We start from the raw sequence: 56,959 nt of genomic DNA on the forward strand, positions 1-56,959 counted from the left end.
CTTTGACAGCCTCGGCATGCCTCGGCTCACGTAACCTCAACTTCTTGAACCGCCCGGTGCGGACCCGCATGCCGGGTGGTGTGGGAGGGGACCGGTCAGGTACACTGGTCGCCCCTATCCCGATTGTCTTTACAACTGCCCGCTTTCCTTGATGTCCAGGTAGCGGTTCACCAGCGCGGTGCTGAGCTGGTCGGGGGTGATGTCGATCAGGCGTTCGGCGCGGATGCCGAGACGGCGGATGGCGTCGCGCCGCTGCTGCAGGTAGTGCACCGTGGCGCTGTAGCGCAGGGCGCTGGCGAAGGTGTCGACCTGTTTCGCGCGGGTGCCGTCCATGACCTTTTCGCGCAGGCTGGCGCAGATCACCAGGTGCTTGCTCGACATCAGCTCGCAGGCCGAGCGCAGCGCCGTGTCGTCTTCGTCGCGCAGGTTGGTGATGATGACGACAAAGGCGCGCTTGCTCAGGCGGTTGAGTAAATTGCTGGCCGCTTGCAGGTAGTCCGGCGCCATTTCGGCCGGCTGCACGTCGTACACCCCGGCCAGCAGGCGATCGAGCCCGTTGCGGCCCTTGCTTGGCGCCAGCCAGCGCGTCTCTTCGCCGCCGAAGGTCATCAGGCCGACCGCGTCGCCCTGTTTCTGGGCCAGGAAGCCGAGCGTGAGCACGGCGTTGAGCGCGTGGTCGAAGTGGGTGGTGACGTCGTCGCGCGCCAGCATGCGGCGCCCGGTGTCGAGCAAGAACACAACTTGCTGGTCGCGCTCTTCCTGGTATTCGCGGGTGATCGGTTTCTGGCGCCGCGCGGTCGCTTTCCAGTCGATCGAGCGCATGCTGTCGCCGTCGCGGTATTCGCGCAGCTGGCGGAAATCCGTGCCTTCGCCGCGCCGGCGCTTGCGGATCGCGCCGGCCGCCGGGGCGCGCCGGTCGGTCGCCGACAGGGTGTGGCCGAGCAGCTTGGAAAAATCCGGGAATACCTTGATGCTGCTCGACTCGCCGAGGCGGTGCATGCGCTGCCACAGGCGCAGCGGCGAGCGCACGCGCAGGTGGGCCGCCCCGAAACTGGCCGGGCCGCGCTGGTCGGCGCACAAGGTATAGGTGACGGCGGCGTATGCGCCGGGCGCGATCGCGCTGGCGTGGGGCAGGCCCTGCATGCCCCAGCTGGTGGGATAGTCGTCGTACAGGTCGAGCGCGAGCGCGCGCCCGCCGTCGTTATGCAGTTTGAGCGTGACCTTGTTCCAGGTCCCGACCGGCCACACGCCGGCCAGCTCGCGTTCGACCCGCAGCTGCGGCGTGCTGCGCGAGAGCCAGGCGTCGGCGCAGGCGGCCACCAGCGCGGCCAGCCCGGCGCCTTGCCACAGCGGCAGCAGCGCCGGCACGTGGCTGGCGGCCGCGCCCAGCAGCGCCCAGCCGCCGGCGACTAGCAGCAGGGTGCGCGACGGCGTCAGTGCGTCAGCCACGCGGAGCGGCGATTTCTTCGATCAGGCCAAGCAGCAGGTCGTCGCTGGAGAGGCCATCGAGTTCGCTTTCCGGGGATACCGCGATGCGGTGGCGCAGCACCGGCAGGGCGGCCGACTTGATGTCGTCCGGGGTGACGTAGTCGCGCCCGGAGGTCAAGGCCATGGCGCGCGCCATGCGCACCAGCGCGATGCACCCGCGCGGGCCGGCGCCGATGGCGATGCCGGGCCAGTCGCGCGTGGCGCGCACCAGCCGCACGGCGTAGGCGGAGACGGCGTCGTCGACGCGGATCTTGGCCACCAGTTGCTGCAGCACGACGATGGTTTCGGGCTTGACCAGGGTGGCCACCTGGTTTACATCGAGGCCGTCGCCGACGCGGTCGCGCGTGACCATGCGCAGCATCTGTTCTTCTTCCTCGACGCTCGGATAGTCGATCCGCACCTTGATCAGAAAGCGGTCCAGCTGCGCTTCCGGGAGCGGGTAGGTGCCTTCGTTTTCCAAGGGATTTTGCGTCGCCAGCACCATGAACGGCGGCGGCAGCTGGTGCGATTCGCCTTCGATCGTCACCTGGCGCTCCTGCATCACTTCGAGCAGCGAGGACTGGGTCTTGGCCGGGGCGCGGTTGATTTCATCGGCCAGCAGCAGGTGCGAGAACACGGGCCCCTTGCGCACGCTGAAGGACTGGCTCTTCATGTCGTAGACGGCATGGCCCATGACGTCGGCCGGCATCAGGTCGGGCGTGAACTGGATGCGCGAAAAGTCGCCCGAGAAGGTCTTGGCCAGCGCCTTGACCAGCAAGGTCTTGCCCAAACCCGGCACCCCTTCGATCAGCACGTGGCCGCCGGCCAGGCAGCAGGCCAGCACCTGGTCGACGACGGCCTGCTGGCCGATCACGGCGCTGCGGATTTCTTCGCGCATGCGCTGGACGATGCCGATCGCCTGGGCGAGGCGGTCGGCCGGAATGGCGGTGGCGGTGCTATCGTTCATAGTGATTTCTCAGTGTTTGTAGGGTGCGGATCTGGCGTGTGAATCGGGTGACGTGGCTGGCCGCATCCTGCTGCAGGGCCTCGCTGACGTCGGCTTCGGGAAGGGCGCAGGTGCGCGCCAGGGTGGCCCACAGTTCGCCCTCGGGCATGCGGAACAGGGCCGGGACGCGGCGCCGGATCAGCGCCAGCGTGTCGTCGCGCGCCGCGTCGAGCAGCACCTGGCGCCCGCCGTCGGCTTTCCACAGCCAGGCGCCGGAAGCGTCGATATGTTCGAGCAGCGAGCGGCGCTCGGCCTTGGGCGCCGGCAGGAGCGGGCCGAAACGGCGCAGCGCGCTCCACAGCAGCAAGGCCAGGCAGACCGCCAGGCTGATCAAGACCAGCTTGTAGTGGCGCCACAGCGCCTTGTACCACGGCAGCACGTTGAGGCGCTTGACGATGGTGACGTGCTTGCCCGGCGTGAGTTCGGTCAGCGCCAGCAGCAGCTGGGCGTGGTCGCGCTGCGGCAGGTTGCGGTTGGTGAAGTAGCCGTCCGCGACCAGTACGATGCGGCCTTTGCCTTCGGCGTACACGCGCACCGCGCCGCCATCGTCGTCGCTCCACAGCGGGGCGACGGCGCCTTGCAGGCTGACCATTTCGGTGGTGCCGGCGTCGAGTTCGAGCGCGTAGCTCCTGCCGGGCAGGGTCAGGTGGCTCAGCGCCTGTTCGCGCGCCCGCCTGGCGGCGGCGATCGCTTCCGGCTTTTTCTTGTCCTTCTCGTCCGGTTCGGTGCGGCACTTGCAGGCCAGCGCATCGGGGCGCGCGCGCACCCCGAGGTGGTCGGTGAGCGGGTCCTTCTCGTCGTCGTCCTGGTCGATGGGGCTTTTTTCTTCGGCGGTGTCGTCCGCCGTCGCCGGCGCTTCGTCGGTGGTGCTGGCGTCTTCGCCGGCGGCCGCTGGCGACGCCTCTTCCTCCGGCGCTTCTTCCGCTTCTTCTTCCGGCTCTTCTTCCACTTCCTCGTCGTCGCTGGCGCCCGTCTCGACGACCTGCGCTTTTTCGGCGGGCGAGATCCAGCGCGGTTCGGCGATCAGCGTATTGCCGCGCCTTACCCACTCGAGCAATTCGCGCGCCTGGTCGGGCGTGGCGGTGCCGGAAGCGCCGCTGACGATCATGGTGCCGGCCCCGGTCTGGGGCACCACCAGTTCGCCCAGCGAGCCGGCGCCATCGACGCTGCGGCCGTTCTGGCGCAACAGGCGGGTGGCGGCCAGCATCGGATCGGCCGAGGCCAGGCTCGACTCGCGCTGCACCGAGGTCCAGCGCAGTTCCATCTGGTTGTGCCACCACCAATAGCCGAGGGCGCCGAGGATCAGCAGGGCGAACGCGATCAGGATACCTTTTGTGCTGTCGTTCATGGCGTTACCTCGCGCCTTGCGCCGAATTGGGTGTCCCAGGCGGCGCAGCAGGCCAGCAGGGCGTCGTCGTTCGGCCAGCGGGCGGCGTAGGCGCCGTTAAGCCAGAGCGTGGTGGCGCTGTCGGCCACGTCGAGCCGGCCGCGCGTCAGTTGACCGCGCTCCCCGGCCTGGCGCGCCAGGCGCAGGCAGTCGCCTTCGGTATTGCCCTGGCGCAGGGCCAGCGCATCTTCCGTCACCAGGCGCGACAGGGTGGCGCGGTACAGCAAGGCCAGCGCGGCGCGCTGTTCGCCCCTGGCCCAGAAGGCGCGCACCTCGGTCGTCACGTCCGGCGGCAGCGATTCGGCGCGGATATTCAGGCCGCCGATTTCGGTTGCCACGCGCACCTTGGCGCCACGCTCGAAGGCGGGCAGGTGGTGACGGTAGCGGTACAGCAGCCAGCCCACCAGGCCGATGGCGAACGCGATGACGAGCACCTTGAAGATGTCGGCGGCGAAGTTCATATTGGTCGAAGGAAAATCGAAGTCGCGCTCCTTGTCCTTCTTCTTTTCCTCGTCCGGCTTGCTCTTTTCCTTCAGGTGCCAGGTTTCGATGCAATCATAGCCGCGCAGCTCGTCGGTGCCGTACAACTGGTCGATCTGCTTGCGCACGCCGGCTTGTTCGGGCGCGAGCAGCGGGCCGCGTTCGGGCTGGCGCGGGCCGTCCTCGGGCGGTTTGCACTTGGCCGGGGCGGCCGGCGCGCTGACAGCGGCCGGGGCGGCGAGGGCCGGCAGCGGCAGGCTGGCGCCCGACAGCAGCACGCCAGCGCCGGCCAAGGCCAGCAGCGCCGACAGCAGCGGTGCGGCGCGGGTGCGCGCGGCCGGCGGCTTCATCTGGCGCAGCTTGATTTCGATATCCCACGCTTCCATGCTGGCGCGCCGGTTCAGGTAAAGGGTGAAGCAGCACGCGGTATAGACCGGCGCCATGATGGCGGTGGCCACGCCGAAGGCGCCCAGGGTCATCAACGCCACCTCCAGGGTTTGCGGGACGGCGCCGCCGGCGTTGACGTACATGACGAAGGGATTGGTGGTTTTGCCGTCGCTGATAAAAATGCCGATGAAGCCGAGCACGCCGAGTTGCAGCACCACTTCGAGGTGGGAGCAGACGATGCCGAACCAGGCGGCGGCGGAGGCGGTGCCGTTGTTGCCGAGCGTGCTGCGGCGCAGGTTGGCGACGCGCCCGCGCGCGCCTTCGAGCATCCAGACCGGATGCGACAGGCCGCGCCCGGCGCTGAACGGACGGCCCCAGGTCAGCAGGCGCAAGGCGCCGCCGCCGATCTGGCGCGGCCAGGCGCGCACCGCTTCCTGCCAGGTGACGGTGGTGCCGAACACCTGGCGCGAGAGCACGTACAGGGGCGCGCGTTCGAGCAGCGGCTTGAACCACCACGCCAGCAAGACCCAGGCCCAGCCCAGATCGGGCATCCAGACGGTGAGCGCGGCGCACAGCGCCAGCAGCGGCAGCCACAGGGCGAGGAAGGCCATGTAGGCGGCGCTGGCGTGCGAATGCAGCAGGGAAAAGCCCAGGTCGAGCGCCTGGGCATTGGTGCGCGGGCGCAGTTCGATCTGCAGTTTATCGATTTGCATGGCGGCCTCTTATTGCTTGCCGCGGCCGGCGAACAGGAAAAATCCGATCACCAGCACCCAGCAGGTGCCGCCGACGGCGTATTTGACATTGATCGGTATCACAGCCGAGGCGGACCAGAAGGCTTCGATGAAGGCGGCCAGGAAGGTCATCAGGCTACCGCCGACGATGACCGGGAACATGTACTGGCTGGTCTCGTGCAGGGCGTGGGCGCGCGTGCGCCGGCCCGGATGGATCAGCGCCAGCCCGAGGCGGATGCCGGACATGCCGCACAACAGCAGCCCGGTGACTTCGACACTGGCGTGGGTGATCACGAACGACCAGAACTGGTGCGCGGTGGCCGGGTCGCGGCTCAGCCAGGCGGCGATCACGCCCAGGTGCATGCCGTTGAAAGCGACGCTGACGAGGGCCGGAATGCCACCGAAGATGCCGCCGGCGAAGGTGCGAAAGCCGATCGAGACGTTGTTCCAGATGTAGTGGCCGAACATCATCACGTCGCCTTCGCTGCCGCCGCGCCCGACGCTGGCCTTGCCCGGCTGGTACATGTCGCGATATCCGTTGAGCTCGCTGGCGGAGGCGAAGCTGTAGGCCCACTGCGGCTTGAACCAGATCAGCAGGCCGACCCCGAGCGCGACCCCGAAAAACGCCACGCAGGTCAGCAGCAGCAAGCGCCATTCGGCGCGCACGCGGCAGGGAAAATCGACCAGCATCCAGCGCACCAGCGTATTCGGGCGCTCGATCGCGGTGCCGTACAGGCGCCGGTGGCAGGCGCCGACCAGTTTTTGCAGATAATCGGTGAGGGCCGGCGAATAGCCGCGCTGGCTCGACAGCGCCAGGCACTGGCACAGGCGGCGATACAGGGCCGGCAGGGCGCGCTGGTCGGTGCCGGCGCCCTCGAGCAGGGCGCTGATCTCGGTCCAGAGGGCGGCGTTGTCGGCTTCGAACTGTTGCTGTTTCATTTGTTAAAGCCTGCCACGTAGCCGCGCATGCGTTCGACGGAATCGGCGCCCTGGGCGCCGGTCAGCGGTTCGGCGATGGTGCCCAGCTCGGCCATGCGGTCGAGCGGCAGCCGGTTTTCGCGTTCGAACAGGTCGATCAGGGTGCGCTGCTGGTCCGGGCTGAGCGGGAAAGGCAGCGGCAGCGGGTCGGTCGAGGGCGGGGTCGGGCGCGGCATGGGTTTTTCGAAATAGATGACCTGGGTGCCGGCCACGATGTCGCCCAGGCGGCGAAAACGCACATCGAACAGCATGCACACCAGGCCGCTGGCGTACAGGAACGGCAGGAAGTCGGCCACCAGCAGCAGGTTGCGCAGGGTCGATTCGCGCCAGCCGACCGGCAAGCCGTCGCTGCGCACCACTTCCAGGCCGAGCGCGCGCTTGCCCAGCGTGCGGCCATTGAAATACACTTCGCTGATGATCGGGTAACCCCAGTAGGAAACGAACAGGATGACCAGGAACAGGCCGCTGCCGAGTTTGCCGCTGGGCATGATCAGCTGGGCCAGTCCGCAGAACAGCAGCCAGACCAGCACATCGATCAGCCAGGCGGCCGAACGCAGGAACGGGCCGGCGGGCGTCAGTTGCAGGCTCACGCCTTCGGGCGTGGTCAGGGACAGGCGGCCGTCTAGCAAGCGGGTGCCTCTTTGCGCTGCCTGGATGCGACTGGTGTGATGACCGCCATGCTTATACCGTGTTAAATTTACTGTAGGATGTATTTATTGTAACCAAGAAACGATGTAACGATGGCAAAAATGTGAGAATTACAGCGCATTTGTTGGGAATGGACCACTTTTGCGGCCATGTTGCCAGCTTGGGTGTTGCATCGATGCAAGGCATGCCGGGTGCGCGACGCTGCGAGTATACTGCGCCGGCGCGGGTCCCGTCACAGATTACCGGGTGGATTTTTTGAACAGAAAATTGATCATTGGCGTGTGCATCGCCGCCGCCGCCGCCTCGGTGGCGCAGGTGCCGGACAAGCATGCGGCGCCGGCGTCCGGTGCGCCGGCTTTTCCGCGTCACTTGCTGGCCGATGCGGGCAGTTGCCCGCTGCCGGCGTGGCCGCGCGAAGCGCTGCTGTACGACCTGCAGGGCAGCACCACGGTGTCGTTCGCGATCGGGCCCGACGGCGCGGTGGAGCAGGCGCGCCTGCTGCGCGGCAGCGGCTGGAGCATGCTCGACGAGGCGGCCCTGCGCGCCATCGCCGCCTGCCGTTTCAAGGCCGGGCTCGATGCGGCAGAGCGCGCCGGGCCGTATCCGATGCAGTTCGCCTGGAAGCTCGACGGCGAGGCCGGCGTGGCGCCGCTGCTGCGCGCCGGCAGTTGCCGGGAATCGGCGCGGTTTGCGCGCTTTGTCCCAGGGGCGACGGGGTCCGCTACGGCGCCGGGCGGCGCTGGCGGCGTGCTGGTGCGCTTCATGGTGGGCGAGGGCGGCGTGCCCACGCGCGTAGCCGCCGAAACGAACGGGCAGGCGCCGGCGCTGGTGGCCGAGGCGCTCGACTTCATCCGCTCATGCCGCTTCGATGACGACGCCGCCAGTCCGGGCGAGCGCAGCGCCAGCCTGAGCGGACGCGTGCTGGGGCATTAGTTGGACATCGCGCGCCTTGAAAACAAACTGATTGTCGTCAGCGAGCCGGTCGGCGTGGCCGCCTACGACTTCGACCTTGGCCTGCATGTCGCCTGCACCCATCCGTACCGGATCGAGGGGGAAGAAACGTGCGTGCTGCGCATTGGCCCGATTGCCGATTACGCCGCCGAGTTCGAGGACAAGCTGGGCATGGGGCTAAGGCTGGTCAATTCCCCCCAGGAGCATGTGCGCGCGAGCGAGCTGGAAGCGTGGTACCCGCTGCTCGGCGCGCTCACGCCGCGCACCGAGGTGTTCGACAGCCTGCCATCGGCCGACACGATCGAGGCCTCGTTCGCGTGGCCGGTGTTCATGAAAGGCTCGCGCCAGACCAGCAAGCATAACCCCGACCTGTCGGTGATCCGCAGCCGCGCGCATTACGAACTCGCCGCGCAGCTGTACCGGGACGATCCGATCCTGCACTGGCAAAAGCCGGTGATCCGCGAATTCGTGGCGCTCGAACCGGTGCGCGGGCAGGTGGCCGGCAAGGTCCAGCCATCGGTCGAATACCGCTCGTTCTGGTGGCACGGGCACTGCGTGGGATGGGGGCGCTACTGGAACCAGGTGGCGCCGTACGCCTGCGCCGACGAGCATGCCGGACGGGCCCTGGCCGCGCAAGCCGCCGCGCTGATGGCGGTGCCGTTCCTGGTGGTCGATGTGGCCAAAACGGCCGACGGGCGCTGGATCGTCATCGAATGCAACGACGCCCAGGAGTCCGGCTACGCGGGGATCGCGCCCCAATTGCTGTGGCGCGAGCTGCTGGCGCGCATCGACGCTTGAGCTCGCGCTTACCGCTCTCGCTTACTTCTTGCACCAGGCCTTGTAGCGCTGCACAACCGTCGCGGTATTGAGCTCGTCGATGACATCGTCGTCGCCATCGCCGTCGGTGACCTGGAACTGCACCATCACCGCGTCGCGTTCGGCGGGGCTGCCGAACAGGCCTTCCTCGGCCAGCATCCGCAGCGCTTGCGCGCAGGCGCCGAACACCCAGTGGCGCAGCGCGTCGATGTCGACTTCGTTCGGAATATCGCGGTGATACGGCAGGATCATGCGGTAGGCCACGTCCAGGTAGGCGCCTTCTTCGAAGAACGACCATTCGCCCGGATTGAAACGGATATAGTCGGCGCCGCCGTCGTCGGCCAGCGCCTGTTCGCTGTTGGCCATGGGGACGATGGTCATGGCGCTCTCGTCGCTCATCAGGGCGAAGCCGTTCATGGTGTGATCCGGATGGGCCGCGCGCATGGCGTTGAAGGCGTTGCGCGCGCCGTCGCGGATTTCGGCGGCCAGCAGGGCGGCGTCCAGCCGGTTCAGGTCGATCTCAAGCTGGCGCGTGGGGGTGAATCCGGCCGCCACGGCCTCGGCGCACAGGGCGTCGTAGCGCTCTTGCGCGGCGGCCGGGCTGGCCAGTTCGTCGAGGGCGTCAGTGCCCCAGGTTTCGGCCATGCCGGTGGCGTGCCAGACGGCCTTGCCGAGCAGGCGGACTTCGAAGAACTGGCGCGGTTTGGCGCCGATGTGTTTGTGGAAAAGTGACCAGTTTGTCGTCATTGTTGCGTGTGTGCTTTATGGTAGGGAAATGTGGGGCGGCGCGGCCAGTTTCGGAAAGAAGTATGCAGGTCGCGCCGGCTTCTGTCACGCCCAATCTGGGATGCCCGCATGCTCACGGGCCATGCCGATGACAGCGCGCCGGCCCGGCTGTTGCATTTATCTTAACGTGGGCTATGATGGCGCTTCTTCATCCAACGAGTGAAAGCGGCGCCATGTCCATCGCGGTCGACAGCAGGTATTTGCAGGTTTTGTTCGAGGAACATGGGATCGCCAGCGTGGTCGTCAACGGCTGGGTGCTGCCGGAAGGCCGGCGGCCGGCCATCCGCGCGGACTGGTACCAGAACGGGAACGGGCTGACGGGTGTGTTCAGCGTTCTCATCCTGATGCCCGACGGGCTGAGAATCGAGGAGGCTTGCGCCGGCCTGGGCGCTGGCGAGGAGGGCATCAAGGATGGCTTCGCCAAGTTCATGAACAATTCCTTTCACGTCCTGCTGGCCGCGCTATGGCAGCGCGATGCCTCCGAACGGGTGGTGACCAAAACCGTGACCACGCGCAGCGGCCGCTACACCGGCTACTTCGGCCCCACCTGCGGCTACGGAACGCCGCATTTTCCGGCGGACCTGTCGGAGCGGATCGAGCGCTGCCTCGAAGAGGCCAGCCTGACCGACGAGCTGCACTGGATGCGCTTCTTCGTTTCCAACTACCAGAAGGCATTCACGTTCGAGGCGCTGAACAACGGCGAGCCCTGGGAGCACGGATTGCGCGCCCTGCAAGCGTGCCCGTGGACGCCGGACGAGCGCTATTACGTTGTGCGGGTGTTCCTGATGCTGCGCCGCGCCGACGAACCGGCACTAGCCTAGCGCTAGCCTAGCGCTTCCAGCGCGGCCTGGTCGACCTCTTCGGCGCGGTCCGACGCGCTCGGGTGCGCGGCGAGGCGGCGCAGGTTGGCGGCCAGCGCATCGCGCAGGGCCGGCGAGCGCATCACCACTTGCAAGATGACGTTGGTTTTCCAGATGCCGTCATCGCCATCGAGCACCTGCCTGACGGCGGGCGCGAGCGGCGCACCGATGCTGGCCAGGAACGACGCGAGTGGCGTCGCCACCGGCCAGTTCATATCCTGCACCCATTCCAGCAAAGCGGGCAGCAGCGGGAGCACGGCGGGCCACCCGGCTGCGATGGCCGCTTGCACAGCGTCCAGATCGTGCTTATGTGCGGGAATCAAGGCTACGGGAATCAAGGGCGATGGCGCAGGCATGGGGTTTGGCGTGGACGCCGTTGCCGGCAACAGCGGCAACGGTATCACGAGCGCGCGCTGAAGGTCAACGCGCGCCGGCGCCGCTGGTGAGGGCGGCCGGCAGGTTGTCCACGTTGTCGAGCTTGTACGGGAACAGGGGGGTGTCGCCGAATACCTTGGCGCCGGTATCCTTGTCGGGATCGGTTTCCGACTTGCCGGTGTAGCGGTTGGAGGCGATGTTGGCGTCGATGAAGGCGTCGCTATTGTTCCAGTGCGGCTTGGCGGTGTTGGCGAAGAAATTGCCTTCGACTTTCACCTGGGCTCCGCCGCCGGCGCCGATGGCGAAGTAGGGCACGTCCAGCCAGTAGTTGTTGAACAGGTGGGTGCGCGAGGCGGCCCCGTCGAGCTTCGGATTGCGGCCCGAGGTCTTGTTCCAGAAGTTGTGGTGCATGCTCACCTGCGAGTTGCTGAAGGCGTTGGTGTAGTGGTGCTGGTTGCCGCAGACGGCCGGGTTGACGCCGTCGAACCGGTTCCAGCTCAGGGTCACGTTCTTGCTGTCCTGGATGTCGATGTGGCCGTCGCTGATCAGGTTAAAGCGCACATGGTCGACCCACACGTGGCTCGACTTGCTGATGGTGATGCCGTCGCCCGCTTCGACCAGGCCCGGATTGATGTTTTCGATGGCCAGGTTGCGGATGATGACATTCTTCGCGCCGGAAAGGTTGAGCGTGGCGCCGACGATGCGCGCGTCCTTGTTCAGGCCGACCAGGGTCTTGTTGGAGCCGACCCGGATATTGATTTCATCGCGCGGACGCATGAAGCGCGTTTCGCTGGTCGAGCCGAGTTCCTTGCAGGTCTGCTCGCCGACCGGAAGGCGGTAGGTGCTCTTGCCGGGGTCCTGGTAGGTCGGGCAGGCTACCGCGCAGGTGCTTTCGGAACGCACGGCGGTGCGGCAATCGATGGTCGTGCCGGCGGGAATCTGGATCACGGCGGCGGCGCTCGATTGCAGGGCGCTCTTCAACGCGCTGCAGGAGCTCACGCTGACCGGCGCGGTGTTGCCGCCGCCGGTGGTGCCGCTCAAGCCGTCAGGGCCGGCCTGGGCCGCGAAGCCGTCGGCCGCCGGGCCGCCGCAGGAACCGTTGGTGGGGTTGAAGTACCAGCGTTGCAGGCCGCCGCCGGTGTCGCTGGCCTGGTAGGCGCGCGAGCCGCTGTTGTTGTCGGCCACGGTGAGCGACTTGCTGGAGTGGCGGGCGACGACGTTGTAGCCGCCGCCGGTCGATTTTTTGAGCAGCCATTGCTGGTTCTGGGCGCCGGTGGCGTTCCACTGGATGATTTTCGCGCCGTCGCCGGCCGCCAGGTTCAGCACGTCGAGCAGCAGGCCGCTGTGCCTGGCCTGCATGGTCCAGTAACCGTTGCCGGCGTCGCGCAGGGTGAACTGCTGGTTGGCGCTGGCGGTGTAGCCCCACTGCTGGACTTCGGCCGCGCCCTGGGTCGAGCCGGCCACGACGTCGAGCGCTTTGCCGGAGGCGGCGTTGACGATGCTGTACATGCCGCCGTTGACCACGGCGGCGTTGCAATTGGCGGCGCTGGCCGGGTTGGCCAGCAGGTACAGGGGCATGGCCAGCAAGGCGGCCAAGGTGGTCAGGCGGCGTGCGGGAAGCAGGCGCGAGGGCGCGTCTGAAACAGGAAAATTGCTCATCTGGGTGGAACTCCGGGGAAGATTGTCAATCTGGCTACGTGGTGGACTCGCTTGTGTTGGCGAAATGAAAAGAAAACGATGCTATCAGCAAAGTTATGCATATAAATATAGGCATTTTCTCGTCATGCATGCCAATTTCGTATGCCTTGTCTTGACTGCGCCACCTCACGCGCCGCATGGCAGCGCCGCTTCGGCCGCCTCATGCTTGCCGCGCCGGAGCAATTCCCTGATCTGGGCCGCCGCCAGCGGCTTGCCGTAGTAATAGCCCTGCGCCTTGTCGCAGCCGTTGGCGCGTAAAAACTGCCCTTGCTCCGGCGTTTCGATCCCTTCGGCCACGGTTTCCATCTTCAGGCTCCTGGCGAGGGCGATGATGGCGCGGGTGATGGCCGCGTCTTCGGTGCTGTGCGGCAGGTCCTGCACGAAGCTGCGGTCGATCTTCAGGGCGCTGACCGGGAAGGTCTTGAGGTAGCTCATCGACGAGTAGCCGGTGCCGAAATCGTCGATCGCCAGCGCGATGCCGGCGCGCTTGAGCGTGTGCAGCTTGTCGATCATGCCGGCCGAGGCGTCCATCAGCATGCTTTCGGTCAGTTCCAGTTCCAGCCAGCGGGCGTCGATGCCGCTGTCGTCGACGCTGGCCAGCACCGAGGCGACCAGGCCGTCTTCGCTCAACTGGCGCCCGGACAGATTGATCGACATGCGGATCGCGTGGCCCTCGTCATGCCAGGCGCGCAGTTCGCGGCAGGCTTCGCGCAGCACCCATTCGCCGATCGCCACGATCATGCCGGATTCTTCGGCCACGGGAATGAAGTCGGCCGGGCTGATCAGGCCAAGGTCCGGATGAATCCAGCGGATCAGCGCTTCGGCGCCGCAGATGGCGCCGCTGCGCAGGTCGATCTGCGGCTGGTAGTGCAAGACGAATTCCTTGCGTTCGAGCGCGCGCCGCAGGTTGTTGTCTAGCGTGAAGCGCTTGCGCGCGTCTTCCTGCATGCTGTGGGTGAATAGCCGGTAGGCGTTCTTGCCGCTGTTTTTGGCGTAGTACATGGCGCTGTCGGCGTATTTGAGCAACTCGTGCATGCCGGCGGCGTGGTCGGGATAGACGCTGATGCCGATGCTTGGCGCTGATGTGGATTTCGTGGCCCGAGATGGCGATTGGCTGGGCAATCTTGAGCAGGCATTTTTCGGCCACCACGGCGGCATCGTCGATGTGGTGCACGTTTTCGAGGATGATGGCGAACTCGTCGCCGCCAATGCGGGCGATGGCGTCGCCGGGGCGCAAGGTGTCGGTGAGGCTGCGCGAGACCAGGCGCAGCAGGTCGTCGCCGATATCGTGCCCGAGCGTGTCGTTGACGGCCTTGAAGTTGTCGAGGTCGATGAACATCACCACCGCGCGTTCCTGGCGCTGCCCGGCGCGCGCGATGACCTCTTCGAGCCGCTCGTTAAAGAAGTGGCGGTTGTGCAGCTGGGTCACGTTGTCGAAGTGGGCCAGGCGGTCGAGCTTGACCTCGACCCGCTTGCGCTCGCTGATTTCGGCCTCCAGTTCGCTTTCGCGCTTCTGGATGCGGTCGAGCATGGTGTTGAAGGTCGTCGACAGCGTGCCGATATCGGCCAGCGAACTGACTTCGGCGCGGATCGCGTAGTCGCCCAGGCGCGAAATCTGCGCGCTGGTGTCCGACAGCGCGCGCAGGGGATCGGTAATGAAGCGCTGCAGGCGCGAGAGCACCAGGTGGGCGATGGCGAGCACGGCGAGCATGACCGGAATGGTGAGCGCCAGGTACAGCCCAAGCTGGTGGTAGACGCTGGCGAGCGAGCTTTGCACGATGAGCGTGCCGACCCGCTGGCGCTTGACGGTCAAGGGCGCGAGCACGGTGACGTGGCGGTAGGAGAGCGTGTAGCCGCCAGCGCTCGCTGGCGGCGGCGCGAGCGGCGTTAGCTGTGCCGCGCCGGGGTCGCGCAGGTAGCTGGCGAAGCGGCTGTTGGTGTTGTCGTACACCACGGCCGACTGCACATCGGACACCACGCGCAGGGCCGCCAGGATTTCCCTGGCGGCGAGGCGGTCGCCGAAGAGCATGGCGGCCGACATGTTTTCGCTGCCCATGGCCGCTTGCGCCTGGGTCTGGCGCACCAGGGCCGAGGTGAAGAAGTAACTCTGGATTCCGAGCAGGAACAGGGTCGAGAGCAGGATCACGGTCCCGCTGGTGACCAGGTTGGCCCATTTGAGCTTGGTGCTCAGGGTTTGATTCCTGCGGTTGCGCTGCCATGGGCGTTTCATGATGGGTCCGTTTCGTGGGTTCAGTGCACCGCGCGCGCGAGGCGCATCACTTTGGAGCTGAGCGTGATCTTGGCGGCGCGCGCCGCCTCGGCGTTAAATTCGAAGGCGATGCGCTTGTCCTCGACGTTCAGTTCGACCATGATCCCCTGGCGCGCCGCGCCCTTCGCATCGGACACGGTCAGCACGCCTTCCTGGGGCGCCGCCTGCGCCAGCTGGGCCACGCTGTCGCTCTCGGACGCGCTGACGAAGACGATCTGGCACTGCCTGAGCGCGTCGCCGCCCGAACGGGGATAGGCGATCGTCATTTTCGCTTCGCTCAGGGCTTTGCCCTCCAGGCTGGCGAGCAGCTTGCCGAAGGGGTCGCGCCCGAGCACGCACAGCCTGACCAGGGGCGCGTCCGGATTCGGAAACGTGCTGAACAGGGCGATGTTGTAGATGAACGCCGCTTTCGCCGCGAATTCGGCGGCGGCCTGGGCTTGCGCCTGGGCGGGGGCGGGCAGCAGCAGGGCCAGCGCGAGGGCCCAGAAGCGCCGCCGGCGCGTGGCGCCGGCGCGCAAGGCGGCAGGGAAGGAAGCGGAGCGAAGGTGCATCATCATCGGAAGGTGTAGCTCGCCTGGATGCGCCAGTTGCGCCCATCCTGGCCGATGGCGTTCAGGTAGCGGGCCGGCGTGCCGCTGTCGTAATGCTCTTCGCTGGCGGAATCGGCGTAGTGCTTGCCGAGCAGGTTGTAGACGCTGGCGGACAGTTCGACGTGTTTTCCCATTGCGTAGCTGAGCACGGTCAGGTTGAGCAGGCCGAAGCCGCCCACCTGGCCGCCGGACGTGGTGCGGCGGCGGCTGGTGAACTGGCATTCGAGCGCGGCGCGCAGGGTATCGCGCCAGAACGGTTTGGCGTAGTTCAGCTTGAACAACTGGCGCGGCGAGTTGCTCAGCCATTCGCCGCTCACGCCGTTCCGCGCGTATTGCAGGCTGACGCTGGTCTTGAGCGCACTGCCGTCATCGCGCAGCCATTCGGCTTCGAACTCGGCGCCTTTGGAGCGCGCCGAATCGATGTTCGAATGCACCAGCCGGCTGTCGAGCGGGTCGGTGGTGAGGGCGATCAGGTCGATGAAGCGGTACTGGAACAGCGAGGCGCTGGCCCTGAAGTTTTCGGACGGAAAATACTCGCCGATCAGTTCGTAGGTCCGGATGCGCTCGGGCTTGAGTTGCGGATTGAGTTTGTAGCCCGTGCTGGTCGCGTAGTAGCGCTCGTAGGCGTTGGGCGAGCGGTAGGCGGTGCCGTACAGGGCCTTGAGGGTGCTGTGCGCGGCCGCTTTATAGATCAGCGCCACGCGCGGGTTGCTGGCATCGCCGCCTTCGTCGTCGCGGTCGTGGCGCAGGCCGGCGTTGAGGATGATGCGCTCGCCCAGGCGGAACTCGTCCTGCAGGTAGACGGCGGCGCGTCGCTTGGGGTGGTCGCTGGCCAGGCAGGAGGCGTACGGGGCCAGGTCGTCATTGCGCATCATGCGCGTGGCGTCGCTTGCATATTCGGCCCCGGCAATGATCTTGTGATCGCGAAACGCCGTGCTCAGCAGGCGCAATTCGGTGGACATGGTGCGGCTTTCGGCGGCGTCGATATTCACCGTTGCGCTGTCGGGCACGTAGATGTAGGTACCCTGGTAGCGGTAGCTGCGCAGGCTGAGGCCGGCGTGCAGTTCCAGGGTCGGGCCGAGGGGCGCCTGGTAGGCGGCGCTGGCGGACGCGTAGGCGTCGCTGGTCTGGCTGCGCGGATCGTTGAACTGTTGGCCGTAGGATGCGGTCGGGATGCCCTTGGTGCGCCGTCCGGCATAAGCGCTGGCCGAGAAGCCGCCCCAGCTCAGCTTGGTAAAGACGCGCTGGTAGCGGTCGTGGTCGAGATGGCGCGCCACGCCGAAGTTATGAAAGGCATCGTCGTATTCGGGGAAATACTGGTCGCCGCCCTTGCGCTCGAGCCAGGCTGCGCCCAGCAGCAGGTCGAGCCCGTTGGCGTAGCCGAAGCCGGTGGCGATGCGCGCCTTGCGCGTGCCGACGCTGGCGGCGCCGGCGGCCAGGGTGGTGCCCTGGTGCGCCGCACCGGTCTTGGTGATCACGTTGACGACGCCGAAAAAGGCGCTGCTGCCGTACATGGCCGAACCCGGTCCGGGGACGAATTCGACCCGTTCGACCAGGCTGACATCGATCGGGAATTCGGTGCCGAGCGCGCCCTGGTCGTACACCATGTCGTTGAGGCGGCGGCCGTCGACCAGGATCAGCAGGCGGGTGTTGAAGTCGCCCGGGCGCCCGGAGCCGCGCGTGCCGACGTAGCTGTAGTTGCGGTCGTCCGTCACGTAGACCCCGCGCACGCTGCGCAGGATGTCGGCCAGGGTGCGGTAGCCGAAGCGGCGGATGTCGTCGGCGGTGATCACCGACACCGAGGAGGGCGCTTCGCTGATCTTCTGGGCGAACTTGGAGGCGGTGATGATTTCCAGATTGAGCAATTGTTCGAGGGGCAGGGCGTTCAGGTCTTGCTGGTGGTCGGGGCCGGCCACGACGGGCTGGGCCATGCTGGCCAGCGCGGCGGCGAGCGCGACGGCGCGCAGCGGATGGTTCGGTGTCGGAGTCATGTCCAGGTCCTGCGCGGTGGCCGCCAAGCGATGCCGGGGCGGAAGGCCCGCGGGTTAGGCGGGAATGTTTCCAGTGGTTAACTTAGTGGCCCAGTGTAAGATTGTCCGACACGCGGCTTGTTGATTCAGGTTAAGCAAGGACGAGCGGGGTGGGATTGCTGCAACAGGGCTGGCGGGCTGGCAAATTGTCGGTTTGGTATCGTTATCGGGTACGCGCCGTCGTGCCGGAAGCGTCTTTGCGGTCGATGGGCTCCCGGGACGTTAAGGGGAGGCTATTTGCTTGATAATCAACAATGAGGTCATCGCTGTTCCAGCCTGTCGCGCGTGTCGTGAGCGCCGGAAATCGATGACATATAGAAGCAGCGAATTGGCTGGCACTTTATCTCCCTGCGCCGCAGTGCGTGCCGCGTCGGGAGAAGACAACTTGGGGAATGTAATGAACGGCTTAATCTACGGTGCATGCCTGCTGATATTGATGTGTTTCGGCATGCTGTATGCCCTTTTCAAGGGCCGCAAGAGCTGGTGGAGCAGGATAAAGTCGGTCGGGGTCGTGGTGCTGATCAATTTCGCGGTCATCGGGGTCGTCATCCTGTTGGATGAGTTCATGCCCGAGTCGATCAAGGACCTCCTGAACACACCGATTCCCTGGTTGATGGGGGCGATTCCGGGTTGGTATTACGCGTATCAGGTGGGCCGGAGCGAGGTCGCCGCGCCAAGGTGAGTGGGACTACATCGAGTGTCTTGGAAGTGAGCAAGCACATGCGCGGGATGTATTCCGAATAGGACTGCGGGAGAATACTGAAGATGCCATGGAGCAAGGCGGAGAGCTCCCTTGGCCCAAGCTGAAAAACAAGCACATTGCTTAGACATGGTCGAGATCATAGGGCCTCAGGTTGCTTGTGCGGAAGAAACTGTCTCCGACATGGTCTTCCTTCATAGCTCTTTGTCCGAGTTAAGTGACCCTTTGATTGGTCAGCGAAGCATGCTTACGAAGCGTGACTGGTTGCCGCTTCGTGGCGACAATTTCATACGAAGGCTACTTTTTGAACGCTTTGAAGCAATAGCAATAGTCCTGCACGCAATGGCTCTGCAGCGGTGTGGCGGGTGGACAACGTCCAGATGGTATTTATTTACACTAGTTTTATCATTGCGAGCAAAGTGAGGTTGCTTTAGAGCTCGATTTTGAATTTCGGCATTTGCTCCATACAGGCGCTTTAGAATGGCCGTACTAGCCTGTACGGAGCACATGCAACATTTACACGACACGGTAGCGAATTCACCAAAAATAGGAAACCCCATTGCACATTTTCATCTTGCCGGCAATTTCCTGCGCAAATATGACAGCCTGAATCCCTCTGGAACAGGCTTAAATTTGTCACCTTCTAGCGGCCATCGCTTCGCGCGGCTCTGAAATGCGCGCAGCGAATCAATATCTAATGTGGCAGCTATTACAAAATCGTTGTCTCCACCGCGGACGCGCGCCAGCTCCCGGAGAAATGATTGTTTGGCAGGCGAACGAACTCGACTATCTCCATATTTTCTATTATTAACCAATATGGTGTAAGCATGTACGTCAAGCGCAGTAGACTCGATAAGTGATGAAAACGTGTCTATATCTTGGTTCCAACTTAGCACCATCAAAGCATCAACATCGCCTTGCAGTCTCACTCTAGCTTTGCTATTCTGGAGTTCGGAGCATACCATTATTCCAAAATGGGTTCCATTATGAATGTAAATTGGTTTGGTTGGCTTTTTTCGTCCTCCACGATTACCTGAATATCGCCAAACCTTACCGTGAATTTTCAATAAATTTTCATCTTCGGCTACTGCAGGTTCAAGCTTTGGTTGCCAAATTTTGACTGTCGCTGGGAAGCCTAATCGGTTATCTGTAAGCGTAAGGCATGCCTCGCTCAAAACTTCTCTCGTACCATTGAAGTGTCGATATTCTGTGCCGGCGATCATGCTGATCCCGACAGCACTCAATCGTGATGCTATACTATTTACCCAACGAATCGGAATTGATAATTCAGGAAATAGAACGTAATCTGGCCTTGGGCGTAGCCTGATCGTTTGATTAACTAAATCCGAAATGCGTCGATATCTATCGAGCGACAAATTCGGCTTTCCACTGGCCATTGCTGCCCAGTCACTGTCATCGGTTTTAATATTTGTCAATGCAACTATAATCTTGGTTTTGTTTTTCGTGCCAATGCGTAAAAATTTTGGCAAATGCTTTCCCTTTTCAGGAGATCGAATCGGTTCCGCCTGCTCCAGTGCCAATAATGTCGGTTTCACCCAGATGCCTCGCATCGCCTGCGAATACTTGGCCCAAATAACGGCAGGTCGCTCTTCGGTTGTTTTTCCACGATGGTTCGGTAAACCCACACATTCCGGCGCCAGTTCCGCTATCTCATCAGGGGAGTACGGTCGAGTCGGGAAAATATAAGGGAGATAACTCTCTCCCCGTTGTTCTTTCTTTTTCTCTACCCCAAATCTGGATTTTTCTGTAGAGGATAAAAATTCTTTAAGTGAATCAACATCGATTAAGCCAGCGGAGTCAAAATGTTCTAATATGGATTGCTCTCTTAATTTTTTTCTTTTATCTAATAATGCTGATGCTACCAATCGATTGATAACGTGTTTGTATGGGGTTTTCCCTAAATCTGCCATCGATATTAACGGGGCTTTGGCATAAAAATCGTTAAAACTGAATTTGAAATTAAGTATGTCTGCGGTGTTTGTAAATTGTTCAATTATTCCATCCATAAAAATCTTAGCCACCCGCGACTCTCGCTTTGTTCGTCGATTGCTAAGTAGACGATTAGGGTCATAGTAGCGCGCTGCAGAATCGATGAAAATCCAATTAAGCGTCCCCTTTAAGTATCGCCATAGTTGCGCTCCAGATCTTGCTTCTTTACCATTAAGCGATATTTCACCACCCTGAGTTACCGTCTCAGACAGATGATCAATGGATGCGTATGCATGCACGACTATTCTTTCAGCTTCTGCCCATTCATTCAGGCTAATCGCGAAACCCAATAGTCGAGGAAGATAGTTAAAGTGTTCGAAAATATTATCTGGGCGTAAAATGTGATTGTGAGCAAATTCGTAGAATTCCATCCGCTGTTTGACCCATTCTGATGGGGGTAAATCTCTAGCAAGAGTCTCAACGTGGCGGAGTTGAAGCGCCCAGCTTAGCCGCCGGATGGTTAAACCATCAGCGCGACGTAAAGTGTCCGCTCGCTCACTCATACTACTCGAAGCGGAAAGGACCCGAGCTGCAGTCGAATCTTCAAGTTGATCAGGCGACGGCATAAGGCGATGTTCACTTGATAGTTCGTATATTTCTTTTTCGATACTATCGAGAAGATCAAGTCCAGCTTGACCGTTGAGGATAAATAGCTTCTGTTTTTCGGATTGAAGTCTGATTTTTGAGTTTGCTTGAAGACTTTTTCCAAGCTGTATTTCCCAGATGCCTTTATCGGCAGATTTACCCTTTTTAAATATTTTCCCGCCAATGCGTTCCCTTAGGAATTCCATGAAGGCCGCAGTGTTATTTATTTTTCCGGTGTCATGAAAAACCAGAAACATATCATCCACATATCTACCGTAATGAATAGGAGATAACTTTTCTTTTATTAAGGCATCCCATCGGTATAGCAGCGAATTTGAGATAATTCTGGTAGCGGTCAGGCCAATAGCGAGCCCTCCACTAATGCGAAAATTTCCGCTTGTAAGTTTCTTAGAAAATTTCTCGGCTCCTCGTGCCCAATTAGCTAAGAATTCAGCTAACTGTTCAGTAAATTGGCACTCAGATTTTGAAAGGGTCAAATTAAGCGTATTTTGAAGGTCAATTGATGAAATTACTTTTGGATCGATATAGTGATAGTAACTTTTTAAGTCTAAAGAGACAGCTACAATTTCGCGATCTTTTTCTAGTTCCCCTCGGATTGCTTTAAGCCCGTCATTTCTCCAATTTTGATATGGTTGAAAATAGGGCGGGAATGATCCAATTGCGCTAATATGAAATGGTTGAAATGCACTCTTGTCAAGGTTCTCGTCATTGCTTATGCGTCTCAAACGCGCTCCGTAGCAGCATGCTTCTAACGCCGCATCAAATTTATGCCCGATCATATTAATCCATAATGCCGAAATAATATGAGCATTAACAGGAAAGTCACCGATTATGCGAAATTCCGGGATAATATCTTTTGTTTTATGCAAGCTTTCAAAGGCTCGCTCAGGTGATGAGAAATGAATGTGCCCACTGTTTTTAGAATCTTTTGCACGAGTTGATAATTTTTTCGGTACTACTCGAAATTCGCCTATTAGTTTTTCAGTTTTGGCGAATCCATCATTGTTACGCAATGATTCTAACAAAGCGCGCAAATTTTTGAGCAAATCCTGTTCATAATCGGCAAATTTTATCGCACTGGGAAACGTGTTCTCGAAAAAACAGTCGGCTTTCGCTTTGCGGTAAGCTACAAGCATGTCTGCTAAAGTAATCTCTTCCCATCCGTCAAATTTTGGCTGGTATTTCATAGCTCACCCTCTAATATATATTTTTGCGTATGCCGAGAGGCACAATTATTATAAATCTAATTTTGATTTAGATTCCAAAAAAATCTGGATCTTGGCTGTGACCACGTCGAGCTTCTGGCTGCTCTGCGCCAAGCTCCTGACCTGCGGCACGTAGAACGAGCGCCGCAGGTAGCTGTAGAAGCGTTCGACCTTGCCCTTGGTCTTGGCCCGGTACGGCTGGCACCGCTTGATGACGAAGCCGCTATGTCTGGCGTAGTTCAGGAGGCCGGTATGGAAACGGTGTTCCCCATAGGCATCGCGCTCAAGCACGACCGTCTTCATGTTGTCGTACAGGACCCGATGGGTCACGTCCCCGAACGCGGCAGGGTTTCCACCTTCATGCTGCTGAGCTGGCCCGGCTGAAGTCCAAGGTGGCGCAGAAGGCGTGCAGCGGCGTGCTGCCCTTACGGAACTCGACCCAGTCGACTTGCATCTGCTCGCCCATCGCCGTCTCGAAACGCGTCACCGGATCCGCAGGCGGCGCTGGCCGCAATGTCCTCAGGGGCGCGCGCAGCTGGCTCATCCAGCCCTGGTAGCCACGTGCCGCGATCTCGCGGTACAACACGGTCCTCGGAATCGTATACGGTGTTAGCCGTCTTGCGCTCCCTCAGATACTGCTCGAACTGCTCCAGCTTCCTCTGGCGTTTCACATTGCGCTCGTATTTGGGCACGGCATTGAGCGCCAAGGCCGCCGCACCGTGTTCACTGCGCAGCCAACCTGGGCGGCGATCTGCCGCAGGCTTTACCCATGCGTCCTCAGTAGGTGAACTTACACGTACACTTCTTTGGGTTTCAAGGCCGCTCCGCAAAGCGGCCATCTTCTCAAATCGGTGTATCAGTTTTCAATCGCCGCGTGTATCAGTTTACAACCGCTGCTGACAACTTTGCCCGCGTTCTCGGGACGCTCACCCACGCCTTGATAGCCGGCGTCGCCCTATAGTGGATCCACGATTGGAGACAGCAGTTTAAGCTATGGTTCTCAACGGAGGATCGCAGGGAATGACGGAAGCAAAGAAGCGGAAAGTGCATAGTGAGGATTTCAAGGCGAAGGTCGGTCTGGAGGCCGTACGCGATGTCAAGACGGTTAACGAGATCGCCCAGCTGCACGGCGTAGCCGGATCGATACTTTTACGAGGCGTGGGAAGTAACGGCGGTGCCGGACAGCCTAGAGTCTACGTTGCTATCCGATGAAGAGGCGAGCAAGCTCGTGAGCACACGGCTGGTGATCGAGCCGAACTAGGCCCGCTTCGGGACGGCCGATTGCCTGGATCCGTCGTTTAAGGTAGCGCAGCGTCGGCTCTATTCATATTTTGTGAAGCAATACAACCTCGAACCGAAGAGGCTGCCGTTGCCGGACAGGGTCCGCGAGATCACGGTCAAGTTCCGGGATTAGGTGGGCATTAATTTTTTATGTGCGGGACAGGGAGCAGCTGGTCCTGCATTGGGGAAGCTACTTTTTGAACGCCGTGAAGCAAAAGCGCTGATGCGAGCGGAATTGAAACGCCGTGGCGCGCTAATGGGGCATCATGGGATACCGCCCAAGTAGCCGCGATACTATAGGCGTACTAAAGGTTAGGCGAAATCCTTTTTGATTGCGAAGAAACCAGCTGAGACCGGATCAGTTCTAAAACAAAAAAGCAGTTACGATCGCTCGTAACTGCTTCATTTGCTTACTGCTCTATTCGTGGTAGGCCGTGCGGGATTCGAACCTGCGACCAACGGATTAAAAGTCCGCTGCTCTACCAGCTGAGCTAACGACCCGAAGAAGCAAGATTATAGGGGGCATCCACGTTTCTGTCAAATGCCCCAGCACACATTTTTTACCGGGGTGTGACGATCACCCTACTTCAGCACCGCCAGCCGGTCCTTGGCCGCTTGCGCCGCGCTCGAGTCCGGATATTTGGCGACCAGGTCCTTGAGCGCCTTCTTGGCGTTCTTGGTGTCCTTCAGTTCGGTATAGCTGCTGGCGATGTTGAGCATCGCGTCCGGCGCCTTGGCGCTGTCGCGGTACTGGCTCACCACCGTTTCCTGCGCCGAGATGGCGTTCTTGTAGTCGCGCAGCGCGTAGTAGGCGTTGCCCAGCCAGTACTGCGCGTTGGCGGCATAGCCCGAGGCCGGAAAGCGGCGCACGAAGTCGCCCAGCGCCGACGCCGCGCTCTTGTAGTCGCCGCCCTTGAACATGGCCATGGCCGCGTCGTAGGTGCGCTGCTCGTTCGGGTCGACCGCCGCTTCGCGTCCGTCGATGGTCACCTGGCGCGGTTCGAGCTTGCGCAGGCGCTCGTCGAGGTCGGTGTAGAAATCTTTCTGGCGCTTCTGGGCATTGGCCACTTCGTTGGTCAGCACTTCCAGCTGGCCGCGCAATTTGGCGATCTCGGACAGGGTCTGTTCCTGCTGGTTCACCATGTCGAGCGCGCTGCTGCGGTCGGACTTGGTGTCGATGCGGGCGTTGAGCTCGCGCGCGATGGTGTCGACCTTGGCGCGCAGTTCGAGGATGGCCTTGCGCGCCTCGTCATCGTCGAGCAGGCCGGCGTGGCTCTGCAGCGGCACCCAGGCGGCCAGCGCCAGGCAGGCGGCGGCAATGCGGGACTTGGACAGTGTGATCATGATCGTGACTCTTTCAAAACCGTTGAAACTAAAACACCGTGGCACAAGGTCAGCGGGGCGGGCACAGTTCGCACTGCGCGCCGCCCCGATGGTCCGGATGCCGGTTACGGCAAGCGATTAATAGACGATGTCGGCACGACGGTTTTCCGCCCATGCCGCTTCGCCGCCACCGGTCGCTTTTGGCTTTTCTTCGCCCAGCGAGACCGCTTCCATCTGCGACTCGGCCACGCCCAGCGAGGCCATCGACTTGCGCACGGCTTCGGCACGTTTCTGGCCCAGGGCCAGGTTGTACTCGGTGCCGCCGCGTTCATCGGTATTGCCCTGGATGATGATCTTGCGGGTCTTGTTCTTGGTCAGGTAGCCGGCGTGGTTCTCGACGATTGGCTTGCCATCTTCACGCACGACGTAGCTGTCGAGGTCGAAGTAGACGCTGCGTTTTGCCAGCGCGCCGGTTGGATCGTTGACAGGATCGACCACCGATTCGGTGGTTTGGGTCTTGACTTCGCGCGTATCGTCGGTCACGACGGTCTTGCCGGCAACCGGCTTTTCGGTCACTGGTGCGGGGGTGTCTTTGACCGGGGTGCTGCAAGCTGTGAGCAGGGCGGCGCTCGAGACGATGAATGCGAGGGTTTTAAAATTGCGCATGGGTGTTTTCTCCTGGACGGTGTTAAAAATAGCGTGAACGACGTTGATACTGCGATTACTTCATGAAGGGACCCCAGTTGGGCTCCCTGATGTTTCCTGCCTGGGTTGTTAAGCGCTGCTTGACCCTTCCATCGACCGACACCACAGCCAGCGAAGTACGGCCGCCGCCTTTGGTTGCGTACATGATGTATTTGCCGTTGGGCGAAAAACTCGGTTCGGTGGCCGCATCGGCCAGGCGCAGTTCCTGGCCGCTGGCCAGGTCCATCGCATAGAGGGAATAGCCACCGTCACGCTGGGAGACCCAGGCCAGGGTTTTGCCGTCCGAGGAGACGCGCGGGCTGATATTGTAACTGCCATTGAAGGTCACGCGCTGCGCGTTGCCGCCAGCCGTTGGCATTTTGTAGATTTGCGGGCCGCCGCTGCGGTCGCTGGTGAAATAGATGGTCTGGCCGTCGGCCGAAAATTGCGGCTCGGTGTCGATGCCGTTACTGTTCGAGACGCGGCGCAGGCCGCTGCCGTCGATGCCCACCACATACACCTGGGTGTGGCCGTCTTTCGACAAGGCCATCGTCAGGCGCGTGCCGTCGGGCGACCAGGACGGAGCCGAGTTGCTGCCTTTTTCATTGACCACGATCTTGCGCGCGCCGGTCACCAGGTCCTGCACGTAGATGATCGGTTTACGCTTTTCGAACGAGACGTAGGCGACCTTGCTGCCGTCCGGCGACCAGGCCGGCGAGATGATCGGTTCGTTCGAGCGCACCGCCACCTGCACCGCTTCGCCATCGGCATCGGCGATTTCGAGGCGGTAGTCGCGCGCACCGCGGTTTTCGTTGACGTAGGCGACGCGGGTGGCGAAGGCGCCGCGGCTGCCGGTCAGTTTTTCGTAGATATCGTCGGCGATCTTGTGGGCCGACAGGCGCGTGTATTTCGCTTGCGCGGACTGGGTCATGCTCGAGAGCTGATTGGTCTTGATGGTGTCATGCAGCTTGTAGCGCACTTCGAAACGCCCGTCGGCCAGCTTTTGCACGCTGCCGACCACCAGCGCATCGGCGCCGCGCGACTTCCACTGGCCGTAGTCGACCGGGGACGATTCGGACAGGGTGCTGCCAGCGTCGATGATCTTGAACATGCCGCTGCGTTCGAGGTCGGCGCGGATGATGGCCGAGACCTGCGCGGGCGCCACGCCTTCTTCGGCAAAGGCGGCAATCGCGATGGGAATCTGGTTGCTGCCGACGCCGACCACTTCCACGCGCATTTGCGCGTAGGCCGAGGAACCGGTGATGAGGGCGCCGGTCAATATCAATGTGCTGAGTTTAGTCATGGCTTTTTTGGGTTTCCTTCAATTTGAATGCGGCGGGAACTGACGGGTCTACCGTACCATCTTTTTTCTTTGGTAGCGGTGACGATTTGGCAATCGCGTTCTCGACCGCCTGGTCGTACGCCGGTACGCCACTGCTCTTGATCTTCTTGACCGACTTGATCTCACCGGTCGGCCATTGTTCGATCTGGTACACCGCTTGCGGATCGCCCGGCATGCTGGTGCTGCCCGTGTAATTCAGGTTGCTCTTGATCTTGGCGCCGATCGCGCCGAAATAACTCGGGTCGCCTTTCGGTGCGCTGCGCTTGTCGGCATCGCCATTGCCGCCGGTGTCGCCGGTGATGCGGCGCATTTCGGCGTCGCGCAGCTTGTCGAGTTTTTTCTGCTCCTCGGCCAGTTTCTTGTCCTTGGCGGCTTTGTCGGCCTTGGCCGCCTTGTCCTGGGCCTGCTTGTCCGCGAGCTTGTCCTGTTCCTGCTTTTGCTGCTCGAGTTTTTGCTGCTCGAGCTTTTGCTGTTCGAGTTTTTTCTGGTCGAGCTTCTTCTGATCGGCCAGTTTCTTCTGGTCGTCGAGTCTTTTCTCTTCGCGTTTCTTTTGCTCGGCCAATTCCTTGCGGGCCAGTTCCAGCTCGCGCTTTTCCTCGGCCAGGCGCTGCTCCTGCTGGAGCTTCTGTTGCTTGAGTTTCTTCTCGCGTTCGAGCGCAATATCGGGCGGCTTGACGGCGGGCGGCTTCTCCACCGGCTTCTCAGGCGGCTTTTCGGCCGCTTTCTCGACCGGCTTTTCTACCGGTTTTTCGACCGGCTTGGGCGGCGTCACCGCTTTCACCACGCGCGGCGGCGGTTCCGCCGGCGCCAGGGGCGCGGCGTCTTGCACTTGCGGGTCCCACAGTTCCGCCTCGGTTGTGGTCGGCGCCACGTTCTGCCAGTTGATGCCGGCCCACAGGAACAACAACAGACCGGCGTGCACGGCCAGCGCCAGCACGACCGAGGGGACGCGGCTCGGCTCGGGCGGCACGGTGTAGGGGCCGCCCGGATTAGCGGCGGGAGTGAGGGGCGCCATCGTCTTCACTTGGTGGCAAGGCCGACCCGGTTGATGCCCATTTTTTTCGCTTCGGAAACGAGCTGGATCACGTCGTCGTACTTGCTGTCGCGGTCGCCGGCAATCATCACCGGGTATTCCGGATGCTCGGCGTGCAAGGTGCGCAGGCGGCGCATCACGGCGTTACGGTTCGGCAATTCCTCGGCCGCGGCGCTGTTCTTGCCGTTGATGCCGATGCTCAGGCTGGCGTTCGGTTTCAACACGATCTGGATGTAGTCGTCCGGCGGCAGGGCGGATTTCTCCGCGCTCGGCAGGTTGATCACGCTCGGGCTGTTGGCCGGTGGCACGACCATGAAAATGATCAGCAACACCAGCATCACGTCGATGTAGGGGACGACGTTGATCTCGGACTTGAACTTGCGTTTGCGTCCGCCGCGCAGGCTGCTGGAAAACGATGCCATGAGTGCCTCCGATCAGCGCGACTGGCGCTGCAAGATGTTCGAGAATTCTTCGACGAAGCTCTCGAAGCGGATGGCCAGGCGGTCGATATCGTGCGTGAAGCGGTTGTAGGCGACCACGGCCGGAATGGCCGCGAACAGGCCGATGGCGGTCGCGATCAGCGCTTCGGCAATGCCGGGCGCCACGGCGGCCAGGGTCGCCTGCTGCACGTTGGCCAGGCCGCGGAAGGCGTTCATGATGCCCCACACGGTGCCCAACAGGCCAATGTACGGCGAGACCGAACCGACCGATGCCAAAAAGTTCAGGTGCGAATCGAGGGCGTCGAGTTCGCGCTGGAAGGCGGCGCGCATGGCGCGGCGGGCGCCGTCGAGCACGGCACCGGTGTCGAGCGGATCGCGCTGCGGGGACGCTTGCTTGCCCTTGATGAATTCGCCCATGCCGGCTTCGAAGATGCGCGCCAGCGCGCCGCTCTGTTCGCGCGTGGTGCTGGCGTTCTGGTGCAGGGTATGCAGGTTGCCGCCGGCCCAGAAGCTGCGTTCGAACTGTTCGGTCTGCTGGCGGGCGGCGCGCACGGCGAAGGCCTTGCGGAAGATATAGGTCCAGCTCATGATGGACAGGCCCAGCAAGAGTGCCATGATCAATTGCACGATCAGGTGCGCGTTACCGATCAGGGCGATAAAGGAAAGGTCTTGGGCTGCATTCATTGGCGTTGGATTTTTCTAGGTGTGAAGTGTCAGGCGGCACGCATTTTAGCAGCGGTAGCGTCGGGCAGGGCGCGGGGACGCAGGGTGACCGCGTCGACGCAGCCCACTTTGACCGTCGCGCTGGCCAGCAATACGTCGCCGTGCCAGGCTTGCTGGAGGAACTGGACCGATGCGCGCCCCAGTTTTTCTATACTCAATGTCAAGTTTAATGCATCATCAAGCCGGGCTGGCGCGTGATAGTCGATGCTGGCGTTCTTGACGACGAAAATCGCGCCGTGTTCGTCGCGCAGCGCCTGTTGGCCGACGTTGGCCGCACGCAGCCATTCGGTGCGCGCGCGTTCGAAGAATTTGAGGTAGTTCGCGTAAAAGACGATGCCGCCGGCGTCGGTGTCTTCGTAATAGACCCGTACCGGCCAACTGAATACTGAGGGCATTTCATTTGCCATAAGTGAATATCGGAAACATTTTACGCGGTTTTTTGCTGTAAATGTACGCAAGCGTACATAAAGATGGCGCCCAGCGGGCCGGATGGCGCACAAGTAGACGTGAGCCATGGCGAAGTGCCAAGTTCTGTAACAATCGCTTACATGGGCGAGTAGTCGTGTTACGCGGCCGCAGTTCCCGCCCATACCCTCGTCGTTCCCGGCACTGCCGGAACCGACTTCCCGCGCAGGAGGCTGTCTCAAAAGGGACGCGTTCAACGACTACCACCTCCAGCACCGTCATTCCCGCGCAGGCGGGAATCCCATTCCGTGGCATAGCAGCGAACTTGGATTCCCGCCTGCGCGGGAATGACGGATAAGAGTCTACCGCCTAGCGGTGAGTTTAGCGTTTTGAGACAGCCTCGCAGGCGGGAATCCAAGTTAGTGGTTTAGCAACTGCAGCATGAGCTTGGGTTCCCGCCTGCGCGGGAAGTCGGTTCCGGCAGTGCCGGGAACGACGAAAGTTACGTCCGCTTGATCGCAAACGGGCCGAACCCCTGGCAGGTCGGCATCATCTCGATCGTATTGATATTGATATGCGGCGGCAGCGTGGCGATCCAGAACGCGGTGGCGGCGATATCCTTGGCCGTCAGCGGCTGCGTGCCTTCGTATACCTTGGCCGCTTTCTCATCGTCGCCCTTGAAGCGCACGTTCGAAAACTCGGTTCCGCCGCACAAGCCCGGCGCCAGGTTGGTCGCGCGCACGCCCGTGCCGGCCAGGTCGGCGCGCAGGTTCAGGGTGAACTGGTCAACAAAGGCCTTGGTCGCACCGTACACATTGCCGCCCGGGTAAGGGTAGTTGCCGGCCACCGATCCCAGATTAATGATCAGCCCGCTTCCGCGCTCGACCATGGCCGGCAGCAGCGCGCGCGTCATCGTCACCAGGCCGGTGCAGTTGGTGGCGATCATGGTTTCCCAATCGGCCAGCGGAGCTTCGTGGGCCGGCTCGGTACCCAGCGCCAGGCCGGCATTGTTGATCAGCACATCGACCTGGCGCCACGATTGCGGCAGCATCGACAAGGCTTCGTTGATCGACTCCTTGCAGGTGACATCCATGACGATCGGCAAAGCCAGGTCGCCCAGCTCGGCCGCGAGGGCGTCCAGGCGGTCCTTGCGGCGCCCGCTGATGACGACCTGATGGCCGTTGTTGACGAAGGTACGCGCCATTTCGGCGCCGAAGCCGGCCGAGGCGCCGGTGATGAAAACGATCATAGTGGTGTCCTGGAGAAGTGCAATGCTGTGCCGGATTGTAGCCCAAGTGACCCGATTGGCCGCTACCTGCCATTTAGGCAATCCCATTCCTTGCCCTATTCAAGGACTTAACTTACAATTTGGGCTCCATTACGTCTCACGTAACTGGCGAAAAGTCGCGGCGCATTGCTGCCTGGCGGCGAAAGGTGGGCATCCACCGGGGAACGTGAGATTTCATCAGCCGTTCGCCTGGGCAGCCACCGATGGAAGCGCACGATGAGGCTGCCTGTTCCATTTCCGACGGCTCCCCTCATTCGACCCTTGCAATCAGGTGCCTCGCACTCTTATCGATTGGAGTTTTTTCATGTTTTCAAAAGAACACACGCTCGCCCATGTTGACCCGGAATTGTGGGGCGCGATCCAGAAGGAAAACGCACGCCAGCAAGATCACATCGAACTGATCGCGTCCGAGAACTACACCTCGCCGGCCGTCATGCAAGCCCAGGGCTCGCAGCTGACCAATAAATACGCCGAAGGCTATCCAGGCAAGCGCTACTACGGCGGCTGCGAATTCGTCGACATCGCGGAACAATTGGCGATCGACCGTGTCAAACAATTGTTCGGCGCCGAAGCGGCCAACGTGCAGCCGAACTCCGGCTCCCAGGCCAACCAGGGCGTGTTCTTCGCCATGCTCAAGCCGGGCGACACCATCATGGGCATGTCGCTGGCCGAAGGCGGCCACCTGACCCACGGCATGGCGCTGAACATGTCGGGCAAGTGGTTCAATGTGGTGTCGTACGGCTTGACCGAGCAGGAAGACATCGACTACGACGCCATGGAGCGCCTGGCGCATGAGCACAAGCCAAAAATGATCATCGCCGGCGCATCGGCGTTTTCGCTGAAAATCGACTTCGAGCGTTTCGCCAGGGTCGCCAAGGCGGTGGGTGCTTACTTCATGGTCGACATGGCGCACTACGCCGGCCTGATCGCCGCCGGGGTCTACCCGAACCCGGTGCCGCACGCCGACTTCGTCACCTCGACCACGCACAAGTCGCTGCGCGGCCCGCGCGGCGGCATCATCCTGATGAAGGCCGAGCACGAAAAAGCCATCAATTCGGCCATCTTCCCCGGCATCCAGGGCGGCCCGCTGATGCACGTGATCGCCGGCAAGGCCGTTGCCTTCAAGGAAGCGCTGGAGCCATCGTTCACCGAGTACCAGAAACAGGTCGTGAAAAACGCCGACGCGCTGGCCAAGGCGTTGATCGCGCGCGGCCTGCGCATCGTGTCCGGTCGCACCGAGTCGCACGTCATGCTGGTCGACCTGCGCGCCAAGAACCTGACCGGCAAGGAAGCCGAAGCCTTGCTGGGCGCCGCCCACATGACCTGCAACAAGAACGGCATCCCGAACGATCCGCAAAAACCGTTCGTGACCTCCGGCATCCGCCTCGGCAGCCCGGCCTTCACCACGCGCGGCTTCAAGGAAGAAGACGCCACCACGGTCGGCAACCTGATCGCGGACATCCTCGACAATCCGAACGACGCCGCGGTCGTGGAGCGCGTCAAGCTTGAGGTCAAGAAGCTGACCGACAAGTATCCGGTCTACGCGGCTTGATCTAAGCGACACTCACAGCAGCAGCCCCGGCCCCATGAAATGTCCCTTCTGCCAGCATGAAGATACGCAGGTCCTCGATACGCGCGTATCCGAGGAGGGCGATTCGATCCGGCGCCGGCGCCGCTGCGTCAAGTGCGACAAGCGCTTTACCACCTATGAGCGGATCGAATTGTCGATGCCGATCATTGTCAAGAAAAACGGCAGCCGCACCGAGTACGCCAGCATCAAGCTGCGCGGCAGCCTGATGCTGGCGCTGCGCAAGCGGCCCGTGTCGGCCGAGGCCATCGACCAGGCCGTCGCGTCGATCGAGGAAAAACTGCTCACCAGCGGACAGCGCGAGGTCGATACCGGCCACGTGGGCGAGCTGGTCATGCAGGAACTGAAACGCCTCGACAAGATTGCCTACATCCGTTTCGCGTCCGTGTATAAAAACTTCGAAGACCTGGCCGAGTTCCAGGAAGCTATTGCCGAAGTAGGTCACGAACGCAAACCGCGTAAATAGTTCAGCTCACACTCTTGAGGCAGGCCATGCGCGCCTGCCCTCAGCGCTGTTAACGTAGCTCCCAAGCGATCCAGTTCTCACCATCACCGACCTTGCAGCCCTGGCTGACAGGCTGCGGCGGCATGACCGGGCGCGTCGTTCAACGTTGCGGGGGAGTCATGCGCGCATTGCGAAATCATGTCGCCGGCGGATTCACGCTCATCGAAGTGCTGGTGGCGCTGGTGCTGCTGGCCGTCGGCATTCTCGGCGCCCTCGGCACCCAGGTTGCGGCGCTGCGCACCCGCCAGGAATCGAGCCTGATGTCGCGCGGGGTACACCTGGCCAGCGGCCTGGCCGAACGCATGCGCGCCAATGGCGCACAAATGCGCCTGGGCGACGCCATCAATCCCTATTTGCAACTACGCTACGAGGCGGGCGAGGGCGCGCCGCCGCCCGCGCCTTCCCAATGCTACGGCGCGGGCCGTTGCGACAGTGCGCAACTGGCGCGCTTCGACATCGCCGATACGGTGGCCGCGCTGCACGCCGGCTTTCCGGGCGGGCGCATCGCGGTGTGCCGTGACGCCGTCGTGTGGGACGATGCGGGCCAGGCGCTGGCGTGGGAGTGCGCCGGCGCGGCCGGGGCGCCGGTGGTCATCAAGCTCGGCTGGCATGTCCGCTCCGCGCAGCGCGCCGGGCCGGGCGCCGCCGCGTCCCCAGCTCCGGCGCTGGCGGTGATGCTCGCGACGGGGGCGCCATGAGGGCGCGCCTCGGCTCGCGATGGCTGCGCCAGGCCGGCCTGGGCCTGGTCGAACTGATGGTCGCGCTGGTGCTCGGCCTGCTTGTGACCCTGGCGGCTGCGGCGCTGCTGGTGTCCGCCCAGTCCGGCTACGCCGCACAGAACGCACTGGCGCAGACCGACGACGCCGGCCGCTTCGCGCTCGAGGCCATCGAACGGGCGGCGCGCCAGAGTGCCTGGGTCGATCTCGAGCGCGAAGACGCGCCGCCATCGTCCGCCGCGACGGCCGCCCGCATCGGCGGGCTGGACAACCATGTGCTGGCGGGCGGCGGGCCGGATATCGCCAACGCGCGACCGGGCGGCGTCAACGGCAGCGACGTGCTGGCGCTGCGCTTCGACGGCGCGGGAGCCGGACCCGATGGCGATGGCAGCGTGCTCAGCTGCGCCGGCTTCGCGGTCGGCGCCGCTCACGAGGGCTGGAGCATTTTCTATGTCGCTCCGGATGCCGCCGGCGACGCCGAACTGCGCTGCAAATACCGTGGCCAGAAGAACTGGCGCAGCGAGGCGCTGGTGGGCGGAGTCGATACCTTCCAGGTCTTGTACGGGCTCGACACCGACGAGCCCGGGGACGGCTTGCCCGACCGCTACCTGGCCGCCGCGGCCGTCAACGCGCTGGACGCCTCCCTGATACTCGACGGCGCCACCCCGGCAGAGCGCGAGCGCGACCTGCGCCGCAAGACCCACTGGAAGCGCGTGGCCAGCGTCAGGGTGGCGCTGTTGCTGCATGGCGCGCCCGGCGGCGGCGGGCGCGAACCGCTTGCCTACGACCTGTTCGGCCCCGGCTACAGCGGCGCCGACGACCCAGGCACGCGCATCGACGAAGCACGCCTGCCGCCGGCGCAGCGCTGGCGCGAGCGGCGCACCTTCGCCACCACCATCGTGATGCGCAACGCGGCCCTGTGAAACGCCATGCCAAGCCTTCCTTGCCGAAGTGACCGCCAACATGGCGCCGTGCTGCTGACAGCGCTGTTCGTGCTGCTGGCGCTGATGATCCTCGGCGTGTCCGCCGCCCGTAGCGCGCTGAGCAGCGAAAAATCGGCGCGCCACGAGCGCGACCGCCAGATCGCATTCGGTGCGGCCGAGGCCGCGCTGGCCGACGCCGAACACGATATCGAGGGCGGCAGCGATCCCTCATCCCAGCGCGCGGCACTGTTTTCGCGTGGCAATGCGCTCGGCTTCGTCGACGGCTGCGGGGCCGAGCGCGAGCTCAATGCCGGCCTGTGCCTGCACGTGCCGGGGCAGGCGGCGTGGCAGCATGCCGATCTGTCGGGCAATGACGCAAGGCCGGCGGCTGGTGTGGCGTACGGCCGCTTCACCGGTGCGCAGCTGCCGTCGGGCAAGGGCACGCTGCCGCTGCGAGCGCCGCGTTACCTCATCGAACTGTTGCCGCACACCCAGGCAGGGGCCGATGCCGCCCGTCCGCCAAGCAACTTTTATCGCATCACGGCGATCGGCTTCGGCGCGCTCGATGCGACCCGGGTGGTGCTGCAAACCTTCTACCTCAAGGCGGCGCCGGAGGAGGGGGCATGAACGCCATCCTCCGACGCCTGTGGGCGGGTCTGCTCACGTCGTCGCTGACCTTGTTGCTCGCCTGCTGGGCTTGCACGGCCGGCGCCGCGCCGCCGCTGTTGCAGGTGCCCGACGGCGTGCTCGGCGCACCGGGCCAGATGCCGCCCAACCTGCTGATCAATCTGTCGCTCACCTTCGACGACGCCGGCGCGGCCTATCGGAGCGAGTATGCGAACGCGACCGATTATCCCGGCTACTTCAATCCGCGCCTGTGCTACCAGTATCCGATGAAGGCGCATTCGCGCTCCATACGCGAGCCCGACCTGGATGAGCGCCTCGGGCATTTCGCGCCGCTCGGGCCGGCGCGGGCGGACCATGCCTGCGGCGGCGATGCTTTCAGCGGCAACGTATTGAACTGGGCCACGGCCTCGACCCTTGACCTGGTGCGCCTGGGCCTGACCGGCGGCGACCGCGTGATCGACGACGCCGGCATCACCGTGCTGCAACGCGCCTGGCTGCCCGATGGCGCGGCACATGTCGATTTTTACGCGAACGCCCTGCATTTCCCGCGCAAGATGCTGCCCGCCGCCGACAGCGCGGCGCTGACCCCGTTCGGTAAAATCGACCTGTATATCGTGTCGTGCCGCAATCGGGTGCTGTTCAGCGACACCAACAAAGGCAAAAGCTGCGACGCACCCCGTTATGGCGCGGACGGCAAGCGGCTGGTGTCCGATAAATTCCATGGCGAATTTCTCGCGCGGGTGCGCGTCTGCACGCCTGAGGACAGCGCCAGCCGGCCGGCCTTGTGCCGACCGTACGGCGGGGCCTTCAAACCGGAAGGCGCGCTGCAAGGGCACGCCGGGAGCGCGCGCATCGGCGTGATGGCCTACGCGGCAGGCGAGCGTGACAACGGCGGCGCGCCCGATGGCGGCGTCCTGCGCGCACCGCTCAAGTTCATCGGCGCCCAGGCCATCGACGCCCCGCGCTACGAAGCGCAGCCCAACCCGCGCGCCGAATGGAGCGACCAGACCGGCGTGTTCGTCCCCAATCCCGATCGCGCCAGCGGCGCGGCCAGCGGCAGCATTGCCGCCATCAACCTGGCGGGCAGGAGCAAGCCGGCCAGCGCCGGCAGCTATGCCGTTAGCGACCCCGGCGCGGAACTGTATTACGAAGCGCTGCGCTATTTGCAGGGCCGCGAACCGGGCGCGGCAACTGGTGGCGTCGCGCCGGATGGCTTGCCGGTGTGGGCTAGCCGCACCGACCCGGTAAGCGCCGCCTGCCAGCGCAACGTGATCGCCACCATCGGCCACCCGGCCTTTATCGACGACCGCCACGTGCCGGGCAACACCCGGACCGGGCGCAACGACGCCGCGCGCGCCGCCGACGCCTTCGCCCCGGTCCGTTTCGACGTCATGCAGGCAACGCGCCGCGTCGGCGACATGGAAACCGACCGTGGCGGCGCCTACGGCAACAGCGCGCCCCGGTCCGATCTGGGCGAGCTCGACCTGCGTAGCGACGGGCCGAACAAGGCCGGCAGCCTGTACCTGGCCGGCGCGGCCTGGTGGGCGCACACCAACCCAATCCGGCGCGACAAGCCGGTCATCGTCACCAGCATGGCGCTCGAGCTCGGCACAGCGGCGGACAAGGGCGCCAGCGCGCTGTACCTGGCCGCCAAATACGGCGCCTTCGACGACCGCAATGGCGACGCCAATCCCTTCATCACCAGTGGCGACCGGCGCGACGATACGGAGTGGCGCGCCGGGGGCGGCAGTCCGGCTGGCTTCTTTGCCGCCGGGGACGCGTTTGCGATCGGGCCGGCCATCGAGGCCCTGTTCGCCGCTGCGGCTAACAGCGGCGGCGACACGCCCGGTGCGCTGGTGGCCAGCCCCGTCGGCAAGGGGCGCGGCTTCGTGCTCCAGGCCAGCGGCGACCTGTCCAGGGCTAGCGGCAGCCTGCGGCGGCGCGCGCTTACCGTGGGCAAGGACGGCGCACCGTCGATCTCGGACAAGGTGGACTGGGACGCCGCCGAACTGTTGACCGGCAACGATGGTGTGCGCCCAGCGCTGCCGCCCCGTACGGCGCCGGCGGCGCGCAAGATCTACACCTTGGCCTACCGGCCCGACAAAACGGTGACGATCCCGTTCGACTGGGCCAGCCTGCCGCCAGAAATGCGCGCCCTGCTTGACGTTGCCCTTGCCGGCGGCGCGCCGGACGGACTGGGCGAAGCGCGCACGGCCTTCCTGCGTGGCGAGCGCGGCAGGGAATCCGGCCAGCCGGGCGGCGTCCTGCGGCGCCGCGCCAGCGTGCTCGGTGATGTGGTTCACAGCGTGCCCCTGCTGGTCGGGCCGCCGCCGCCGTCGCGCGGCGAGCCGGCCTATCTCGACTTCTACAAGCGCCAGCGCGCGCGGCCCGGCGTGGCCTATGTCGGCGCCAACGACGGCATGCTGCACGCTTTCGACGCCGCCACCGGTGTCGAACTGTTTGCCTACGTGCCGCACGCCTTGACGCCGGCGCTGGCGCGGCTGGCCGACCCCGGCTACCGTCACCGGCCCTATGTCGACGCCAGCGCCGGCAGCGGCGAAGCGCTGCTCGACGGGCGCTGGCGCACCATTCTCGCTTCGGGCATGGGCATGGGTGCGCGCGGCGTCTTCGCGCTCGACATCTCCGACCCGGCCGCCTTCGACACCGGCCTTGGCGCGCTGTGGGAATTCACCGGGCGCGACGACCCGGCCATGGGCCATGTCGCCACGCCGCCCCAGGTCGCCAGGTTCCGGACCGCCGTCAAGGATGGCGTGCCGCAGTACCGCGATTTTGTCGTCGTCGCCAGCGGCATCAACAATGGCCTCGCGGATGGCGGCGGCGCGCTGTTCCTGCTCGCGCTCGACAAGCCGGCCTCCGCGCGCTGGCAGCGCGGCGTCAATTACTACCGCTTCATCACGCCGGCGTCCGATCCGGCGCAGCCCAATGCGCTCTCGCCCCCGGCGCTGGCGCTGGCCGGCGACGCCAGCGTGCGCCATGCCTACGCGGGCGACTTGCAGGGCCGGTTGTGGCGTGTCGATTTCAGCGGGGCGGCGCCATGGAACTCGGCGCTGTCGCCGCTGTTCGACGCCCGCGACGCCGGCGGCAGGCCCCAGCCCATCGCGCACGCGCCCCGCATCGTGTTCGCCCCCGGTGGCGGCTACCTCGTGCTGTTTGGCACCGGCAAGTTCATCGAAGCGGCCGACACCCAGCGCAGCAGTTTCCTTCCGCAATCGTTTTACGCCGTCCACGATGCCCTGGGCAAGCAGCCGCCGCTGTCGCGCGCGCGGCTGGCGCCACGCACCCTCAGCGGCACGGCGCGCTATGCGGTGGCGGGCGAGCCCGCCGAACTGGACGGGACAGACGCGCCAAAAGGCTGGTTCTTCGATTTCCCGCAAACCGCCCTCGACGGCGAGCGTGCCGCCGCCAGCCCGGTAACGCGCGGCGGCGCCCTGATCGTCGACACCTTGCTGCCTGGCGCCGACCCGTGCAGTGCGCCAGCGTCGCGCAGCTATGTGCTCGACGCGCTGAGCGGCCTGGCCATCGGCGCCGACGGCCGGGCGCGTTCCGGCGAAAGCACGGGCGAGCGCTACCCCACCTTGGCCGGCGTGCCGCCGCTACTGATCGAGACCAGCACCAGCACCGGCGCGCGCGGCGCCAGCGGCCGCGCCGAGGCGGCGCACACCTACGCCATCGTACGCCCGCAGGACGGCGGCAAGGCTGTACCGGCGCAGCAGGTCGGCATCCGCACCCCGTCGCGCCGCCTCGGCTGGCGCGAGGTGCACAACTGGCAAGACCTGCACGATGCGGCAAAGAAAAAGTAATCACCCAAGCAAAGGAGCCGGCAATGAAACGCAGTCGAGGCTTTACCCTGATCGAAACCATGATCGCGATGACCATCATCGCCCTGCTGGCCGCGCTGGCCTATCCCGGTTACCAGGGCTTCGTGGTCAAGGCGCGCCGAACCGAAGCCCAGGCGGTCCTGCTCGATCTGATGCAAAAGCAGGAGCGCTATTACACGCAGCACAACCGCTACCTTGCGTTTTCGGCCGACCAGGGCGGGCCGGAACAAGAGCGCTTCAAATGGTGGTCCGGCGGCAGCGCGAAGTCGAGCGCCTACGAACTGCGCGGCAAGCCGTGCGCCGGCCAGGCGATCGCGCGCTGCATCGTCATCGAAGCCATACCCGGCACCGACAGGGTCGACGCCACGTTCCGCGATGGCGAATGCCAGACCCTGACGCTCGACAGCGCCGGCGAACACACGGCCAGCGGCAGCGCCACCGGTTGCTGGCCATGAGGCACGCAAGCGCGCTGCGGGCGAGCGCGTTTTCGCTGGTCGAGCTGATGGTGGTGTTGCTTGTCGCCGCCATCGGGCTCACCGTTGCCGTGCCGGACATGCGCGCCATGATCCGCCTGTACCAGCTCAACGCCGCCGTGAACGACTTGTCCGGCGCCATCGGCACGACGCGTGCGCAAGCGATGGCGCGTGGCCAGCGCGTCGTTCTCGCACCGCTTGAGCCCGCCGGCGCCGACTGGAGCCTGGGCTGGGTGGCGTTTGTCGACCACGACGGCGACCGCCGCCCGGGCGCCTCCGACGAGCTGATCGTCACGCACGGCCCGGTGGGGAAGGGCATTGTGGTCAGCGCCGTGTTTTCCAGCCAGAAGCTGCCGGATTACCTGGCTTACAACAGTGCCGGGCGCAGCTGCACGGCGACCAGCAGCGCGGCGGCGCGCTGGGGCACCTTGTCGCTGTTCCAGGGCGAGCAGACGCGGCGCATCAAGATCAACATGCTCGGCCGCGCCCGCGTGTGCGATCCGGCCCGGGACGGCGCGAATTGTGAAGGGGAAGAGGAGGAGTCTTAGCGGTGACCTTGGCAGCCGGCGGCGCGATTGCCTTGTCGCCGGCGACGCTTGCATCGGCACTTGCGCGCCGCTTGCATTGGCGCCAGCGCGGCGCTTGAATTGGCCGCTTGCTTTGCGCCGCTGTCGCGCTGCCGTCGTCGACGGCGGAGCGTTTGCCTCGTCACGGACGCGGGTAAAGCAGGGCCAGATCCAGGCTGCGAAAAAGCAGGCATCGCAGCCTCCCCGACGGGAACGGCTGTCTTGGCGTAAAATCTCGGTCAGCCATTTACGCTGGGACACTTGTGCAATTACTTACTGATTCAGCAGCCATGACCCTGGCCCTCGACTGGGCCGCCAAAGGGCTGTACACCACCTCGCCGAACCCGCGTGTCGGCTGCGTCATCGTGCGCGACGGTGTGGTCATCGGCGCCGGTCACACGCAACCGGCCGGCCAGGCGCACGCCGAAATCGACGCCCTGCGCGACGCCGAGGCCCGCGGTAACGACGTGCGCGGCGCCACCGCTTACGTCACCCTGGAGCCGTGCAACCATTTCGGCCGCACGCCGCCGTGTTCGGACGCCCTCGTGCGTGCCGGCCTGGGCCGCGTCGTCGCCGCCATGGTCGACCCCAATCCGCTGGTCGCCGGGCAAGGGCTGGCCAAGCTGGCGGCGGCGGGCATCGCCGTCAGTTCCGGGCTGCACGAAGCCGAAGCGCGCGAACTGAATATCGGTTTCCTGTCGCGCATGCAGCGCGGCTTGCCGTGGGTCCGCCTCAAGACCGCCGCCAGCCTCGACGGCATGACGGCCCTGCACAATGGCGCCAGCCAGTGGATCACGGGCCAGCAAGCACGGGCCGACGGCCATGCATGGCGCGCGCGCGCCTGCGCCATTCTCACCGGCATCGGCACCGTCAAGGCCGACGACCCGCAACTGAACGTGCGCGCCGTCGAAACCACGCGCCAGCCGCGCCGCGTCATCGTCGACAGCAAGCTCGAGATCGACCCCGCGGCGCGCGTGCTGGCCGGCGCGCCGAGCTGGATCGTGGCCGCCGTGCCCGATCCCGGCAAGGAAGCCGTGCTGCGCGCCGCCGGCCACGACGTCATCCTGCTGCCCAACGAGAGCGGCAAGGTCGACCTGCCCGCCCTGATGCGCGAGCTGGGCCGGCGCGACATCAACGAATTGCACGTCGAAGCCGGCGCCAGGCTGAACGGATCGCTGATCCGCGAGGGTTGCGTCGACGAACTGCTGGTCTACCTCGCGCCGAGCCTGCTGGGCGAAGCCCAGGGCATGTTCTCGCTGCCCGCCTTGACCAGCCTCGACCAGCAAAAGCGCCTGCGCTTTCACGATATTGCCCCGCTGGGCGAGGATCTGCGCATCCTCGCCCGCTTTACCCATACCAAGGAATAGACCAGCATGTTTACAGGAATCGTCGCCGCCGTCGGCAAGATCAGCTCCGTCCAACCACTCGAAGGCGGCCTCGACGCAGGCGTGCGCCTCGACATCGACGCCGGCGGCCTGCCGCTGGCCGACGTCGCCCTGGGCGACTCCATCGCCATCAACGGCGCCTGCATGACCGTGGTCGCCAAGACCGATGCCGCCTTCAGCGTCGACGTCTCGCGCGAAAGCCTCAACTGCACGGTCGGCCTCGACGCCCCGGGCGAAGTCAACCTCGAAAAGGCGCTGACCCTGGCCGAACGCCTGGGCGGCCACCTGGTGTCCGGCCACGTCGACGGGCTGGGGCTGGTGCACCGCTTTGAAGCCGTGGGCGAATCGTGGGAACTGGTCATCGACGCCCCGCACGACCTGGCCAAGTTCCTCGCCTTCAAGGGCTCGGTGGTCATCAACGGCGTCTCGCTGACGGTGAACCGGGTGGAAGACCTGGACGCCGCCTCGGGCAAGCTGTGCCGCTTCTCGATCAACCTGATTCCGCACACCATCTCGGTTACCACGCTCAAGCACTTGCGCGCCGGCAGCAAGGTCAACCTGGAAATCGACCTGATCGCCCGCTACGTCGAGCGCATGCTCTCGGTCGGCAAATCCTGACCGCAATCAAGGAATCCATCCGGCGGCGCACCCGCGTCGCGTCGCCATCCCCAGCGCCACCGAAAGCCGTCGCATGACGATCACCTTGCAAGCTGTTACCGAAGACAATTTCGACACCATCGTCGAGCTGCCCCTGCTGCCGGAGCAGCAGGACTACCTCGCCAGCAATGCCTACTCCATCGCCCAGGCAAGTTTCTATCCTGACAGTTTCTTTACGCGCGCCATCTGCCTCGACGACAAACCGATCGGGTTCCTGATGTATGTGTCGCTGGCCGATGAAGGCCAGCCGGGCGAGTACGCGATCTACCGGTTCATGATCGACAGCGGCGAGCAGGGCAAAGGCTACGGCCGGCGCGCGATCGGCCTGGCGCTCGACGAGATCCGCAGCCGTCCCGATGCGGAGGTGATCCAGATCTGCTACTGGCCGAGCAACCCGGTGGCAAAAGACTTTTACGCCAGCCTGGGCTTCGTCGAAACCGGGCTGGACGAAGAGGGTGAGATGTACGCGGAAATCCGCCTGGGCGGCGCTTAGTTCAACTCGACCGGAAATTTTGCCGGTAATGTTGGGGACTGGTGCCGACCTGTTTGCTGAAACATGCCCGCATGGCCGCGCTGGTGCCGAATCCGGTGGCGTTGGCAACTTGCTCGACTGACAGCGCGCTCGTTTCCAGCAGATACTGGGCTCGCCGCACGCGCGTGCCCAGCAGCCATTGCAGGGGCGAGGTGCCGGTTTGTTCCAGAAAGCGCCGGCTGAGCGTACGCTTGCTCAGCGCGGCATGCGCGGCGATGGCTTCCAGCGTCAACGCGCGATGCAATTGCGACTCCATCCATTTCAGAACCGGCTGCAGCGCCAGCGACGATGACGGTTCCGGATGCACGATGAACTGGGCCTGGCCGCCGCCACGTTCGGGCGGCATCACGGCCGCGCGCGCGGCATCGGCGGCGACGGCGGCGCCATAGTCGCGCCGCACCAGGTGCAGACACAGGTCGAGCCCGGCTGCGGCGCCCGCCGAGGTCAGCACCTTGCCGTTATCGACGAACAGCACGTTCGGGTCCACGGTCACGGTGGGAAAACGGCGCGCCAGTGCGCTTGCCGCCATCCAGTGCGTGGTGGCGCGCTGGCCATCGAGCACACCGCTCGCCGCCAGCAAAAAAGCGCCACTGCAAATCGAAGCGATCCGCGTCCCGCTGGCGGCAGCGGCCCTGATCGTGGCCAGCACCGCTTGCGACACCGGCGCGTCGATGTCGTCGATGCCCGGAATGATCAAGGTGTGCGCGCCGCCCGCGTGGCTCAGGTTGAATCGTGTGTGCAAGTCGAACAGCCTGGCCGCGACCGAGGGCGCTTCGCCGCAAACGATCACCTCGTAAGCCGCAGGCAAGCCCGGCACGCGAACGCGGCTGAATACTTCACAGGCCGTGGCCAGATCAAAAGGGATGACGCCGTGCGGCGCCAGGATGACGATTTTATGCATGGCGCAATTCTAGCGGCCCTATGCTGTCGTGTCAGTGCCAGGAGAAGGTTTGGCGCGATCCTTGCGCAATATGGCAATCGAGCCAATGTACCGACGCGGCGCTGGGGATTGACCGGTGATGGACGACGCCGACGCTTTCCACTGGCCGATACAAAGCAAGGCGCAGTACGCCTTGGTAGCGCACGGCGCAATCGTATATATTGAAGCCGCTGAAAGCGTCGTCCCGGATTTCCTGGGTCGATCATTGTCCGCCTCTTACAAGAGCGGGCAGAATCCCACATACATAAACTCACTATGTCACAACTCCACACAGTCCTGTTCTCGGCCATGCTGGCCGGCGCCATCGCGCCCGCATGGGCGGCCGAGCCGGCGGCCCTGCGCGACTACCGCGCCCTGGCGATCAGCCCCGACGGCAAACGCATCGCCGCCCTCGAATCGCTCGACCCGGGCGGCTTGCCGCTGCGCCCGCACGCGGTCGTGGTCGTGCGCGACGCCGCCAGCGGCGCCATCATCGCCCAGTACGACCCGTGCGCCAGCTGCATCTACGACCATCCCGCCTGGTCGCCCGACCAGCAAGCGCTGGCCTTCATCAGCGCCGACGCCAGGGCCGGCACCGCCACCCTGTACATCGCCGGCGCTGCGGGCGCCGCGCCGGTCGCCGTCATCAAGGGCGTGGCCAGCACCGCGCGCTGGTCGCCGGAAGGCAAACGGATTTCGCTGCTGGCCACGGTGGGCGCTAAAAAGCTCGCCGGCGCAGTCGAAGCCGGGGCGCGCCAGGTCGGCGAAATCGGCGTGCAGGAAGACGCCCAGCGCCTCGCGGTAGTGCCCGCGAACGGCGGCGAACTGACCATGGTGTCGCCGCCCGACAGCTATATTTACGAGTACGACTGGACCCCGGACGGCAAAGGCTTCGCCGTCACCAGCGCCAGGGGCAATGGCGACAACAACTGGTGGGTCGCCACGCTCGGCCATGTCGACATCGCCAGCGGCGCGCTGCGCGTGCTGGCCGCCCCAAAGATGCAGATGAATATCCCGCGCGTCTCGCCCGACGGGCGCAGCGTCGCCTTCATCGCGGGCCTGATGAGCGACTTCGGCTCGGTCGGCGGCGACGTCTTTACCGTGCCGCTGTCCGGTGGCGAACCGCACAACGTCACCCCGCGCTTCGCCGGCTCCTTTAACGGGCTGGCGTGGCAGGGCAAGCAGTTGATCGCCTCGGCGCTGGTCGGCAGCGAGCATGCGGTGCTCGCCATCGACCCGGTCAAGCGCGGCACGCGCACGCTCTGGTCGGGCGCGGTCAGCGCGAGCGGCTCGCGCCAGGGACGTTTTGTGTTCAGCGCCGACGGCGCCATCGCCGCCTCCGTGCACGAAGACTTCGCGCGTGCGCCGCACATCGTCGCCGGACGGCTGCCGCACCTGGCCGCCATCACGCGCGACAACGACGGCTTTGCGCCGCAGGTGCGCGCCACCAGCGTCGAATGGAGCAACGACGGCTTCAGGATGCAGGGCTGGCTGGTCGCGCCGCTGGCGACCGAGCCTGGCAAAAAACATCCGATGGTGGTGCAGGTGCATGGCGGGCCGGCGTCGGCCGCCTCGCCGCGCTTCGTCTCCGATGGTGAGCAGGCCAACCCGCTGCTGCGCGACCTCACGCGCAAGGGATACTACGTGTTCCTGCCCAACCCGCGCGGCAGCTTCGGCCAGGGCGTCGCCTTCGGCAGTGCCAACAAGCGCGATTTTGGGGGCGGCGACTGGCGCGACATCCTGGCCGGCATCGACGCCGCCGCCAAAAGCGCGCCGGTGGACGCGGGCCGGCTTGGCCTGATGGGACACTCCTACGGCGGCTTTATGACCATGTGGGGCGTGACCCACAGCCAGCGCTTCAAGGCCGCGGTGGCCGGCGCCGGCGTCGCCAACTGGATCAGCTACTACGGCCAGAACGGCATCGACCAGTGGATGATTCCCTTCTTCGGCGCCTCGGCCTACGACGACCCGGCGGTGTACCGGGCGGCCTCGCCGATCGAATCGATCAAGGCCGCGAAGACGCCGACCTTGCTGTACGTGGGCGAGCGCGATGTGGAAACGCCGGCGGTGCAATCGATGGAATTCTGGCACGGCCTGCGCGCCATGGGCACGCCGACCGCGCTGGTGATTTATGACGGCGAAGGCCACGCGATCCGCAAGCCCGAGCACCAGCGCGACCAGCGTGCGCGCACGGTGGGGTGGTTCGAGCGCTATCTCAAGTAGGGGGAAGGGGGCCGTGCACCTGCGCGGCCCCAAGGCCCGCCTTTGACACTGGAATGACCAAGCCGGCATTGCACGTCAGCGTTGGAATCCATTGGTCTTGCGCTCTCAGATATTGTCCGGGTCGTCAATTCGCTGCCAACGCTTGCCGTCAAATACGGCGAGCCAGCGCTTGGCCACCACTAACATTTGTCCATGCCCGGAATCCAACGCCCTGCATTTGAACGTTCCCTGACCGGTGTCCACATAACGCAATTTGCCGCTTTCGAGGCGGTAAAGGCCTTTCAGACCGCCTACGTAAAGATGTCCATTAAACCACGTCATCGCGTAAAAATCGTCATGCGCGCTAGCATCCAAAGGGTGGAAGTTGCTGCCTTTTCCTTGTACTAACACCCCGTTGTTGCCGGCAGCATAAACCCATCCATCATCCGCGCAATGCACGCAATTTAAATCTACATTCGTTGCCTGTGCGACCTGAAGCCATGTATTGCCGTTGAAGAAAAAAATAAGCCCCTCTCTGCCAACGCAAAAAATGGCATCTTCCGAAAACCCATCGATCGCGCACATGTCGCGTTGGGTTGGTCGCGCGGCCTTGAGTGCTTCACTTACGCTCATGCCTTGTTCTAAATAGTCACCCAGGCCTGGCGCCTTTAAACCCGTGTCAAAGGCTTTCCACGTTCCGTCCGCGCGCCGCATGACTTTGCCGCCATATCCGCACAGGTACAGGTTACTGCCGATCTGATTGATGTCCGTTAATGAAGGTATCCCATGCCCATCTTCACCCCCCGGAAGAATCTCATCGACTACATGCTCGCTTCCTGGTATATAAAAACCGACGACGCCAGATCCTTCTTCCAATGCCACGTAGGCACGAGTTCCCTGTGAGGTAAATCCGGATAGTGTGCAAACTGAGCTTACTTGCCAATTTCTGTCTTGATAAAACCAGTTGCCGCTATCAAACCACTTGAGGCGGCCATGATCGTATTCATTCATGGGTTGGGCGTCCATCCGGGTAGAAATGAAGTAATAGTCATTTTCAATAATACAACCATCCAGGAATTCTACCGAAGCCTTATTGTTAGCCATGCATTGCTCCTATCGAAAAGGTTTTTGATGAGAATTTGTGGAAAGTATTTCGACAAATTTTTGCATTGTTAATCCGCTTTGACCATGCGGATCAGCTCTAAGCAATGTGTCTTTACTTAATCCTAGATTTTCATGGCGAGATCGCAACGTATTTTTAATTTTGTTCTCATCGCAACCGGTTACTGCTGATACCGATTCGGCACCGACCGCTTCCAGCTCGTCGAGAGTAGCGGTCCATTTTGGTATGGCTTTTTCGCCGACAATCTTTTCGCTTTGGTCGTACATCTTGTGAATGGCAAGATGTTTTTCTTCCGATACGCAAATGCATTGCCCCTTGCCCTCATCCATCTTGTCCGCGTAATAATAACCTCCACCTCGCCCGGGCAAGTATTCATCCAAAATCGAATCGAGCATCGGACCCAATGATACTTTCCCGGTTTTGGGACCGCGCGTGCCAGGAGAGCGCCAGCACCGATCGGGAACAATATGATGGGAGCGACCGTCTGGACACTCTTTTTGGGCATCTTTGTACGAATAGATCTTGCATTTGTCCTTCTCCTCGTCATTTTGATTATCCCTGTGGCGATTCGTTGCCACGTTCATCAAGCTCAGCAACGCCAAGTAATAGTCCAGGGGCCCGAGCAGTACCGGCCCCTTCGGCGGCGCTCCGGGGCTGGCAGGCAACTCGTCCACCGGAAAACCGCCCGCTGGCCGTGGCGCCGGCAATCTCGGCGGCCCTTTTCTCACCAGCACGCCAGCCCCCGCCTGCTGCCCCACAGCCCCTTGAGCCAGGATAGACATCGTCGTCGCCCTTAAGTTTTATGATTGTGGCTCATGAGGTCAAGATGTCGCGGCACGTTATATCCCTCGACGAAGACGTTCGGCGACCACGACAAAAAATACGCTTTTCCCTTGATGACGCCGCTCTTGACTCCCTTCCTGAATGCCTCGGTAGCCGGCTCGTTGCCGGTACTGGTCGCAATCCGGCTCTTGTCGCGCAGCGCCACCGGTTCGCCGTACATGAAGACACTGGTCGAACCGTTTTCGAGGTCGCTGATCCTGGCGGTATTGGGGTAGGGGACCGGTACCCCGATCCTGGCCGGTCCGGGCGGGCTGCCGCAGACGTCGGGAAAGGCCGCCGCGCTCATGCCGGCCTTCGATGCCTTGCCGGCAATCGACATGCTGTTGGCGTAAATTCTGAACATGGCCATGGACGATCCTTTCCCTATGATCAGGCTGAAAACTCTCCAAAACTGAGCAGGGCGGCGCTGCGTTCGCCTTCGTCGTTCGCCATCAGGCACAGCATGTTGTACGACGGCGCATAGCCCTTGTGGGCGGACGCATAAGCCCACGCCAGCGCCAGCAAGCCCGCCGCCGCGCCGGTCTCGCCAAGACTGTCGGCCAGCATCCACAAGGGCGTGGTGGAGACATTCGTGCGCGCTGCCGCCAGCGCGAATTCTTTCGCATAAAAGTCTTCGCTGGACTGGCCGCTGATGCGCAAGCCCACGCCGCCCGAATCGGCCGGCAATCCACCCAGCGCCGTGTTGATGGCTGCGCTCAAGGCAATCGCCCTGTTCGGCGCTGCGCCTCCGATAACGGCCAATTCCCGCGCGATTCCCAGACCGGTGCAGAACAAGGTGGCCGCTGGCGCGGCGGGAGCTGTCGACGGCCTGTTGCTGAAACGTGGCGCGACCTGCGTTATCTGGTCCGGGCGCGCCACCAGCAGCGCGCATGCTGCCTCGCCTGGAATGAATCCGTGCGTATTGACGGACGAGAGCACCCGCCCGGCCCTGTGCATGGCCAACAAGGTATCCGCACTGGCATACGAGTCGACGGCGGCAATCAACACGAAGGGATGCGACCTGGCCAGGTCAAAAGCCTCGTTGAGGGCCATCGCGGCGCCGGCCTGGCCGTACGCATACACCCGCGACTGTGCCGCAAAGCGTCGGCCGAGCGCCTCCTCGACGCCCGCACGCAAGACCGAATCGAGCGCCGCGATGCGTCCCGGCCGGGTCACTTCGGCCACGCACAGGAGCAGCGGGATGCCCTGCGTGTCCAGGTGCGGCAAACCGTCGAGGCATTCGCCGATCGCGCGCGCCAGCATCGCGCCATGCTTGTCGATGGCCGGCGCGCGGTCGGCTTCCCGTCCCAGCCTGACCAGTGCCGCCGTTATCGGCTCGCCACGGGGATCGATGAAGGGCAGGTCGTTAAAGTCGTTGAGCCTCGTGCGCAACGCGGCAAAGGTGGACGGCGCGTTCAGCCCTGCGGAGGTGACCGCGCCGGTGCGTAACAGGGCGAGCGGTTCGGTCATGGCGCGTCCGCGTCAATGCCGCGTCGCCGGGATGGCAATTCATCGACCAACACATCCAGCGCAATGTGAATGACGTGCCCCTTCGGACGTTCGCCAATCTCGATTGCGATAAATCGCAAGATATCGTTGTCCAGATTTCTGACCACTCGCCACACGACCGTAAAGCGCTGCTTGTCCGGTTCGAAAACCAGGGTGTCGGCGCGGGCGGCCACGCGTTCGGCACCGCCCTGGCGTGGAGTAAGCGTGACGTGCATGGCCAGATCGGGGAGATTGAATTCGAGCCGGCCCGATGGCGTCAATGCCGGGTGCGTGAGGTTCACCAGCATCACGGCTTCTCCACCGCCAAGCTGCGCCACCTGCTGGTCTTCCGGCGCGCTCTGAAAATAGCGGGCGTCGAAATCAGGCGGCAGGAAAGGAAAAACCTGCTCCATCCATTGCGCGTCGTACGTGCCTGCATATCTGATGCGCGGCTCCCAATTACGCCCCACCGGCCCGAAACTCAGTGGCGCGTATTTGCCGCTTGGGCTGGTGACCGGGTCGATCGGCGATTCTGTCTGCGCCACCGGCGATCCATCCGCAAATTTGCCGTGCGGGCGATAGCCGCAGCCGACCGGGTTGCGAGCATACGCCAATCGATCCGCTTCCTTTTCCGGACCGTTTTCCGTGCCGCCGTACGCAATGTCGTAGCTGATGGTTTGCCTGGTAAACGGTTCTGGCTTGCCGGCGCCCACAAACGCCCCGAGCAAATGGGTGCGCCACGGGCGCTTGCCGAGCACATTGAAAGCCTTGGCCATGGTCCCCACCCGCAGTCCTACCGGGACCACGCTGGTCGCGATAGCCCGTGGAGCGTAGGCGCTGCCCAGCAAAAGCACATCGACCTTCGGCTTGTCCAGGCAATAATCGCACTCGTACTCCGGGGCGCTCAAGCCAGGTTCGCCGGTCGCGGTATCGGCCAGGGTGATCGGAACCTGTTCTTCCATCGGCTCGGGCGACTCGCCAGCGCAGGGCAAGCGAAACGTCGCCTTGATCACCACCACCAGGCACTCGCTTCCCGCCTGGTTGTGCATCGTTGTGTAGCCTGCGGCGAAACGGGTGTGATTGGTGAGATTCATGCCCGCGCCGTTCAGTTGAGAGAAACAGAACCGCCCTTGATCCTGTTCTGGCCCGCTGCACGGGAGAGAATATGCTTGCCCCTGATTTCGATATTGCCCTGGGCATCGAGCGTGATGGAGGCGGCGCCGCACATCAACGTGATGCGCCGATGGGCGACCAGCACGAGTTCCTCCCCGTCGGCCACTGCCTGTAACGGCAACGGCGCCACGCCGCCGTTCCGGCCTCCATCCGCACGGGGCGCGCGGACGATGCCCATGATGACAGGGGCTGCAGGGTCGCCGCCATCGAACTGCAGGGCGACTCGTGCGCCGATATGTTCGTGCCCCAGGTCGACCACGGTGAGGGCGGTCTGGGCGTCCCTGGTGCCGGCTTGGACCAGCGGGGCGCCATCGGCGTCGAATCCCGCCAGCACGCCCAGGACCATGCCGGACGCTTTGATGTCGTCCGGGCGTCTGGTGGTCGCGGCAGCGATTGTTCTCGGTGGATTAGCTACGGTCATGGTCATCTCCTCGAAGTCGTTCCAGGCGCTGGCGTTGAATCCGCGCGGCGGCGTGCACGGGAAAGGTCGGCTCGCCCGGGTGCATCAGCGCCCGGTGAAGCGCAGCCAGTTCACGATGCGCTTGTTCGCCGGCAGACAAAACATGCAGAAGCCAGGGATCGGATACCGGCCTGCCCAACAGATAGCGCATATCGCCCGGATAACACTGTGCGTTAGCGTCCCACCATGTTTGCAGGCGGGCGCGATCCGGTAGCGGATACGCGGGCGCGTCCTTTGTCCGCGAGCGCGGTTCCCCGCGCACCATCCGGTTCGCATCCAGATCGAGGCCGGTGATCAGGCGCACCGATTCGCCGGCCAGTCGGGCTGTGTTGCCGTCGTCGATTTGGGCAAGCAGCCAGGGAACATGCTGCCGGTCGCCGCTCCATCCGGCCGCCTGGATCGCCAGCGCGCGCTGTTGCGCGCACTGCATCAATGTCGCGATGTAGTTGTGTAGTTCGCTGCCCGACAGTGCCACGCAAAGCAGCTTCGCAACCTCAGGAGTCGGCCTGGTTTGCGCGGCCGCATACGCATGCAGGGCGGGAATGGCCGCGTCGCGCCCGCCGAGAAGCAGCGCGCAGCGAGCAGCATTGAAAAGCGCCGGATGCCCGGGCGTGGCCTGGTCGAGAAAACCCGCTACACGTGGCAGGAGGGCGACTCTCCCACACTGTGCAATCGCATCGAATTCGGACGCATCCGCTGAAGTGGCATGGGCCAGCAGGGCATCGTCGAGCCGACCGTCCGCAAGTGCGGGGTGAAGGTGGCAGTGGGCGAGGGCGGCAAGTCGGCAGGCGCCATCGCAGGACCTGATTTGTGCGTCAACCAGGCCGCTGACGGCGTGCGAATCGAACCATGCCAGCACGCCGTGCAGGGCATCGGAAAATCCGGGCTGGCCGGACAGGCGGGCAAGGGCATCATCCATCGCCTCGCGCGCCTCGCCCAGGAACGCGAGCGCCAACACGACAAACGCATCGGCCCCGACGTCATGACAGCGGCGGCCGGCGGCCTTGTCATACGCCGCCTCGGCCAGTTCCGTGGCGATCTTGCCGGCTTCATGCAGGCCGTCGAGATGCGCATCGATCGCGCCATCGATGTCGGCCAGCCGATCGAAGCGCAGGCGGACGTCGACGATCTCGCGGCGTCGGCGCCACCACGTGGTCGCCACATCGGTTACATGCTGCGCTACGATCGTTGGATTGGTCACTTGGGCACCGTGAAAGCATATCCTAAGATAGGCTTTTCACAGTGTGGCGTAACTAACAGGAATACGAGTAAAGGCCGGTGTCAGGTCTGACATTCGGACACGTCCTCGTCTGTAATTCCGCCTGCCGCGCGCCTAAGGATGAGCTCGTGTCCGAATGTCAGACCTGACACCGGGTGCGAATGTCAGACCTGACACCGGGTGCGGGTGGTGGTCGACACCGGGTGGTGGCCTATTTGTTTTCCGGGTACAGCACCACCTGCACGTAATTGTTCATGTCGAAGTAGCGCTGGGCGGCCTGTTTCAGTTGCTCCGGCGTGATGGCATTGACCTTTTGCGGATACGCCAGGATCTCGGCCGGATCGCTCCCCTGAAGGTGCGCCGTCTGCAGGCGGTTAAGCCAGTAGCCGTTCTCGCGCAGCGCCTTCTGGTGGTTCTGCAGCCAGTTTTGCTTGACCTTGTTCAGGTCAGCCAGGTCCGGTCCTTGCTCCTTCATGCGCGCCATCTCGGCCATTGCGGCGGCGATGACCTTGTCCACATTTTCCGGCCCGGTCGGCAGCGATGCCGTCACGGTGTAGTTCTCGTACGGGTATTTGCTCAAGCCGCCGCTCATGCCGCCGCCGTATATGAGCGCCAGCTTCTCGCGCAGGATGTCGGTGATGCGGATGTTGATCACTTCCAGCATCGCCTGCAAGCGCATCGCCTCGTCGTCCGAATACGGCGCTTCGCCGCTGAAATTGATCGACACGTTGCTTTTCGCTTCGGTCCCGCTGCGCACTTCCTTCTTCACCACGCCGCGCACCGGGCGCACGCCCACATCCTTGTAGCCCACCTCGATCTCGCCCACCGGCAGCGCGCCGAGGTAGGTCGCCAGCAGCGGCTTGACCTTGGCCAGGTCAAAACTGCCGACCAGGATGAATGTCATGTCCCTGGCGCTGAAAAAGCGCGCGCGGTACACCGCCAGCGCGCGCTCCAGATCGAGCTTGTCGAAGTCGGCGGGGCGCGCGGTGCGTGCCACGCGCGGATTGTCCCGGTACATGGTGCTGATCAGCGTATCGCGAAACACCGATTCCGGCTGCGCCATCGCGTTGCGCGCCGCTTCGACCTGCTTGCCCACGAAGGACTTGTACAGGTCCGCGTCGCGCCGCACGCCGGTCATGCGCAGGTACACCAGTTGCAGCATGGTCTCGATGTCGTCGTTGGCGGCGCTGCCGCTGATGCCGTCCACGTGGTTCCCCAGCGTCAGGCTGACCGTGGCCGCTTTCCCCGCCAGGATTTTTTGCAGGTCGAGCGGCGAGTAGTCTTTCAGCCCCATCGTGCCCACCACCGCATTCGCATAGCGCGCGTTGACGATGTCGGCGTCGCTGAACAGGCTCTGGCCGCCGAAGCGCACGGCGCTCATCATCACCTGGTCGTTGCGGAAGTCGGTCGGCTTGAGGATCACTTTCACGCCGTTCGACAAGGTCAAGCGGGTCAGCCCGAGTGCCTTGTCTTCGCTCTGCGCGACGATGCCCCCGCCCGCCGGCGGCTTGTCCATCAGCTCTGTGGCCAGCGTCTTTTGCTCCTGCGCGCGCACCGTCACTTTTTCGGCCTGCGCCACCGCCGCCAGCAACTGGGCGCTGGTTGGCGCCGGGTTGTCTTCCCTGGCGCTGCCCATGTACACGACCAGCTTGGCCGATGCCGACGCCGCGGGAATGGTGGCGCGCGCGTAGCGGTTCATGTCGTCGAGCGTGATCGCCGGCAGCAGCTCGCGCACGTAAGCGAATTCGTTGGCGATGCCGGGAATGCTTTCCTGCTCGAGGAAGTTGCGCACGTATTCGCCGACATAGCTGCCCGAGTCGGTCTTGTCACGTTCGTTGTAGGCCAGTTCGTACTGGCGCATCATGTTCTTGCGCGCCCGTTCGAATTCCTGGGCGCTGAAGCCGAACTGGCGGGTGCGCGCATTTTCCTGCACCAGCGCGTCGATGGCCGGCGTGGCGCCGCCTTTGCCCAGCGCCGCCGAGGCGTTGAACGAGGTGTAGCGTGGCGTCAGTTTGCCGACCGAGCTGGCGCCGGCCATGAACGGCGGATTGGCCTGCTGCGCCAGTTCCTGCATGCGCTGGCCCAGCATGCCGGTAAACAGCGACTCGACCAGTTTTTCGCGGTAGGCGCCGAAGGTGCCCTTGTCGATCGATTCCTTCACCGGGTAGCGGATCAGCAGTGCGTTGGACGACGCTTCCTTGTCGGTCACCACCAGCGCCTCCGTGTGGGCGCGCGTGGGAATGGCGGCGTAGGTGCGCGCGCGTGGCTTGGCCGGGTTTTTCAACTGCCCGAAGTGCTGCTTGATGAGGCGCTCGGCGTCGACCGGGTCGATGTCGCCCACCGCCACCACCGCCATCAGGTCGGGCCGGTACCAGTCCTGGTAGAAGCGCCGGATCGCTTCGTGCTTGAAACCCTTGATGATGTGTTCCTGCCCGATCGGCATGCGCTGCGCGTAGCGCGAACCGTTGTACAGCTTGGGCATGATCACCTTGTTCATGCGGTCGGCCGCGCCTTTGCCAAGCCGCAGTTCTTCCAGGATGATGCCGCGTTCCTTGTCGATGTCGGCCGCGTTCATGGTCAGCCCGCCCGCCCAGTCTTCCAGCACCAGGAAGCCCTTGTCGATGTTGTCGCGGTTATCGGTGGGGATCGGCAGGATGTACACCGTTTCGTCGAAGCTGGTGTAGGCATTCAGGTCGGCCCCGAACTTCACGCCGATCGACTGCAGGTACGACACCAGTTCGTGCTTCTTGAAGTTGGTCGAGCCGTTGAAGGCCATGTGTTCGGTGAAGTGGGCCAGGCCCTGCTGGTCATCGTCTTCCAGGATCGAGCCGGCCTTGACGACCAGGCGCAGTTCGAGCTTTTTCTCGGGCTTGCCGTTTTTCTGGATGTAGTAAGTCAGTCCGTTGGCCAGCTTGCCCACCTTGACCTGCGGTCCTGCCGGTATCGCGTCGTCCAGCTTGATGGCGGCCTGGGCGCTCAGTACGAACGCCATCAGGAGGGTGGCCGCACAAGCGGATCGAACGGAATACTTGGTCATTAGCGTCTCTGCAATGTTTTCTGGTAGAGCGCGGATTCTACTCCTTCGCCCGGTCTCCTACCGGAAGGGGCTGTGGCACCGGCAGCGCCAGGCGCGCGTCCGAGGCGATCAGCGCCGCCATCGCGTCGGCCGCCAGCGGGCGGCTGAACAGGTAGCCCTGCACTTCGTCGCAGCCGATGCGCTGCAAGAAGGCCAGCTGCTCCTGCGTCTCCACGCCCTCGGCCACCACCGACAGCGACAGCCCGTGCGCCAGCGCGATGGTGGCCTGGGCGATGGCGGCGCTGCGCGGGTCGGTGATGATATTGCGTACAAAACTCTGGTCGATCTTGAGCTTGTCGAGCATGAAGCGCGACAGGTAGCCAAGCGACGAATAGCCGGTGCCGAAGTCGTCGAGCGAGATCGATACGCCCATGCCGGTCAGTTCGGCCAGCTGCACTTCGGCCGCTTCGCTGTCGCGCATCATGACGCTTTCGGTCAGTTCGATCTCCAGGTACTGCGGCGCCAGGCCGGATTCGCGCAGCGCCTCGCGCACCACGGCCGGCACGGTGCCGGCGGTGAACTGGTGCGCCGAGACATTCACCGCCACCCGCAGCGGCGCCAGGCCCGCGTCCTGCCAGGCCTTGTTCTGCATGCAGGCCTGGCGGATCACCCAGTTCCCGATCGGCAGGATCAGGCCCGTATCCTCGGCCAGCGCGATGAAGTCGCCCGGGCCGACCTGGCCCAGTTCCGGACTTCTCCAGCGCAGCAGCGCTTCCATGCTGCAGATGCGGCCGTCCGCCAGCGACACCTGCGGCTGGTAGTGCAGCGACAGTTCGTTGCGTTCGATGGCGCGGCGCAGGTGCGTTTCGAGCGCCATCCAGCGCAGCGCATGCGCGTTCATCTCGCCCTTGAAGAAGCGAAAACCATTGCGCCCCGCATCCTTCATGTGCGACAGCGCCACGTCGGCCGCTTTCAGCAATTCGCTCGGATTGGCGCCGTCGCGCGGGTAGATGCTGATGCCCACGCTGGTGGTGACGATCAGTTCATGGCCGCCGGCGTGGAACGGTTGCGCGATTTCGTCGATCAGGCGGCGCACCGCCACGATGATGGCGTCCGAGTCCAGGCATTCGGTCAGCAGCAGCACGAATTCGTCGCTGCCCAGGTGCGCCAGCGAGTCGGCCGGACCGGCCAGCAGGCCCGCGCGGCGCGCCACTTCCTGCAGCAGGGCGTCGCCGGCTTCATGTCCCAGGCTGTCGTTGATGCGTTGCAGGCGGTCGATGTTAAACAGCAGCAGGGCGATCTGGCGGTCGCCGTGGCGCGCCGAGGCGATCGCCTGCTGCATCCGTTCGGTCAGCACCGAGCGGTTCGGCAGCAGGGTCAATGGATCGTGGTTGCTCAGGAAGTCGACCTGATGGTGCGCCGCCTTGAGCGCGCTGATGTCGCTCGACACCGACACGTAGGCGTCGATCTCGCCGCCGGCGCCGCGCACCGCGTTGATGCTGATCCGCTCCGGGTACACCTGGCCGTTCTTGCGGCGGTTGCAGATCTCGCCGCGCCATTGGCCGGTGCTGGTCAGGCTGGCCCAGATCGCGCGGTAGAAGGCCGTGTCGTGCCGCCCCGAGCGCAGCAGGCGCGGATTGCGGCCCAGGACGTCCGCTTCGCTGTAGCCGCTAATGTGTTCGAAGGCCGGATTGACGGCGATGATGTCGGCATGCGCGTCCGTCATCATGATGCTCTCTTGCGTGCTCTCGAGGATGCGGGCCGACAGGCGCAGCCGCTGTTCGCTCTCGCGCAGGGCGCGGTCAGCCTGCTGGCGCGCGGCCGCCTCCAGCTGCAATTGGGCGGCGTGGCGCTGCACCACTTCGTACAGGCACAGGTTTTCGTAGGCCACCGCCAGCTGCGCGCCGAGCGTGACGCCGATGCGTTCATCTTCGTGGCTGAACGGTTGCGCACCGGCCGCGCGCGTGCAGTACATCCAGCCATACAGCTGGTTGCGGTCGCGGATCGCCAGTCCCAAAAAGCCGTCCGCCGCCGGATGGCCGGCGGGCAGGGCGGCCTGGCCCTGCACGCGCAGCGCCAGCGGTTGTTCGAGCAGGGCGCCGGGCAGGCGCTGCGGGTCGAGCGCGGCGGCCATCAAGAGCTCGCGCCCGACGCCGAGGGCGCCCAGGTGGCGCACGCGCTGTTCGCCGCTGTCGAGCAGGCACACGGCCACGCAGTCGGCGTCCAG

Annotated in this window: 47 protein-coding genes, 1 tRNA gene, 3 pseudogenes and 1 riboswitch (1 of these 52 cut by a window edge); of the genes and pseudogenes, 17 read left to right on the forward strand and 34 right to left on the reverse strand. The window is 63.8% G+C overall.

Annotation, left to right across the window (positions count from 1 at the left end; translation table 11 throughout):
* Positions 1-129: 129 nt before the first annotated feature.
* The 6 genes from F0185_RS35060 to F0185_RS30755 are packed head-to-tail and all read right to left on the reverse strand — an operon-like array spanning position 130 to position 7,065.
* Positions 130-1,449, reverse strand: coding sequence for a DUF58 domain-containing protein (locus F0185_RS35060; RefSeq protein ID WP_167231909.1), 1,320 nt, complete (start codon positions 1,447-1,449; stop codon positions 130-132).
* Positions 1,442-2,434, reverse strand: a complete 993-nt coding sequence (locus F0185_RS30735) for an AAA family ATPase (protein ID WP_166887814.1) — start codon at positions 2,432-2,434, stop codon at positions 1,442-1,444. Before F0185_RS30735 ends, F0185_RS35060 begins: the two co-directional genes overlap by 8 nt.
* On the reverse strand, positions 2,424-3,821 hold the full coding sequence (locus tag F0185_RS30740; protein ID WP_167231912.1) for a DUF4350 domain-containing protein: 1,398 nt from the start codon (positions 3,819-3,821) through the stop codon (positions 2,424-2,426). Before F0185_RS30740 ends, F0185_RS30735 begins: the two co-directional genes overlap by 11 nt.
* Positions 3,818-5,440 (reverse strand): hypothetical protein, encoded by a 1,623-nt coding sequence (locus F0185_RS30745; RefSeq protein ID WP_167231915.1) that lies wholly within the window; start codon positions 5,438-5,440, stop codon positions 3,818-3,820. The genes F0185_RS30740 and F0185_RS30745 overlap by 4 nt, the downstream gene beginning before the upstream one ends.
* Before the next feature lie 9 nt (positions 5,441-5,449).
* Entirely contained in the window at positions 5,450-6,397 is a 948-nt protein-coding gene (locus F0185_RS30750; protein ID WP_167231918.1) for a stage II sporulation protein M, read from the reverse strand.
* A complete protein-coding gene (locus F0185_RS30755; RefSeq protein WP_167231920.1) occupies positions 6,394-7,065 on the reverse strand; it encodes an RDD family protein in 672 nt (223 codons plus the stop codon). Before F0185_RS30755 ends, F0185_RS30750 begins: the two co-directional genes overlap by 4 nt.
* A gap of 274 nt (positions 7,066-7,339) precedes the next feature.
* On the opposite strand from F0185_RS30755, the gene F0185_RS34515 reads away from it, so the two are divergent.
* Together F0185_RS34515 and F0185_RS30765 are read left to right on the forward strand one after the other, a co-directional pair.
* On the forward strand, positions 7,340-8,017 hold the full coding sequence (locus tag F0185_RS34515) for an energy transducer TonB (RefSeq protein ID WP_229477277.1): 678 nt from the start codon (positions 7,340-7,342) through the stop codon (positions 8,015-8,017).
* On the forward strand, positions 8,018-8,833 hold the full coding sequence (locus F0185_RS30765; RefSeq protein ID WP_167231923.1) for an ATP-grasp domain-containing protein: 816 nt from the start codon (positions 8,018-8,020) through the stop codon (positions 8,831-8,833).
* Between the two features lie 21 nt (positions 8,834-8,854).
* Here the strand turns inward: F0185_RS30765 and F0185_RS30770 are convergent, their stop codons facing one another.
* The gene (locus tag F0185_RS30770) at positions 8,855-9,598 is read right to left on the reverse strand and encodes a DUF4303 domain-containing protein (RefSeq protein WP_167231926.1); all 744 of its coding nucleotides are present in this window, start codon (positions 9,596-9,598) and stop codon (positions 8,855-8,857) included.
* Positions 9,599-9,810: 212 nt separating this feature from the next.
* On the opposite strand from F0185_RS30770, the gene F0185_RS30775 reads away from it, so the two are divergent.
* On the forward strand, positions 9,811-10,458 hold the full coding sequence (locus F0185_RS30775) for a DUF6348 family protein (RefSeq protein WP_167231929.1): 648 nt from the start codon (positions 9,811-9,813) through the stop codon (positions 10,456-10,458).
* 2 nt (positions 10,459-10,460) lie between these two features.
* Here F0185_RS30775 and F0185_RS30780 read toward each other — a convergent pair whose 3' ends face one another.
* The 6 genes and pseudogenes from F0185_RS30780 to F0185_RS30800 all read right to left on the reverse strand — a co-directional run bounded on the left by F0185_RS30780 (position 10,461) and on the right by F0185_RS30800 (position 17,420).
* Positions 10,461-10,853 (reverse strand): DUF5071 domain-containing protein, encoded by a 393-nt coding sequence (locus F0185_RS30780; protein ID WP_167231932.1) that lies wholly within the window; start codon positions 10,851-10,853, stop codon positions 10,461-10,463.
* A 64-nt stretch (positions 10,854-10,917) separates the two neighbouring features.
* Positions 10,918-12,531, reverse strand: a complete 1,614-nt coding sequence (locus tag F0185_RS30785) for an RICIN domain-containing protein (protein ID WP_167231935.1) — start codon at positions 12,529-12,531, stop codon at positions 10,918-10,920.
* Positions 12,532-12,696: 165 nt separating this feature from the next.
* Entirely contained in the window at positions 12,697-13,728 is a 1,032-nt protein-coding gene (locus F0185_RS35065; protein WP_229477278.1) for a putative bifunctional diguanylate cyclase/phosphodiesterase, read from the reverse strand.
* Positions 13,700-14,800 (reverse strand): annotated as a pseudogene (locus F0185_RS35070) (diguanylate cyclase domain-containing protein); the annotation flags it as partial. The pseudogene F0185_RS35070 and the gene F0185_RS35065, both read right to left, overlap by 29 nt.
* 20 nt (positions 14,801-14,820) lie before the next feature.
* Entirely contained in the window at positions 14,821-15,396 is a 576-nt protein-coding gene (locus F0185_RS30795; RefSeq protein ID WP_167231938.1) for a YfiR family protein, read from the reverse strand.
* Entirely contained in the window at positions 15,393-17,420 is a 2,028-nt protein-coding gene (locus F0185_RS30800; protein WP_167231941.1) for a TonB-dependent receptor plug domain-containing protein, read from the reverse strand. Before F0185_RS30800 ends, F0185_RS30795 begins: the two co-directional genes overlap by 4 nt.
* Positions 17,421-17,856: 436 nt before the next feature.
* Between F0185_RS30800 and F0185_RS30805 the strand changes: the two genes are divergently transcribed.
* The gene (locus F0185_RS30805; protein WP_167231944.1) at positions 17,857-18,141 is read left to right on the forward strand and encodes a hypothetical protein; all 285 of its coding nucleotides are present in this window, start codon (positions 17,857-17,859) and stop codon (positions 18,139-18,141) included.
* A 587-nt stretch (positions 18,142-18,728) separates the two neighbouring features.
* Here F0185_RS30805 and F0185_RS30810 read toward each other — a convergent pair.
* The gene (locus tag F0185_RS30810) at positions 18,729-21,962 is read right to left on the reverse strand and encodes an RNA-directed DNA polymerase (RefSeq protein ID WP_167231947.1); all 3,234 of its coding nucleotides are present in this window, start codon (positions 21,960-21,962) and stop codon (positions 18,729-18,731) included.
* 81 nt (positions 21,963-22,043) lie between these two features.
* Positions 22,044-22,740, reverse strand: a pseudogene (locus F0185_RS35075) (IS21 family transposase); the annotation flags it as partial.
* A gap of 260 nt (positions 22,741-23,000) precedes the next feature.
* On the opposite strand from F0185_RS35075, the pseudogene F0185_RS35655 reads away from it, so the two are divergent.
* Positions 23,001-23,114, forward strand: a pseudogene (locus F0185_RS35655) (transposase); the annotation flags it as partial.
* Between the two features lie 572 nt (positions 23,115-23,686).
* On the opposite strand, the gene F0185_RS30820 reads toward F0185_RS35655, so the two are convergent.
* The 9 genes from F0185_RS30820 to F0185_RS30860 form a co-directional block, all read right to left on the reverse strand.
* Positions 23,687-23,762: transfer RNA gene (locus F0185_RS30820), tRNA-Lys, on the reverse strand.
* 81 nt (positions 23,763-23,843) lie between these two features.
* Positions 23,844-24,605, reverse strand: coding sequence for a tol-pal system protein YbgF (gene ybgF, locus F0185_RS30825; RefSeq protein ID WP_167231950.1), 762 nt, complete (start codon positions 24,603-24,605; stop codon positions 23,844-23,846).
* A 117-nt stretch (positions 24,606-24,722) separates the two neighbouring features.
* On the reverse strand, positions 24,723-25,250 hold the full coding sequence (gene pal, locus F0185_RS30830; protein ID WP_167231953.1) for a peptidoglycan-associated lipoprotein Pal: 528 nt from the start codon (positions 25,248-25,250) through the stop codon (positions 24,723-24,725).
* 55 nt (positions 25,251-25,305) lie between these two features.
* Positions 25,306-26,571, reverse strand: a complete 1,266-nt coding sequence (tolB, locus tag F0185_RS30835; protein ID WP_167231955.1) for a Tol-Pal system beta propeller repeat protein TolB — start codon at positions 26,569-26,571, stop codon at positions 25,306-25,308.
* Positions 26,564-27,625 carry a cell envelope integrity protein TolA gene (tolA, locus tag F0185_RS30840; protein ID WP_167231958.1) on the reverse strand — a complete coding sequence of 354 codons (1,062 nt, stop codon included), beginning with the start codon at positions 27,623-27,625 and terminating at the stop codon, positions 26,564-26,566. Before tolA ends, tolB begins: the two co-directional genes overlap by 8 nt.
* A gap of 5 nt (positions 27,626-27,630) precedes the next feature.
* Positions 27,631-28,065, reverse strand: coding sequence for an ExbD/TolR family protein (locus F0185_RS30845; protein WP_166887743.1), 435 nt, complete (start codon positions 28,063-28,065; stop codon positions 27,631-27,633).
* Positions 28,066-28,077: 12 nt separating this feature from the next.
* A complete protein-coding gene (tolQ, locus tag F0185_RS30850; RefSeq protein ID WP_166873229.1) occupies positions 28,078-28,767 on the reverse strand; it encodes a protein TolQ in 690 nt (229 codons plus the stop codon).
* 29 nt (positions 28,768-28,796) lie between these two features.
* A complete protein-coding gene (gene ybgC / locus F0185_RS30855) occupies positions 28,797-29,201 on the reverse strand; it encodes a tol-pal system-associated acyl-CoA thioesterase (RefSeq protein ID WP_166873232.1) in 405 nt (134 codons plus the stop codon).
* Positions 29,202-29,713: 512 nt separating this feature from the next.
* Positions 29,714-30,460 (reverse strand): SDR family oxidoreductase, encoded by a 747-nt coding sequence (locus F0185_RS30860; RefSeq protein WP_166887740.1) that lies wholly within the window; start codon positions 30,458-30,460, stop codon positions 29,714-29,716.
* 130 nt (positions 30,461-30,590) lie between these two features.
* A riboswitch (ZMP/ZTP riboswitch) is annotated at positions 30,591-30,701 on the forward strand.
* Between the two features lie 102 nt (positions 30,702-30,803).
* Here F0185_RS30860 and glyA point away from each other — a divergent pair.
* The 11 genes from glyA (at position 30,804) to F0185_RS30915 (ending at position 42,271) form a co-directional block, all read left to right on the forward strand.
* On the forward strand, positions 30,804-32,051 hold the full coding sequence (gene glyA, locus F0185_RS30865; protein WP_167231960.1) for a serine hydroxymethyltransferase: 1,248 nt from the start codon (positions 30,804-30,806) through the stop codon (positions 32,049-32,051).
* A 34-nt stretch (positions 32,052-32,085) separates the two neighbouring features.
* On the forward strand, positions 32,086-32,553 hold the full coding sequence (gene nrdR / locus F0185_RS30870; RefSeq protein WP_167231963.1) for a transcriptional regulator NrdR: 468 nt from the start codon (positions 32,086-32,088) through the stop codon (positions 32,551-32,553).
* Between the two features lie 158 nt (positions 32,554-32,711).
* Positions 32,712-33,290, forward strand: a complete 579-nt coding sequence (gene pilV / locus F0185_RS30875) for a type IV pilus modification protein PilV (RefSeq protein ID WP_167231966.1) — start codon at positions 32,712-32,714, stop codon at positions 33,288-33,290.
* Positions 33,287-34,231 (forward strand): PilW family protein, encoded by a 945-nt coding sequence (locus F0185_RS30880; RefSeq protein ID WP_167231968.1) that lies wholly within the window; start codon positions 33,287-33,289, stop codon positions 34,229-34,231. Before pilV ends, F0185_RS30880 begins: the two co-directional genes overlap by 4 nt.
* 6 nt (positions 34,232-34,237) lie before the next feature.
* Positions 34,238-34,858, forward strand: a complete 621-nt coding sequence (locus F0185_RS30885) for a pilus assembly PilX family protein (RefSeq protein ID WP_167231971.1) — start codon at positions 34,238-34,240, stop codon at positions 34,856-34,858.
* Positions 34,855-38,679, forward strand: a complete 3,825-nt coding sequence (locus F0185_RS30890) for a pilus assembly protein (RefSeq protein WP_167231974.1) — start codon at positions 34,855-34,857, stop codon at positions 38,677-38,679. Before F0185_RS30885 ends, F0185_RS30890 begins: the two co-directional genes overlap by 4 nt.
* A 23-nt stretch (positions 38,680-38,702) precedes the next feature.
* A complete protein-coding gene (locus tag F0185_RS30895) occupies positions 38,703-39,152 on the forward strand; it encodes a type IV pilin protein (RefSeq protein ID WP_167231978.1) in 450 nt (149 codons plus the stop codon).
* Entirely contained in the window at positions 39,149-39,718 is a 570-nt protein-coding gene (locus F0185_RS30900; protein WP_167231981.1) for a GspH/FimT family pseudopilin, read from the forward strand. Before F0185_RS30895 ends, F0185_RS30900 begins: the two co-directional genes overlap by 4 nt.
* A 308-nt stretch (positions 39,719-40,026) precedes the next feature.
* Positions 40,027-41,103, forward strand: a complete 1,077-nt coding sequence (ribD, locus tag F0185_RS30905) for a bifunctional diaminohydroxyphosphoribosylaminopyrimidine deaminase/5-amino-6-(5-phosphoribosylamino)uracil reductase RibD (RefSeq protein ID WP_187362699.1) — start codon at positions 40,027-40,029, stop codon at positions 41,101-41,103.
* Between the two features lie 6 nt (positions 41,104-41,109).
* Positions 41,110-41,739, forward strand: coding sequence for a riboflavin synthase (locus tag F0185_RS30910; protein WP_167231988.1), 630 nt, complete (start codon positions 41,110-41,112; stop codon positions 41,737-41,739).
* A gap of 73 nt (positions 41,740-41,812) precedes the next feature.
* Entirely contained in the window at positions 41,813-42,271 is a 459-nt protein-coding gene (locus tag F0185_RS30915) for a GNAT family N-acetyltransferase (RefSeq protein WP_167231991.1), read from the forward strand.
* Between the two features lies 1 nt (position 42,272).
* Here the strand turns inward: F0185_RS30915 and F0185_RS30920 are convergent, their stop codons facing one another.
* Entirely contained in the window at positions 42,273-43,211 is a 939-nt protein-coding gene (locus F0185_RS30920; RefSeq protein WP_167231994.1) for a GlxA family transcriptional regulator, read from the reverse strand.
* A 294-nt stretch (positions 43,212-43,505) separates the two neighbouring features.
* On the opposite strand from F0185_RS30920, the gene F0185_RS30925 reads away from it, so the two are divergent.
* Positions 43,506-45,452, forward strand: a complete 1,947-nt coding sequence (locus tag F0185_RS30925) for a S9 family peptidase (RefSeq protein WP_223164613.1) — start codon at positions 43,506-43,508, stop codon at positions 45,450-45,452.
* A 105-nt stretch (positions 45,453-45,557) separates the two neighbouring features.
* On the opposite strand, the gene F0185_RS30930 is transcribed toward F0185_RS30925, so the two are convergent.
* The 9 genes from F0185_RS30930 to F0185_RS30970 all read right to left on the reverse strand — a co-directional run.
* Positions 45,558-46,535, reverse strand: coding sequence for a WD40/YVTN/BNR-like repeat-containing protein (locus F0185_RS30930; protein WP_167231997.1), 978 nt, complete (start codon positions 46,533-46,535; stop codon positions 45,558-45,560).
* Positions 46,536-46,544: 9 nt separating this feature from the next.
* Positions 46,545-47,336 (reverse strand): hypothetical protein, encoded by a 792-nt coding sequence (locus F0185_RS30935; RefSeq protein WP_167232000.1) that lies wholly within the window; start codon positions 47,334-47,336, stop codon positions 46,545-46,547.
* A gap of 11 nt (positions 47,337-47,347) precedes the next feature.
* Positions 47,348-47,746, reverse strand: a complete 399-nt coding sequence (locus F0185_RS30940) for a DUF4150 domain-containing protein (protein WP_229477279.1) — start codon at positions 47,744-47,746, stop codon at positions 47,348-47,350.
* Between the two features lie 20 nt (positions 47,747-47,766).
* The gene (locus tag F0185_RS30945; protein ID WP_167232003.1) at positions 47,767-48,846 is read right to left on the reverse strand and encodes a hypothetical protein; all 1,080 of its coding nucleotides are present in this window, start codon (positions 48,844-48,846) and stop codon (positions 47,767-47,769) included.
* Entirely contained in the window at positions 48,843-49,958 is a 1,116-nt protein-coding gene (locus F0185_RS30950) for a DUF2169 family type VI secretion system accessory protein (protein WP_167232005.1), read from the reverse strand. Before F0185_RS30950 ends, F0185_RS30945 begins: the two co-directional genes overlap by 4 nt.
* 11 nt (positions 49,959-49,969) lie before the next feature.
* On the reverse strand, positions 49,970-50,458 hold the full coding sequence (locus tag F0185_RS30955) for a DUF6484 domain-containing protein (RefSeq protein WP_167232008.1): 489 nt from the start codon (positions 50,456-50,458) through the stop codon (positions 49,970-49,972).
* Complete coding sequence (locus F0185_RS30960; RefSeq protein ID WP_167232011.1) at positions 50,445-51,698, reverse strand: hypothetical protein; 1,254 nt, start codon at positions 51,696-51,698, stop codon at positions 50,445-50,447. Before F0185_RS30960 ends, F0185_RS30955 begins: the two co-directional genes overlap by 14 nt.
* A gap of 229 nt (positions 51,699-51,927) precedes the next feature.
* Positions 51,928-54,753, reverse strand: a complete 2,826-nt coding sequence (locus F0185_RS30965) for a M16 family metallopeptidase (protein WP_167232014.1) — start codon at positions 54,751-54,753, stop codon at positions 51,928-51,930.
* A gap of 37 nt (positions 54,754-54,790) precedes the next feature.
* Positions 54,791-56,959 carry the 3' portion of a two-component system response regulator gene (locus F0185_RS30970; RefSeq protein WP_229477280.1) on the reverse strand. It continues 693 nt past the right edge of the window, so only the last 2,169 of its 2,862 coding nucleotides appear in the window; its start codon lies off the right edge, out of view; its stop codon occupies positions 54,791-54,793.

It is taken from the genome of Massilia rubra (genome assembly GCF_011682065.1).
In the GTDB taxonomy this organism is placed as follows: domain Bacteria; phylum Pseudomonadota; class Gammaproteobacteria; order Burkholderiales; family Burkholderiaceae_D; genus Telluria_A; species Telluria_A rubra.

What these genes read in the sequence shown, in the direction of transcription:
- F0185_RS30740 (WP_167231912.1), bottom strand. Translation starts at nt 3,821, where the DNA reads ATGAACGACAGCACAAAAGGTATCCTGATCGCGTTCGCCCTGCTGATC.
- tolA (WP_167231958.1), bottom strand. Translation starts at nt 27,625, where the DNA reads ATGGCGCCCCTCACTCCCGCCGCTAATCCGGGCGGCCCCTACACCGTG.
- ribD (WP_187362699.1), top strand. Translation starts at nt 40,027, where the DNA reads ATGACCCTGGCCCTCGACTGGGCCGCCAAAGGGCTGTACACCACCTCG.
- F0185_RS30885 (WP_167231971.1), top strand. Translation starts at nt 34,238, where the DNA reads ATGCCAAGCCTTCCTTGCCGAAGTGACCGCCAACATGGCGCCGTGCTG.
- F0185_RS30800 (WP_167231941.1), bottom strand. Translation starts at nt 17,420, where the DNA reads ATGACTCCGACACCGAACCATCCGCTGCGCGCCGTCGCGCTCGCCGCC.
- F0185_RS30945 (WP_167232003.1), bottom strand. Translation starts at nt 48,846, where the DNA reads ATGACCGAACCGCTCGCCCTGTTACGCACCGGCGCGGTCACCTCCGCA.
- F0185_RS30965 (WP_167232014.1), bottom strand. Translation starts at nt 54,753, where the DNA reads ATGACCAAGTATTCCGTTCGATCCGCTTGTGCGGCCACCCTCCTGATG.
- F0185_RS30810 (WP_167231947.1), bottom strand. Translation starts at nt 21,962, where the DNA reads ATGAAATACCAGCCAAAATTTGACGGATGGGAAGAGATTACTTTAGCA.
- F0185_RS30795 (WP_167231938.1), bottom strand. Translation starts at nt 15,396, where the DNA reads ATGATGATGCACCTTCGCTCCGCTTCCTTCCCTGCCGCCTTGCGCGCC.
- F0185_RS30890 (WP_167231974.1), top strand. Translation starts at nt 34,855, where the DNA reads ATGAACGCCATCCTCCGACGCCTGTGGGCGGGTCTGCTCACGTCGTCG.
- F0185_RS30935 (WP_167232000.1), bottom strand. Translation starts at nt 47,336, where the DNA reads ATGTCTATCCTGGCTCAAGGGGCTGTGGGGCAGCAGGCGGGGGCTGGC.
- ybgC (WP_166873232.1), bottom strand. Translation starts at nt 29,201, where the DNA reads ATGCCCTCAGTATTCAGTTGGCCGGTACGGGTCTATTACGAAGACACC.
- F0185_RS30925 (WP_223164613.1), top strand. Translation starts at nt 43,506, where the DNA reads ATGTCACAACTCCACACAGTCCTGTTCTCGGCCATGCTGGCCGGCGCC.
- F0185_RS30770 (WP_167231926.1), bottom strand. Translation starts at nt 9,598, where the DNA reads ATGACGACAAACTGGTCACTTTTCCACAAACACATCGGCGCCAAACCG.
- F0185_RS30750 (WP_167231918.1), bottom strand. Translation starts at nt 6,397, where the DNA reads ATGAAACAGCAACAGTTCGAAGCCGACAACGCCGCCCTCTGGACCGAG.
- pal (WP_167231953.1), bottom strand. Translation starts at nt 25,250, where the DNA reads ATGCGCAATTTTAAAACCCTCGCATTCATCGTCTCGAGCGCCGCCCTG.
- F0185_RS30805 (WP_167231944.1), top strand. Translation starts at nt 17,857, where the DNA reads ATGAACGGCTTAATCTACGGTGCATGCCTGCTGATATTGATGTGTTTC.
- pilV (WP_167231966.1), top strand. Translation starts at nt 32,712, where the DNA reads ATGCGCGCATTGCGAAATCATGTCGCCGGCGGATTCACGCTCATCGAA.
- F0185_RS30860 (WP_166887740.1), bottom strand. Translation starts at nt 30,460, where the DNA reads ATGATCGTTTTCATCACCGGCGCCTCGGCCGGCTTCGGCGCCGAAATG.
- F0185_RS30955 (WP_167232008.1), bottom strand. Translation starts at nt 50,458, where the DNA reads ATGACCGTAGCTAATCCACCGAGAACAATCGCTGCCGCGACCACCAGA.
- ybgF (WP_167231950.1), bottom strand. Translation starts at nt 24,605, where the DNA reads ATGATCACACTGTCCAAGTCCCGCATTGCCGCCGCCTGCCTGGCGCTG.
- F0185_RS30735 (WP_166887814.1), bottom strand. Translation starts at nt 2,434, where the DNA reads ATGAACGATAGCACCGCCACCGCCATTCCGGCCGACCGCCTCGCCCAG.
- F0185_RS30910 (WP_167231988.1), top strand. Translation starts at nt 41,110, where the DNA reads ATGTTTACAGGAATCGTCGCCGCCGTCGGCAAGATCAGCTCCGTCCAA.
- tolB (WP_167231955.1), bottom strand. Translation starts at nt 26,571, where the DNA reads ATGACTAAACTCAGCACATTGATATTGACCGGCGCCCTCATCACCGGT.
- F0185_RS30915 (WP_167231991.1), top strand. Translation starts at nt 41,813, where the DNA reads ATGACGATCACCTTGCAAGCTGTTACCGAAGACAATTTCGACACCATC.
- F0185_RS30950 (WP_167232005.1), bottom strand. Translation starts at nt 49,958, where the DNA reads ATGAATCTCACCAATCACACCCGTTTCGCCGCAGGCTACACAACGATG.
- nrdR (WP_167231963.1), top strand. Translation starts at nt 32,086, where the DNA reads ATGAAATGTCCCTTCTGCCAGCATGAAGATACGCAGGTCCTCGATACG.
- F0185_RS30745 (WP_167231915.1), bottom strand. Translation starts at nt 5,440, where the DNA reads ATGCAAATCGATAAACTGCAGATCGAACTGCGCCCGCGCACCAATGCC.
- F0185_RS30880 (WP_167231968.1), top strand. Translation starts at nt 33,287, where the DNA reads ATGAGGGCGCGCCTCGGCTCGCGATGGCTGCGCCAGGCCGGCCTGGGC.
- F0185_RS30900 (WP_167231981.1), top strand. Translation starts at nt 39,149, where the DNA reads ATGAGGCACGCAAGCGCGCTGCGGGCGAGCGCGTTTTCGCTGGTCGAG.
- F0185_RS30940 (WP_229477279.1), bottom strand. Translation starts at nt 47,746, where the DNA reads ATGGCCATGTTCAGAATTTACGCCAACAGCATGTCGATTGCCGGCAAG.
- F0185_RS30895 (WP_167231978.1), top strand. Translation starts at nt 38,703, where the DNA reads ATGAAACGCAGTCGAGGCTTTACCCTGATCGAAACCATGATCGCGATG.
- F0185_RS30920 (WP_167231994.1), bottom strand. Translation starts at nt 43,211, where the DNA reads ATGCATAAAATCGTCATCCTGGCGCCGCACGGCGTCATCCCTTTTGAT.
- F0185_RS30775 (WP_167231929.1), top strand. Translation starts at nt 9,811, where the DNA reads ATGTCCATCGCGGTCGACAGCAGGTATTTGCAGGTTTTGTTCGAGGAA.
- glyA (WP_167231960.1), top strand. Translation starts at nt 30,804, where the DNA reads ATGTTTTCAAAAGAACACACGCTCGCCCATGTTGACCCGGAATTGTGG.
- F0185_RS30785 (WP_167231935.1), bottom strand. Translation starts at nt 12,531, where the DNA reads ATGAGCAATTTTCCTGTTTCAGACGCGCCCTCGCGCCTGCTTCCCGCA.
- tolQ (WP_166873229.1), bottom strand. Translation starts at nt 28,767, where the DNA reads ATGAATGCAGCCCAAGACCTTTCCTTTATCGCCCTGATCGGTAACGCG.
- F0185_RS30780 (WP_167231932.1), bottom strand. Translation starts at nt 10,853, where the DNA reads ATGCCTGCGCCATCGCCCTTGATTCCCGTAGCCTTGATTCCCGCACAT.
- F0185_RS35065 (WP_229477278.1), bottom strand. Translation starts at nt 13,728, where the DNA reads ATGCCGCCGTGGTGGCCGAAAAATGCCTGCTCAAGATTGCCCAGCCAA.
- F0185_RS30845 (WP_166887743.1), bottom strand. Translation starts at nt 28,065, where the DNA reads ATGGCATCGTTTTCCAGCAGCCTGCGCGGCGGACGCAAACGCAAGTTC.
- F0185_RS30930 (WP_167231997.1), bottom strand. Translation starts at nt 46,535, where the DNA reads ATGGCTAACAATAAGGCTTCGGTAGAATTCCTGGATGGTTGTATTATT.